36 protein-coding genes (1 of these 36 cut by a window edge) are annotated in these 41664 nt (G+C 36.7%); 21 read left to right on the top strand and 15 right to left on the bottom strand.

Features of this window, described 5'->3' with window-relative positions:
* Positions 1–563 precede the first annotated feature (563 nt).
* From HMPREF9018_RS03180 to rbr, 9 genes are all read left to right on the top strand, one after another.
* Positions 564–1169, top strand: a complete 606-nt coding sequence (locus tag HMPREF9018_RS03180) for an FKBP-type peptidyl-prolyl cis-trans isomerase (protein ID WP_008447884.1) — start codon at positions 564–566, stop codon at positions 1167–1169.
* A gap of 32 nt (positions 1170–1201) precedes the next feature.
* A complete protein-coding gene (locus HMPREF9018_RS03175; protein ID WP_008447957.1) occupies positions 1202–2092 on the top strand; it encodes an FKBP-type peptidyl-prolyl cis-trans isomerase in 891 nt (296 codons plus the stop codon).
* A gap of 92 nt (positions 2093–2184) precedes the next feature.
* Positions 2185–3150: an FKBP-type peptidyl-prolyl cis-trans isomerase gene (locus tag HMPREF9018_RS03170; RefSeq protein WP_008447913.1), complete on the top strand. Its 966-nt coding sequence runs from the start codon at positions 2185–2187 to the stop codon at positions 3148–3150.
* 243 nt (positions 3151–3393) lie between these two features.
* Entirely contained in the window at positions 3394–3870 is a 477-nt protein-coding gene (locus HMPREF9018_RS03165) for an Lrp/AsnC family transcriptional regulator (RefSeq protein WP_008448060.1), read from the top strand.
* Positions 3871–3912: 42 nt separating this feature from the next.
* Entirely contained in the window at positions 3913–5769 is a 1857-nt protein-coding gene (locus HMPREF9018_RS03160) for a gamma-glutamyl-gamma-aminobutyrate hydrolase family protein (protein WP_008448062.1), read from the top strand.
* Positions 5770–5804: 35 nt separating this feature from the next.
* Complete coding sequence (locus HMPREF9018_RS03155) at positions 5805–6836, top strand: M28 family peptidase (RefSeq protein ID WP_008448041.1); 1032 nt, start codon at positions 5805–5807, stop codon at positions 6834–6836.
* A 306-nt stretch (positions 6837–7142) separates the two neighbouring features.
* Positions 7143–7412 (top strand): co-chaperone GroES, encoded by a 270-nt coding sequence (locus HMPREF9018_RS03150; RefSeq protein WP_008447979.1) that lies wholly within the window; start codon positions 7143–7145, stop codon positions 7410–7412.
* Between the two features lie 48 nt (positions 7413–7460).
* On the top strand, positions 7461–9089 hold the full coding sequence (gene groL, locus HMPREF9018_RS03145) for a chaperonin GroEL (RefSeq protein ID WP_008448026.1): 1629 nt from the start codon (positions 7461–7463) through the stop codon (positions 9087–9089).
* Positions 9090–9571: 482 nt separating this feature from the next.
* A complete protein-coding gene (gene rbr / locus HMPREF9018_RS03140) occupies positions 9572–10225 on the top strand; it encodes a rubrerythrin (protein WP_008448005.1) in 654 nt (217 codons plus the stop codon).
* 183 nt (positions 10226–10408) lie between these two features.
* On the opposite strand, the gene HMPREF9018_RS03135 is transcribed toward rbr, so the two are convergent.
* The 5 genes from HMPREF9018_RS03135 to ribD form a co-directional block, all read right to left on the bottom strand.
* On the bottom strand, positions 10409–12658 hold the full coding sequence (locus HMPREF9018_RS03135) for a cation:proton antiporter domain-containing protein (RefSeq protein ID WP_008448043.1): 2250 nt from the start codon (positions 12656–12658) through the stop codon (positions 10409–10411).
* 97 nt (positions 12659–12755) lie between these two features.
* Positions 12756–13979 (bottom strand): peptidase T, encoded by a 1224-nt coding sequence (gene pepT / locus HMPREF9018_RS03130; RefSeq protein WP_008447947.1) that lies wholly within the window; start codon positions 13977–13979, stop codon positions 12756–12758.
* 334 nt (positions 13980–14313) lie between these two features.
* Positions 14314–15858: a glutamine-hydrolyzing GMP synthase gene (gene guaA / locus HMPREF9018_RS03125; RefSeq protein ID WP_008448068.1), complete on the bottom strand. Its 1545-nt coding sequence runs from the start codon at positions 15856–15858 to the stop codon at positions 14314–14316.
* Positions 15859–15923: 65 nt separating this feature from the next.
* Positions 15924–16697: a sugar phosphate nucleotidyltransferase gene (locus HMPREF9018_RS03120; RefSeq protein ID WP_008447888.1), complete on the bottom strand. Its 774-nt coding sequence runs from the start codon at positions 16695–16697 to the stop codon at positions 15924–15926.
* A 142-nt stretch (positions 16698–16839) separates the two neighbouring features.
* Positions 16840–17781, bottom strand: coding sequence for a bifunctional diaminohydroxyphosphoribosylaminopyrimidine deaminase/5-amino-6-(5-phosphoribosylamino)uracil reductase RibD (gene ribD, locus HMPREF9018_RS03115; RefSeq protein ID WP_008447945.1), 942 nt, complete (start codon positions 17779–17781; stop codon positions 16840–16842).
* A 28-nt stretch (positions 17782–17809) separates the two neighbouring features.
* Between ribD and prmC the strand changes: the two genes are divergently transcribed.
* From prmC to HMPREF9018_RS03080, 7 genes are all read left to right on the top strand, one after another.
* On the top strand, positions 17810–18670 hold the full coding sequence (gene prmC / locus HMPREF9018_RS03110; protein WP_008447981.1) for a peptide chain release factor N(5)-glutamine methyltransferase: 861 nt from the start codon (positions 17810–17812) through the stop codon (positions 18668–18670).
* Positions 18667–19152 carry a regulatory protein RecX gene (locus HMPREF9018_RS03105; protein WP_008447968.1) on the top strand — a complete coding sequence of 162 codons (486 nt, stop codon included), beginning with the start codon at positions 18667–18669 and terminating at the stop codon, positions 19150–19152. The genes prmC and HMPREF9018_RS03105 overlap by 4 nt, the downstream gene beginning before the upstream one ends.
* A complete protein-coding gene (locus tag HMPREF9018_RS03100) occupies positions 19136–19840 on the top strand; it encodes a ComF family protein (protein ID WP_008448055.1) in 705 nt (234 codons plus the stop codon). The genes HMPREF9018_RS03105 and HMPREF9018_RS03100 overlap by 17 nt, the downstream gene beginning before the upstream one ends.
* A 230-nt stretch (positions 19841–20070) precedes the next feature.
* The gene (gene pyrE, locus HMPREF9018_RS03095; protein WP_008447963.1) at positions 20071–20703 is read left to right on the top strand and encodes an orotate phosphoribosyltransferase; all 633 of its coding nucleotides are present in this window, start codon (positions 20071–20073) and stop codon (positions 20701–20703) included.
* Position 20704: 1 nt separating this feature from the next.
* A complete protein-coding gene (locus tag HMPREF9018_RS03090) occupies positions 20705–21127 on the top strand; it encodes a polyketide cyclase (RefSeq protein ID WP_008447938.1) in 423 nt (140 codons plus the stop codon).
* A 36-nt stretch (positions 21128–21163) separates the two neighbouring features.
* Positions 21164–23683 carry a ribonucleoside-diphosphate reductase subunit alpha gene (locus HMPREF9018_RS03085; protein WP_008447928.1) on the top strand — a complete coding sequence of 840 codons (2520 nt, stop codon included), beginning with the start codon at positions 21164–21166 and terminating at the stop codon, positions 23681–23683.
* Between the two features lie 97 nt (positions 23684–23780).
* Positions 23781–24824: a ribonucleotide-diphosphate reductase subunit beta gene (locus tag HMPREF9018_RS03080; protein WP_008448011.1), complete on the top strand. Its 1044-nt coding sequence runs from the start codon at positions 23781–23783 to the stop codon at positions 24822–24824.
* Positions 24825–24942: 118 nt separating this feature from the next.
* On the opposite strand, the gene HMPREF9018_RS03075 is transcribed toward HMPREF9018_RS03080, so the two are convergent.
* Genes HMPREF9018_RS03075 through HMPREF9018_RS03065 form a run of 3 tightly spaced genes read right to left on the bottom strand, consistent with a single transcriptional unit; the run spans position 24943 to position 26780 of the window.
* Complete coding sequence (locus HMPREF9018_RS03075) at positions 24943–25590, bottom strand: DUF3109 family protein (protein ID WP_008447987.1); 648 nt, start codon at positions 25588–25590, stop codon at positions 24943–24945.
* Complete coding sequence (ung, locus tag HMPREF9018_RS03070) at positions 25584–26249, bottom strand: uracil-DNA glycosylase (RefSeq protein WP_008448024.1); 666 nt, start codon at positions 26247–26249, stop codon at positions 25584–25586. Before ung ends, HMPREF9018_RS03075 begins: the two co-directional genes overlap by 7 nt.
* Before the next feature lie 45 nt (positions 26250–26294).
* Positions 26295–26780 carry an arginine repressor gene (locus tag HMPREF9018_RS03065; RefSeq protein WP_008447977.1) on the bottom strand — a complete coding sequence of 162 codons (486 nt, stop codon included), beginning with the start codon at positions 26778–26780 and terminating at the stop codon, positions 26295–26297.
* Positions 26781–27083: 303 nt separating this feature from the next.
* Here HMPREF9018_RS03065 and HMPREF9018_RS03060 point away from each other — a divergent pair, with 303 nt between their 5' ends.
* Positions 27084–28334 (top strand): clostripain-related cysteine peptidase, encoded by a 1251-nt coding sequence (locus HMPREF9018_RS03060; RefSeq protein WP_008448021.1) that lies wholly within the window; start codon positions 27084–27086, stop codon positions 28332–28334.
* Positions 28335–28557: 223 nt separating this feature from the next.
* On the top strand, positions 28558–29277 hold the full coding sequence (locus HMPREF9018_RS03055; protein ID WP_008447986.1) for a Bax inhibitor-1/YccA family protein: 720 nt from the start codon (positions 28558–28560) through the stop codon (positions 29275–29277).
* 637 nt (positions 29278–29914) lie between these two features.
* On the opposite strand, the gene HMPREF9018_RS03050 is transcribed toward HMPREF9018_RS03055, so the two are convergent.
* Positions 29915–32431: a hypothetical protein gene (locus HMPREF9018_RS03050; RefSeq protein WP_232724633.1), complete on the bottom strand. Its 2517-nt coding sequence runs from the start codon at positions 32429–32431 to the stop codon at positions 29915–29917.
* Between the two features lie 32 nt (positions 32432–32463).
* Positions 32464–32676: a hypothetical protein gene (locus tag HMPREF9018_RS10970; protein WP_157794581.1), complete on the bottom strand. Its 213-nt coding sequence runs from the start codon at positions 32674–32676 to the stop codon at positions 32464–32466.
* Between the two features lie 700 nt (positions 32677–33376).
* Between HMPREF9018_RS10970 and greA the strand changes: the two genes are divergently transcribed.
* Entirely contained in the window at positions 33377–33847 is a 471-nt protein-coding gene (gene greA, locus HMPREF9018_RS03045; protein ID WP_008448036.1) for a transcription elongation factor GreA, read from the top strand.
* Positions 33848–33867: 20 nt separating this feature from the next.
* Positions 33868–34266, top strand: a complete 399-nt coding sequence (locus tag HMPREF9018_RS03040; RefSeq protein ID WP_008447964.1) for an HIT family protein — start codon at positions 33868–33870, stop codon at positions 34264–34266.
* Between the two features lie 92 nt (positions 34267–34358).
* Here HMPREF9018_RS03040 and HMPREF9018_RS03035 read toward each other — a convergent pair whose 3' ends face one another.
* The gene (locus HMPREF9018_RS03035) at positions 34359–35711 is read right to left on the bottom strand and encodes an MATE family efflux transporter (RefSeq protein ID WP_008447934.1); all 1353 of its coding nucleotides are present in this window, start codon (positions 35709–35711) and stop codon (positions 34359–34361) included.
* 284 nt (positions 35712–35995) lie between these two features.
* Between HMPREF9018_RS03035 and nhaA the strand changes: the two genes are divergently transcribed.
* Positions 35996–37297, top strand: a complete 1302-nt coding sequence (gene nhaA / locus HMPREF9018_RS03030) for a Na+/H+ antiporter NhaA (protein ID WP_008447959.1) — start codon at positions 35996–35998, stop codon at positions 37295–37297.
* A gap of 670 nt (positions 37298–37967) precedes the next feature.
* Here the strand turns inward: nhaA and trpS are convergent.
* The 4 genes from trpS to gltX all read right to left on the bottom strand — a co-directional run.
* Complete coding sequence (gene trpS / locus HMPREF9018_RS03025; protein WP_008448028.1) at positions 37968–39056, bottom strand: tryptophan--tRNA ligase; 1089 nt, start codon at positions 39054–39056, stop codon at positions 37968–37970.
* Between the two features lie 69 nt (positions 39057–39125).
* Positions 39126–39626 (bottom strand): hypothetical protein, encoded by a 501-nt coding sequence (locus HMPREF9018_RS03020; protein ID WP_008447923.1) that lies wholly within the window; start codon positions 39624–39626, stop codon positions 39126–39128.
* A complete protein-coding gene (locus HMPREF9018_RS03015) occupies positions 39623–40858 on the bottom strand; it encodes a 3-deoxy-D-manno-octulosonic acid transferase (protein WP_039864183.1) in 1236 nt (411 codons plus the stop codon). Before HMPREF9018_RS03015 ends, HMPREF9018_RS03020 begins: the two co-directional genes overlap by 4 nt.
* A gap of 31 nt (positions 40859–40889) precedes the next feature.
* Positions 40890–41664 carry the 3' portion of a glutamate--tRNA ligase gene (gene gltX / locus HMPREF9018_RS03010; RefSeq protein ID WP_039864180.1) on the bottom strand. The gene runs 743 nt beyond the window's last position, so 775 of the gene's 1518 nt are visible here — the last part of the coding sequence; the start codon falls outside the window, past its right edge — the gene reads right to left on this strand; its stop codon occupies positions 40890–40892.

The following is a 41664-nucleotide window of genomic DNA, read 5'->3' as shown; positions in this document are numbered from 1 at the left end:
ACTATGCAAGAACCAAGAGCCCCAGAAAATCCCCATATCAATGGATAAATCCAAAATGTCACCTCAACATATAAAATTTTCTCACAAGAAAAAATACTGCGGAATTAAGGGTAATCAATAATCTATTAATAACACACGTATCAACGTTTTTAAATACACTTTTCTTTCAGGCTTTACAAGGCTTTAATATCTTTTTCCATCTCACCACCATTTTAACGTGTAAAAGTAATATAAAGAAAGACTAAAGATAACACTTTTTACAAAGAAAGATAAGTTGTTACTATGAAAAATAATTTATTTTTGGGCGATTTTTAATTTATTTTTATATTAAAAATAGATTATTTTTGCTACTCGCGTCTTATTTTCATATCATTAAAAGTCGCCATGTAAACAGATAAAAGATCAAATATTTATTATTTATCTCCTTAAAAAAGTATAGTAACACTTTAAGCTAAAATATAAATCTATACAAATTTAGTAATTTTAATTAGCTGAAATGCTATTCATTGTAGCAAAAATATTATCTTTGCAGCTAATTATAATTAACACACAAAACAAATTAGATGGACAAATTAAGCTATGCCTTAGGCATTGGTATCGGAACCCAGTTGTCAGAAATGGGTGCTAAAGAGCTAAATATTAACGATTTTGCACAAGCAATAAAGGATATTCTTTCTGGCACATCACTAAAGATGGAGCAGGGCGAAGCCCAGCAACTATTGCAAAAATTCTTTCAAGAAAAGGAATCTAGGCAAGCTGCAGCAATGGCTGAGGCTGGTAAAGCTTTCAAGGAAGAGGGTGAAAAGTTTTTAGCAGAGAATGCAAAGAAAGAGGGTGTAAAAGTATTACCATCTGGTCTTCAGTATGAGGTATTACGTGAAGGCACAGGCAAGCAGCCTTCTGCAACATCTACAGTAGAGTGTCATTATGAAGGCACACTCATAGACGGCACAAAGTTTGACAGTTCTTACGATCGTAACCAAACTGCTACTTTTGGGCTTAATCAGGTTATAAAAGGCTGGACAGAAGGTGTACAGCTAATGAAAGAAGGAGCTAAGTATCGTTTCTTCATTCCTTACACACTAGCTTATGGCGAGCGTGGTGCAGGTGGTTCTATACCTCCATGTGCAGCGTTAATATTCATAGTAGAGCTTGTTGCTGTAAAATAAAAAAAGAGAAAATATAAAATAATAATAACGAAATGAAAAAAATCACATTCGCTGCTGCCGCTATTGTAGCAGCAACAGTTTTCACTTCTTGTGGAAACTCTAATCCAAAAGCAGAATTAAAATCGGACGTAGACTCGTTAAGTTATGCTATCGGTATCGACCAAGGTCAGAACGTTAAGCAATATCTTGCTTCTATGAAGATAGATACTGCTTATATTGACGAATTTGTTAAGGGTCTAAACGATGCTACTAAGAGTGCAGATGACAAAAAGAAATCGGCTTATAATGCAGGTATAGGTGTTGGTCAGCAAATTAGTCAGATGATTAAGCAGCAGATTAATAAGCAAATCTTTGGAGAAGACTCTACACAGAGCATATCTATAAACAATTTCATAGCAGGCTTTGCTGCATCTGCAAAGGGTAAGGGTCAGAAGATAACAGTGCAGCAAGCTCGCAAGATAGAACAAACTGTAGCTGCTGCTATTCAGGAAAAGAGCGCAGAAAAGACATATGGTGCTTACAAAAAGCAGAATGAGGCTTACCTTATAAAAAATGCTAAGAAAGCAGGTATTAAGACATTAGGTCAAGGTGTTCAGGTGCTTGAGATAAAGAAAGGCACAGGAGTAACACCTAAGACTTCTGATATTGTAAAAATAAACTACGTTGGTAAAACTATAGATGGTAAGGTTTTCGACCAGCGCGACGGAGCTACCATGCCTGTAAGCGGGGTTATACCTGGCTTTACAGAGGCTTTGACAAAGATGCCAGTAGGGTCTAAATGGGAAATAACCATACCAGCCTCAGCAGGTTATGGTGCAAGACAAGCAGGTCCTCAGATAAAGCCTTTCTCTACATTGATATTTACAATAGAGCTTGTATCTATAGAGAAAGCTCCTTCTGTAACTTCTCCTGTACAGAAATAAGCTATTATATATATACTAATGGTGCGGTAAGGTCGATTCTAAGGAATCGACCTTATTGTAATAAACAAGTATTATTATAAATAAAAGAAAACATGAAGAAAATTTTAACTTTAGTAGTCATCATTATGATTAGTGGAGCATTCTCAAGTATAAGTGCTCAAAGAAAGAAAAACAAGGAAAGGGTAATAGTAGAACAAAAGGTAGCTGATAAGATAATATTAACAACCCCTTCTGATACATTAAGTTATGCTACTGGTGCAGCTGTTACAGGAGGTTTAGACCAATATCTATCACAAAAATACGGTGTAAAAGAAGCTAACAATGCCTATTTCCTTCGTGGTCTTAAAGAGGCTTTTAATCGTCGTTCTGATAAAGCCTTTTTAGCTTACATGGCAGGTCTTGCTATTGCAGAGCAAATACAGAAGCAAATGTTGCCTAACATAAAGTCGCAATTTAAAGGAACAGGGGTTAATATAGACGATGATAAGCTTTTTGCAGGTTTTGTTGCAGCATTAGAAAAAGATAGTAGCGTGTTTACTCAAGCTAAAGCAGAAAAATATTTTGAAGCAAAACGCATAGCTTTACGGGAGAGTAGAGACAAGGCTAACAAGGAAGCTGGCGAACGTTTCTTATCAGAGAATGCAAAGAAAGATGGTGTTATCACCACAGCTACAGGACTACAATATATAATATTACAAAAAGGAACAGGCCCTATACCTACCAAGGATAGCCAAGTAAGGGTAGTATACGAGGGAAAGACTATAGATGGAAAAGTGTTTGACGCCACTTCTCTACATGGTAAAGACTATGACGTCTTTGGTGTTAGCGGTCTTATAAAAGGCTGGACTGAAGCTCTTTGTATGATGCCCGTAGGCTCTAAGTGGACTATTTTCGTGCCTCAAGACTTAGCTTATGGTGCGCGTGGAGCTGGCGAGAAGATAGCTCCCTACTCTACTTTAATATTTACTATGGAACTAAAAGGTATTGAGAATAAAGCTGAAGAAAAGGCTGAGCCTGCAAAGAAGGTTATGAAGAAAGCCACAAAAAAGCAAAAATAAAAGAGTTTCGAGATATATTAAAAAGAATACTTTAAATAAAAAAATGCGCCTATTGGGCGCATTTTTTATAACATATTGTTTGCTAATAAAAATAGATTATTTACTTTTGTTTATTCTATTAGGACCTATGCCATGTGAATAGCTTTCTATCAATAAGGATATGTTCACAACCGTGTAGGTGCTACATAAAAATATATTTTATAACTAACACATAATTCTCTATTGTTTAATACAAAACAAAAAATGGGAAAAATAGACAAATTAGATAAAAAGATCCTGAGCATTCTATCACAAAATGCTCGTATGCCTTTTAAAGACGTGGCTGCAAAATGTGAAGTTTCGCGTGCTGCAATACATCAACGTGTACAACATTTAGTAGAAAAAGGTGTTATTACGGGTAGTGGTTATTATATAAATCCGAAAAGTTTAGGTTATTCCACTTGCACTTATGTAGGGTTAGACCTTGAACGCGGTTCTATGTATAAAGAGGTAGTATCTCGGCTAAATAACATACCCGAAGTAGTAGAATGCCATTTTACGACAGGGCCTTATACCATGCTTGTAAAGCTATATGCTAAGGACAATGAGCAATTGATGGATTTGCTAAATAACAAAATGCAAAGTATACCTGGTGTGGTATCAACAGAAACGCTTATTTCTCTCGAACAAAGCATAAAGAGGGAAGTGCCTGTTGTAAACAATTCTAACGAAGAAGAATAATCAAAAATATAAGAAAAAACAGAAAGGAGAAAAGAAAACAGAATGGATTATAATCTACAAGCTCATCTTCAAGAGGTATATGATAGGTTTCCAGAATATAAGAACATGCCTATAATAGGTATAACAACCAATCATACTGACACAGATGCCACATTGAGAGAGGTATATTATGAACAAATAGTAAAAGCAGGAGGTGTACCTATGTTGCTACCTCCCATCGCTGATAAAGATGTAATACTAAATAGTTTGGAAAAGATAGATGGTTTGTTACTTACTGGTGGCGGTGATATTAATCCGCTTTGGGAGGGTGAAGAGCCATCACCACATTTACATAACATTAATGCTAAACGCGATTTAGCCGAACTAATGATTACCCATCTCGCTTTCAACAGGCAAATACCTATAATGGGCATTTGTCGTGGTATTCAGACTATGGTAACAGCTTTAGGTGGAAAAGTACAGCAGGATATTTATGAAAACTATATAGAAGACACGTGTTCTGATAATGAAAAAACAGGAAAAACCCAGTCTGTAGCTACTTTTCATTCTGCAAAAATAAAACACTCACAAGACGCAGATAAAGCAGAACCTACACATAGCGTAACTGTTATACCAAACACTATTTTATCTTCTATCTATAAAACAGAAAAAATTTTTGTTAATTCGTATCACCATCAGTCTGTAAAAACACCTGGCAAACATTTTCAAGTATCAGCACTTGCTCCAGATGGAGTTATAGAGGCTATAGAAAGTGTAGAATGTAAGCCCTTAATAGGAGTGCAATGGCATCCTGAATGGATGGGAGAAGAAGGAGGGAAGCTATTTTCGTGGCTTGTAAAACAGGCAAGTATATTTTGTTCTGCTAAACAAGTACATAAACACATTCTTACACTTGACACCCATTGTGACACACCAATGTTCTTCCCTCAAGGAGTACATTTTGAGAAAAGAGACCCTCGCATACTTTATGACCTACACAAGATGACCGAGGGACGACAAGACGCTGTGTCCATGGTAGCTTATCTTCCACAACCTAAAAAAGGAGAATTGTTTGCCTCAAAAATAGATATTGAAGGACTAAAACGATATAATCCTGATCTCAAAGAGCAACTTAACATTATCACCCCTTTTAGCTATACAAATTTTATTTTTGACAAAATAGAACAGATAGTACATCAAAATAGCAAATATTTAGCTATTGCACGCACACCGTCTGACCTCTATGAAAACAAACATAACAATAAAAAAAGTATAATATTAGCCATTGAAAACGGGCTTGCTATAGACGGGAAACTCGAAAATATTAAACATTTTGCACAACGTGGAGTATCATATATTACCCTTTGCCATAACGGAGACAATGATATTTGCGACTCTGCACGTGGCTCAAACACTCATGGAGGTGTAAGCCTTTTTGGCGAAAAGGTTATACAAGAAATGAATAAAAATGGCATTATGGTGGATCTTAGCCATGGGGGCGAGAAGAGTTTTTATGACGCTTTAGACATAAGCCAAAAACCTATAGTATGCAGCCACTCTAACAGTAAAGCTCTTTGCGATGTTCCTCGTAACCTTACAGATGACCAAATGAGAGCACTTGCCGCAAAAGGAAGTGTAGCTCACATCACGCTTTATCATGGTTTTTTAAAAACACAAGGTCAAGTCACTATACTTAACGCCATAGAACATCTTGAGCATGCCATAAAGATTATGGGTATAGACCACGTTGGTATAGGTACCGACTTCGATGGAGATGGCACCATAAAAGGAATGGCTGATGCCAGTGAGATGATTAATTTTACCATTCATTTACTTCGTCGCAAATATAATGAACATGATATAGAAAAGATATGGGGTAAAAATTGGCTTCGTGTTATGGCGCAAGTGCAACAAGTTTAATAGTTTTTTTTAGAATTTCACACAACAGAATAAACATGAAAAAAAATATAACATTTCTTCTTTCTGCCCTTATTTTAATAATAATAGCTACATCTACCATAAGCTGTAAAGGAAAGAATAATTCTAAATCATCTAATAATGACGAGCAAAAAGATGTATCTATAGCAAAACCTGTAGGACCTAATTTCAATGAAGACTCAGCTTATACCTTCATTGCAGCACAATGCAAGTTTGGCGAACGCATAATGAACTCGGACGCACATGAAAAATGCAGAGCATGGATAGTGAAAAAATTTAAAGAATATGGCTGTACTGTAAAAGAGCAAAATGCCAACTTAAAAGGCTATGACGGTACCATATTAAGGGCTACTAACATCATTGCACAATATAATCCCAATGCAAAAAAACGTATTTTGATATGTGCTCACTGGGATTCTCGTCCTTGGGCTGACAACGATCCCGACTCTTCCAACCATAAAAAACCTGTTATGGCAGCTAACGATGGTGCAAGTGGTGTAGCTGTTATGATAGAACTATCTCGCATATTAAACAAGAAAAAACAACCTTTAAATATAGGTATCGATTTCGTTTGCTTCGATGCCGAAGACTGGGGAGTACCCTCATGGGAACATACTGTAACAGATACCGGAGAGAGTTGGGCTTTAGGAGCACAATACTTTGCTGATAATTACTATAAGAAAACAAAGCCACTATTTGGTATTCTCTTAGATATGGTAGGTGGCGAGGGAGCACAATTTTATCGTGAAGGAATGTCTATGCAGTATGCTCCTGACGTTGTTGAGCGTGTATGGAATGCTGCTAAAGAAGCAGGATATGAATCTTTTTTTCCTGATGATATGGGGGGAATGATTACAGATGATCATATTCCTATAAATAAAAAAGCTGGTATTCCTACAATAGATGTCATTCCATACTATCCTGATTGCCAACAAAGCTCTTTTGGTCCGACATGGCATACCATATACGACACTATAGAACATATTGATAAAAACAGCTTAAAAGCAGTAGGGCAAACTATGATACAGGTTATCTACACTTATAAATAATATGTTTCTAAAGAAAAATGTTTAGCTAATATTACACCTTTCTTTGGTGTACATATTAGCTTTTATATGTTGCTTTGAAGGAAAAAAACTTCTTTACACCTATTTCGCAAGGCATAACAACAAAAGATGCACACCTCTTAAAATAAGAAATAAGTAAAATCTTTATCTGCCATCTTGGCATGATTTTATGTCAGAAGCCTACCTTTGGCACGATTTTGGCATATATCATAGCGAAAAGCCTAATATTATATATGGGCTATCCAAAAAAGATAATACAGATTTAAAACTTTTAAAAATATAATAATTATGACAATCAAACCATTAGCAGACAGAGTATTGGTACTCCCTGCACCAGCAGAAGAAAAAGTAGGTGGAATTATCATTCCTGATACAGCTAAAGAAAAGCCACAGCGTGGCAAAGTAATAGCAGTGGGCAATGGCACTAAAGATGAAGAAATGATTCTGAAGGTTAATGACGAGGTGTTATATGGCAAATATGCTGGCACTGAGATAGAGTGTGAGGGTGAGAAATATCTTATGATGCGCCAAAGCGATGTTTTGGCAGTAGTAAAATAAGAAAGCAAAGTATTACAACATTTTTTTAATATAAAGTAAGTAAAAACAATGGCTAAAGATATTAAGTTTGACAAAGACGCACGTGAGCTATTAAAGAGCGGTGTTGACCAGTTGGCTAACGCAGTAAAGGTAACCCTTGGTCCTAAGGGTAGAAACGTAGTAATAGGCAAGAAGTTTGGTGCTCCTCAAATAACTAAAGATGGTGTAACTGTAGCTAAGGAAGTGGAGCTTGAAGATACTTTTGAGAACGCTGGTGCACAGCTTGTTAAGAGTGTAGCAAGCAAAACTGGTGATGATGCTGGCGATGGTACTACCACAGCTACCATTCTCGCACAGGCTATAGTTAACGAGGGCTTAAAGAATGTAGCAGCAGGTGCCAACCCTATGGACTTAAAACGTGGTATAGATAAGGCAGTAAATAAGGTTGTAGATTTTATAAAAGATAGTGCCGAGATAGTAGGTGATAACTATGACAAGATAGAGCAAGTAGCTACTGTATCTGCTAATAATGACCCTGAAATAGGTAAGCTATTAGCTGACGCTATGCGCAAAGTTTCTAAAGACGGTGTAATAACAATAGAAGAAAGCAAAACTCGTGAAACATCTATTGGTGTAGTAGAAGGTATGCAGTTCGATCGCGGTTATCTATCTGGCTATTTTGTAACCGATACAGATAAGATGGAGTGTCAGATGGAAGATCCTTATATCTTGCTTTACGATAAAAAGATTTCTTCTGTAAAAGACTTCCTTCCTATTCTCCAGCCTGTTGCAGAAAGTGGTAGACCATTATTGGTAATAGCAGAAGATGTCGACTCTGAGGCTTTAACAACACTTGTTGTAAACCGTCTTCGTGCAGGTTTGAAGATATGTGCTGTAAAGGCTCCTGGCTTCGGCGATCGTCGTAAGGCTATGCTCGAAGATATTGCAGTGTTAACAGGTAGTGTCGTTATCAGCGAAGAGAAAGGCTTAACCCTTGACAAGACAACCTTAGACATGCTTGGTCATGCTAAGAGAGTTACCGTTAGCAAAGACTATACTACTATAGTAGATGGTGGTGGCGAGAAGCAGCTTATAGCAGATCGTGTGGCACAAATAAAGACCGAGATAGCTAACTCTACAAGCTCTTACGATAAAGAAAAATTGCAGGAACGTTTGGCTAAACTTTCAGGTGGTGTTGCAGTATTATATGTAGGTGCTAACTCTGAGGTAGAAATGAAAGAAAAGAAAGACCGCGTAGACGATGCTTTATGTGCTACTCGTGCAGCTACTGAAGAAGGTGTTGTTGTAGGTGGAGGTACTACATACATTCGTGCACAAGAGGCTTTAGAAAATCTAAAAGGTGAAAACGGTGATGAGCAAACAGGTATAAACATCGTATGCCGTGCTATCGAAGAGCCTTTACGTCAGATTGTATTCAACGCAGGTGGCGAAGGTGCTGTTGTAGTAGACAAAGTACGTCAGGGTAAAGGAGACTTTGGTTACAATGCTCGCAAAGAACAATACGAGGATCTTCGCGCAGCTGGTGTTATTGATCCTGCTAAAGTTGCTCGTGTAGCATTAGAGAATGCCGCTTCTATCGCAGGATTGTTCCTAACTACAGAATGTCTTATCGTAGATAAACCAGAAGAGACCCCAGCTATGCCAGCAATGAATCCTGGTATGGGTGGAATGATGTAATGTTGAAAACAATTTAAACATCATAACAAATTAATAAATTAAGAAAAAGCTGTCCCTTAAATAATAAAAAGGGGCAGCTTTTTTATCATTATACTAATAAATATAAAAAGAAAAACTATAAAGATTTTCTCATAATAACAAAACACAAGAAAACACTGTAACAAATCAATACCATAGCATTCAAAACTATTATACACAAACCAAAGCTATCTATCTACTAAACCATAATCATTAAATGAAAACAAAAAATATTACTACTTAGAAAATGTAAAAATAGACCGCATAAGATTATTTTCTTTTCCTTTTTCAGAAAATATTACAAAAAGAATATTTATCTTTGCACCACTTTTAAGCAGTTAACATCTGCTTTAATAAAGATAAGTTACGAAATATTCTCTTGCTACAAACAAGAAATATACTAACTTATTCTTCTTCCCTAAAAAGGGAAAAGCTATATAAAAACATTATGAAATAAAAACATTATGAAAAAAGTATTTATTTGTACCGTATGTGGGTACATGTATGAGGGCGAGGAACCATTGGCTGAATGCCCTGTATGCCATGCTAAAGCAAACAAAATGGAAATGATAGATTCTGAAAAGCTAAAAGGAACTAAAACTGAAGCTAATCTTCAGGCAGCTTTTTCTGGTGAAAGTCAAGCACATACTAAATATCTATACTACGCTTCAAAAGCTAAAAGTGAAGGTTACGAGCAGATAGCAGGCTTCTTTACAGAAACTTCTATCAACGAGAAAGAGCATGCTAAACTATGGTTTAAGATTTTACATGGAGGTGTAATACCCACTACAACTACCAATTTGGAAAATGCCGCAGATGGTGAAAACTATGAGTGGACAGATATGTATGACCAAATGGCTAAAGACGCTATAGAAGAAGGGTTTAAAGGTATAGCTACCAAGTTTAAGCTCGTAGGTTCTGTAGAAAAGCATCATGAGGAACGTTACCGTAAGCTACTAAAGAATATCGAAGATCAAGTAGTATTCTCACGTGATGGAGATGCAATATGGCAATGCCGTAACTGTGGTCATATAGTAATAGGTAAGAAGGCTCCAGAGTTCTGCCCTACTTGCAACCATCCAAAGAGCTTCTTCCAATTACAAGAAAACAATTTCTAAACTCTTTTCTTTTTTGTAAAAAAAAATAACAACTTATCATTTCATAAATATAGGGTGATGTTAGATCTAACATCACCCTATATTCTATCATATAAACATCTATACCATCTATATTAATAAAGGTATAATATATAAATAATACAACGAAAATACTTAGATTAAAACAATCTCTTTTTTATCTAACTAACCTCCTATGTTTTTAAGATCTTTCTCCTCACCTACTACCCATATAACATCGCCTGATACTAAAGGTATGTTAGGATTTATGAGAGTGAGCTTTTGTTGTCCCTGTTCAATACCTACTACCATACAATTATAACGATCGCGCAAACCACTTTCTTGAATGCTCTTACCAACAAAAGGACTATCTGACGCTATTACTATCTGACGAAGTTTCATCTCACGCTTCTCTATATCTATATCATAATCAATAACATCATGCTCTATAGCCGAAGAAAACTTCGTTAACTGCTCATCATCACCAATAGCCTCTATTTTGTCATTTGGAAAAATATGCACACTACCATTAGGAATATTGATACGTCTACTACCACGAATTATGCTACTTATATGTACACCAAAACGAGTTCTAAGCTCTAAGCTACTTAACGACTTACCTGCCCACGATGAGCCTTCTGGCACTTCTATTGTTCCTATATGTATATCACGGTCGAGAAGGTCATTTGCAAAATGTGGCTTAGCCTCACCCCGTATCTGTGCATGAAGATCACGATTACGAAGATTTTGCACAAATACACGTTCTAAAGATATACTACGAGCCTTTAATGTGCGAGATAATACTATAAGCAACAGCACTATTAATACCACTACTATAATAAGAGCTGTACGAAAACGAGATAAATAATTAATAACATAAAAGACAAAACCCATTGCTACAAAACCTCGAATAACCATAGTACCTATTAAAGAAAGACGGTTAAGACGATTACGAATCCATAAAATACGAAACTCTTCAGAATGATTTATTTTCATCAAAATAGAACGCAAAAACGGACTTATCAATGCTAATGTAACAACACCACAAACAGTATTACCTACCCACTCCACATTAAACCACTCTACAGATATATTACGCAAATATGGTAATAACACTGAAAACATCACCGCTATAACAGCTATAGACAATATACTATAAATCAAAGTACTAGAAATCATCGACTTTACAAGACGATGCCAATAACGCTCATTTATAGGATTATAAGTAGGAGCTGCCTGAATATGCTCTAAACGACGTACCCAATACTTAGGAAGAATCCGAGTAAGAAGATTATAAGCAGGCTCACCTGCACGTATCATATAAGGAGTAAGAAATGTAGTAATTACCGATACTGCAACAACTGCAGGGTAAAGAAATTTTGCTATTACACCCAAAGATAAACCCAAAGAAGCTATAATAAAAGCAAACTCACCCACTTGAGCCATAGAAAAGCTACAACGCATAGATGTCTTCAAGGGCTGACCACTAAGAAAATATCCTAATGTACCAAAAATAATCTTACCCAAAAGTACTGTTAGCGTTAGCAAAAGAATAGGCACAGCATACTTCACTAATATTACAGGATCTACTAACATACCCACTGAAACAAAGAAAATAGCACCAAAAAGATTCTTAACAGGCTCTACTAAATGTTCTATACGTTCAGCTTCTACTGTTTCCGAAAGTATACTACCCATTACAAAAGCACCAAAAGCTGCACTAAAACCTACCTCTGTAGACAATACTGCCATTAGACAACATAAACCTAAAGCTACTATAAGCAACGTCTCGTTATTAAGATACTTACGCACAGAACGTAATATTAAAGGAATAACAAAAAGCCCTATAACAAACCACAACACAAGAAAGAATACTATTTTTATCAAGCTACCTAATATCTGACTACCACTAAGACCATTACCAGCTGCAATTGTACTAAGCATCACCATCATTACAACAGCAAGAATGTCCTCCAAAATGATAACACTCATCACATTTATAGCAAACTTTGTTTGCGTCAATCCCATGTCAGTAAATGCTTTATATATAATAGTAGTAGAACTTATTGCTATCATACCACCTAAAAACATACAGTCCATCTGCTCCCAACCAAAGAAACGACCAACAACAAAACCTAAAAAGGTCATTGAAAAGGTTATTATCATACTTGATATAATAGGAGATGCACCCATCTTTAATATCTTCTTAATTGAAAACTCTAAACCAAGCGAAAATAATAAAAAGATAACCCCTATATCTGCCCACGTATGAATATTAGCCTTATCTATCACGCTCATTGTATAAGGCATCTGAGGAGATACTATAAAGCCTGCTACTATATAACCAAGCACTAACGGCTGATTAAGTTTTTTAAAAATAATCGTAACAAAGGCTGCTACTATAAGAATCAAGGCGAGATCAGAAATTAAACTCATAAAAAGAAATATGTTCTTATGTTTTTCAAAGAAAAAGAGAGAAACTTCTCATTATACATACATAAAAAAGAAGCTCTCTCTCTATAATAAAATATTATTAAGCATTATAATCGGCTGTAAGACGACATAAATTTACTATAACTTCCATGGCTTTCTTCATAACCTGAATGGAAACAAACTCATGAGGTCCATGAAAATTAACACCGCCCGCAAATATGTTTGGACAAGGTAATCCTTTAAAAGACAACTGTGCACCATCTGTTCCACCACGAATAGGCTGTACCTTAGGAGCTACACCTGCTTCATGCATAGCCTGAAGAACAAGATCAATAACATGCATATTAGGCTCTATCTTTTCCTTCATATTATAATACTGGTCGGTAAGTTTTAGTTCTACAGTGCCATCACCATACTTTGCATTTAGCTTTTTTACACAAGAAGCTATGAACGCCTTACGAGCCTCAAAACGCTGACGATCATGGTCACGGATAATATAACTTAAAGTAGCCTCTTCACAACGACTCTCAATACCCAACAAATGGTAAAAACCTTGATAACCTTCTGTCGTTTCAGGAAGCTCATCCTTTGGTATCATAGACTGAAATTCACATGCTAATACACTTGCATTAATCATCTTACCTTTAGCATAACCAGTATGAACACTTCTACCATGAATCAATAGCTTTGCTCCTGCCGCATTAAAATTTTCAAACTCTAATTCTCCTATATCACCTCCATCAATGGTATAACCCCATTCACAACCAAATTTCTCTACATCAAAATGATGAGCGCCCATTCCTATCTCCTCATCAGGATTAAACCCAACACGAATATCACCATGTTCTATCTCAGGATGATCACGAAGATAACACATTGCTTGCACTATCTCTGCAATACCAGCTTTATCGTCTGCACCAAGAAGAGTTGTGCCATCGGTTACTATAAGATCTTCACCTTTATGCTCTAATAACTCAGGAAAACGTGAAGGTGAAGACACCATATCATCATTCAAACGAATATCACCTCCATCATAATTGCTTATTATACGAGCTTTAACATTAGCACCACTTGCATCAAGAGCTGTATCATAATGAGATATAAAACCTATTGTTGGGATCTTACGCTTACTATTAGATGGTAAAGTGGCATAAATATAACCCATACTATCCATTTCTACGTCTTTTAATCCCTCTTTCTCTAATTCTGATTTTAGATATTTAGCAAAGACGAGCTGCTTCAAAGTGCTTGGTATAGTATCCGACTCATCTGCAGACTGAGTATCAAACTTAGTATAATTAATAAATCTTTCTTGTATTTCCATATTCTAACTTATTGTCATTTTAAATACAAAGATAAGAATAAAAAAGAAAAACGATTGTTTTTTTTCATATTATTTATTACTACGCTAATAATACTTATCTTTTCTACTTTTCTGCTTAATACCCATATTAAAAAAAACCTTGGCTGATATCACATCACCCAAGGAATAAATACTAAAACTAAATTAACCACTAAAAAAACTTTTTACAAAAGTACATCTTATCATATATTTATGCAAGTAACATATCTTAATATTACAGTAGCTTTAACATCTTTTGTACAAAGATATAAACAAGATACATTACTTTTAAAATAATATTTTCCTTCTATATAGTCTACTCCCATTCTATTGTCGAAGGAGGCTTTGAAGAGATATCGTAACAAACTCTATTTACTCCTCTTACCTTACGGATTATCTCATTAGAAACATCAGATAAAAAGTCATAAGGTAAATGAGCCCAATCGGCTGTCATTGCATCAGTAGAAGTTACAGCACGTAATGCTACCGGATGCTCATACGTGCGTTCATCACCCATAACACCTACCGAACGAATAGTAGACAACAGCACACAACCTGCTTGCCAAACATTATCATAAAGACTCGATCCATCAGCCATAATATAATTGTACATCTTCTCTATATAAATATCATCAGCTTCTTGAAGGATGTGAACTTTCTCGCGAGTAACATCACCCAATATACGAACTGCTAATCCGGGACCTGGAAAAGGATGACGCTTAATAAGACGTTCAGGCATATTCAAAGAGTACCCCACACGACGAACTTCATCTTTAAAAAGCCACTGAAGAGGTTCACATAGCTGCAAATGCATATCAGAAGGAAGGCCTCCCACATTATGATGACTCTTTATTACCATTCCTGTGATACTTAAACTCTCTATTCTATCTGGGTATATAGTACCCTGAGCAAGCCACTTAGCATCGGTAATTTTCTTAGCCTCTGCGTTAAACACCTCCACAAAATCACGACCTATAATCTTACGCTTCTGCTCAGGATCGGTAACTCCCTGAAGATCATTAAAAAACTTATCCGAAGCATCAACCCCCACTACATTTAAGCCTAACCCTTTATACGCCTCCATAACCTTATTATACTCATTCTTACGGAGCATACCATGATCGACAAATATACAAGTAAGGTTACTACCTATGGCTTTATTTAACAACACAGCACAAACTGAAGAATCTACTCCACCTGACAAACCTAATATAACACGATCATTACCCAACTGGTTTTTAAGCTCCTCTACAGTAGTATCTATAAAAGACGCTGCACTCCAACTCTGCTTACTGCCACAAATATCTACAACAAAATTTTTAAGTAACTCAAAACCTTGTAAAGAATGATATACCTCAGGATGGAACTGTACCCCCCATACTGGTATATTCCTAAAGGCATAAGCAGCATACTTAACATCAGCAGTAGACGCAACAATATCACAATCTACAGGAATTGCTGTTATTGTATCACCATGCGACATCCACACTTGAGAATGCTCATCGAACCCCTTAAAAAGAGCATTATCTGTATTGACAGTAGCCAAATTAGCACGACCATATTCACGAGTGCCCGTCTGCTCCACCTTACCTCCACATTCTTGAGAAATAAACTGTGCACCATAACATATACCAAGCACAGGTATCTTACCCATAAAATCGCTAAGATCTACCTTAAAAGCCTCAGGATCATGCACTGAATAAGGGGAACCTGAAAGTATAACACCTATAACAGAGGGGTCATCTTTAGGAAACTTGTTGTAAGGAAGAATCTCACAGAAGGTATCCAACTCGCGCACACGGCGACCTATAAGCTGGGTAGTCTGTGAACCGAAATCTAAAATGATAATCTTTTGTTGCATATCTTGTTTTGTTTTTGTTAAGAGAAAGCTTATATTTAAGAAATATTATTATAAGCCCACATACACTATAACTGTTTTACTAAAAGCTCTGCATCATCAAGCGATGCTATCTTTCCTACATCAATTAGCTTTAGATCGTCCTTCACCTCGCCACGGAAACAAAGCTCACGACAATGACGTAAGTAAAAGTCTATTATAGGAAAAACATCACTTTCTTCACGCCTCATCACATCAAAGACTGAAGATGACACCGCATGAATACCCGAAAAAGCATAAAGCCGATAGCCATGAGCTAAAGCAACGCTATCACAAGGAGACTTAAAACATAAACCTTGAAGCTCTGCATAAGGCGATCTTACTTCAGAAGTAGACAAATTTGTCCAACCCATCAAACGCATATCTTCAGAAAAGATAAGATAACGCTCAGTCTTACGACTACTAACAAGCAACAAAGCATCAGCAACACTATTAGAAGCATTGTTATAAAACTTTGTTAAATCTACATTGCTCAATATATCTACATTATGTATTAAAACAGGTTCTTCTCTACTAAAAAGAGAAGCAGCTCGCTTAATACCACCACCTGTATCAAGGAGCTGCTCAGTTTCGTCGGATATATCTATACGTATTCCATAATTATGAACACATAAATAATTTATTATTTGCTCTGAAAAATGATGCACATTCACCACTATATGAGTCGCACCAGCGTCCTTAAGCCGCACGATAACCCTATCAAGAAGCTCTCTACCGCCCACTCGCACCAACGCCTTGGGCATTGTTTCTGTAAGGGGCTTTAAACGAGTACCTAAACCCGCCGCAAATATCATTGCCTGCATAGTATATCTTAGAAATATTTTTACTGCTTTAACAAGCTACAAAGATAATAATTTTACCTGGAAATCAAAAGATATACCACGATTAATTCTTTCCTTATTTATCAAAGCATAAGATAAATATTACTATTAGAAAATGAAACACTTATCGTTTATAAGTAGTAATAACATTATCAAAATATTCTTTTTTCACTACTCTTATGTCTGTAGGAAGTTGCGGAGCCTTAATTCCTTCTTTTATAGTTAATGACGACTCTTCTACTCTTATTTCATCATATAAATCATTCTTAATAAAGTTTTCTAAAGTCATAGCACCACCTTCGATAATAACACTTTGACACATTCTTCTGTGTAACTCATTTAAAAGAGTAGGTATATCGTGAATAGCTTCAGGCAAAGTAGATGATAATACTACTTTTAAAGGACTCTTCCCCCACCACTTTCGTACATTGAGCTGTGGATGCTCTAACATTTCAGTGTTTCTCCCTACAATTATCGCATCATTTTCTGCTCGCAACTTATGAACAAGCATTTTAGTAAACGAAGTAGAAATCTTAAGCACATCTCCTTTTATGCCTATAAATCCATTAGCTGTTTGTGCCCATTTTAATATTATATATGGACGCTTTTTTGTGTTAAACGTTATAAAGCGCTTATTAAGTGCTAAGCATTCTCGTTCCAAAACACCCACACTAACAGGTATTCCTGCTTCTCTTATACGCTGAACACCTCTCCCTGATACCACAGAAAAAGGATCTATACAGCCACACACCACTCTGCCTACACCTTTTTTTATAATAAGATCTGCACAAGGTGGAGTTTTACCAAAATGCGAACAAGGTTCGAGATTTACATAAATCGTACTTTTAGATAATAAGTGTTCGTCTTTTTTTCGTACAGAAGCAAAAGCGTTTACTTCTGCATGCTCCTTTCCATAACATATATGATAACCTTCACCTATAATCCTACCATTATCCGACACTATCACAGCTCCCACCATCGGGTTAGGTTTAGCTAATAGCATGCCATTCTTTGCCAACTGCAAACAGCGCCGCATGTACATTTCATCGATTTCTTTTAATTCCATTTTCGTTATTTTTTATAACTTTGCCATTATGAAATATCAACATCTTTGGCAAAGGCTAACCCCTTTATACAATCCACGTGAAGCACAAGCCATTATCAGACTTATCTTAGAAGAGGAGTTTAATCTTTCCTTTGCTGATATTCTTATAGGCAAAGTTAATGAATTATCCCAAGAACAACTGCTAAAACTCGAGGAATTAATACGCCGTATAGAATCGTTTGAGCCCGTACAATATGTGTTAGGTAAAGAAACTTTTTTAGGTAGATCCTTTCATGTGCGCTCCGGAGTATTAATACCACGCCCAGAAACTGAAGTACTTGTAGAATGGGTGAAAGAAGATTGTTGTACTACTGCTTGTAACTTATTAGATTCTAATAATATAAAAATTTTGGATATAGGAACAGGAAGTGGATGTATAGCAATTACCCTTTCGCTCGATATTCCACATAGTAATGTTACAGCTTGGGATATAAGCAAAGAGGCTTTGCTTATTGCTAAAGAAAACGCTTCCGCCTTAAAAGGAAAGGTAAATTTCCGGTTGCAAGATGTTTTCAATGTAAATGTAAGTGAAAGAAAGTGGAATGTTATTATAAGCAATCCTCCTTATATTTGCTGTAAAGAGCATACGTCAATGTCTGATAATGTACTCAAACATGAACCACATATTGCGCTATTTGTACCTGACGATGACCCTTTACGTTTCTATAGAGCTATTGCTAATATTGGAAAATCAGCTTTAATAAAAGGAGGCTCTCTTTATTTTGAAACTAATCCTTTATATATTAATGATATAAAAAACATGCTCGAAGATATAGGCTATACAATGATACAATACAGGAACGACCAGTTTGATAAACAACGATTTATAAAAGCTACTCTTTTTTTATGATACAAAAGAAACCTATAACAGAAGAACAAGCTCTAAAAAAAATGGGCAATTTCTGTGCAAAAGCTGAACATTGTTCAAGCGAGATAATGGACAAGATGTACAAAATGGGGCTTTCCGAAGAAGCTAAAGTGCGCATCTTAGGGAAACTTTTTGATTATGGATATATCAATGATGAACGTTATACTAAGGCTTTTATAAGTGATAAAATAAAGTATAATAAATGGGGAAGACGCAAAATAGAACAAGCACTGTGGGCAAAGCACATAGATAGTAAGATATATACGCCTGCCCTCGATGCTATACCAGACGAAGAATACCTCACCGTGCTACGCCCACTACTTAAAAACAAATACCCCTCTATTAATGCTAATAACGACTACGAACGATCTGTAAAACTAATAAAGTATGGTCTTTCCAAAGGGTTCTCTTTCGATTTAATTAAACAATGTGTTGATACTGTTATAGATGAGGAAGAACTTTAATATATGGTCGAGCATAATAGACCTAATAGCTCCACGTGAATGTTGTGTTTGCAAAAAGCGATTAAGCCTTTCTGAAGATGTTATTTGTGCTACTTGTACATTACATTTTAACCGAACCAATTACTATTTATCACCTTACGACAATGAGTTAGCAAGATGTTTTTGGGGTAAAATACCTATTGAACGCTGCGTAGCATATCTTTTTTATCAGCATCATACCCAAATAAGTAATGCTATCTATGCTCTCAAATATGGCGATCGTCCCGATATAGGTGTTTTTTTTGGTGAGACTATAGCTAAGATATATACTCGTAATGGCTTCTTCGAAGGAATAGACGCTCTCCTTCCAGTTCCAATTTCCAAATATAGGTATAAACAGCGAGGATACAATCAGAGCCAAATGATAGCAAGGGGGATAAGCAATGTAGTAAATATACCTATATTAAACAATGTTATATGTAGAGATGTTTTCATACAAAGCCAAACAAAACTTGATCGTTGGCAGCGAAATGAAAACGTAAAGAACGCTTTTACCTTGATTAATAAAGAGATAATAAAAAACAAACATCTGCTTATTATAGATGATATTATTACCACGGGGGCTACTATTACCGCAATAAGCAAAGAACTACTAAAGGCTGAAGGGGTAAAACTAAGCATCTGCGGACTGGGATATGCTAAAGACTAATATCACCTGCTCCTAAAAACATAACATATAAAAGCCTGTCTTTATAGATATATTATAAAAAGAAAACGTTATCGTTAATAAACTTTTATTTTTTAACTATACCCATATTAAATGCTTTTATTATAAATGGTAAATAAAAGGTAATACATAAGATTGAAGATAAAAGGGAGAGCTATCTCAAAAAAAATATGTAAGTTTGCAGATACAAACAATCACTTATAATTCATTTTATGGAAGATCTAAAGAAAGTTTTTGCAGGAAAGCTCCTAAGTATTAAAGCCATCAAGTTACAACCAAACGACCCTTTTACATGGGCCAGTGGGTGGAAATCTCCTTTTTATTGCGATAACCGTAAAACATTATCTTATCATGATGTGCGCTCCTTTGTAAAAACAGAGTTGGTACATGCCATCTTAAAACACTTCTCTGAAGCCTCTGCCGTTGCAGGAGTAGCTACTGGGGCTATTGCACAAGGTATGCTTGTGGCACAAGAGCTGGCTTTACCTTATGCATACGTACGCCCTAAACCAAAAGATCATGGTATGAAAAATCAAATAGAGGGCGAACTTCCTAAAGGATCGAAAGTGGTAGTAGTAGAAGACCTTATTTCTACAGGTGGCTCTTCTCTAAAAGCTGTAGCTGCTCTACGTGAAGCAGGATTAAAGGTAGTAGGTATGGTGGCTTCTTACACCTATGGTTTCCCTATAGCAGAACAAGCATTTAAAGAAGCTGGTGTAGAGCTTGTTACTCTTACCGATTATGAGCATGTAGTAGAAAAAGCTTTAGAAACAGGATATATAAAACAAGGTGATGTTGCGCTATTAAACAACTGGCGTAAAGACCCTTCTAATTGGAATAAATAAAATGAGTAAATTTGAAAGTAGTATAAAACAGATTGCTTATCCACAAGAAGATGTGTATAATATGCTAAGCAATCTAACTAATATAGAACGTATAAAGAGCCAGATCCCTGATGATAAGCTAAAGGATCTTACCTTCGATGAAGATACAATATCTATATCTGTAAACCCTGTTGGGAAAATATCCATGCGCATCATTGAGCGTGATGAACCTAAAACTATAAAGTTTGCCAGTGAAAACTCGCCCTTATCTTTTAATTTTTGGATACAAATACTCCCTACAGACGATTCTTCATCTAAAATAAAGCTTACTATAGACGCCAATATTCCTTTTTTTGCAAAAGGCATGGTAGCAGGGCCACTACAGGAAGGTGTAGAAAAAATAGCCGATGCGTTAGCCATGATACCATATAGTAGCGCAAAATAGCTCTTCTTTTATACATTTTTTACGGATTTTATTATAATGAACATTACAAAAAGAGATGGCAGCATAGAAGCTTACACACCATCTAAAATAATAATAGCAATAAGTAAAAGCTTTATAAGCACCGAAAATACAGGGCATCAGAAAGAAATAGAAGAGATGGCTTTAGAGGTAGAGTGCTTCATAAAAGAGAACACCGACAAGCGCGATGTAGAAAGTATTCAAGACCGTGTTGAGAAGACATTAATGAAACATGGGTTTTTCGATGAAGCTAAAAGCTATATTCTCTTTCGTTGGCAACGCAACGAACAACGCAAATATATAAAAAACATTGCTTTTAATATTGGCGATAATGAGATAGAAAAAGTCCTCAATGGTATTAGGCAAGACTTTCGTAGTGCAGAATACAGCGTAACATTACTTTCAGATAAGTTTATGAGCTTCTCTAAACCTTTAATGACACAAAAGGAAAAGATGAATGCTCTTATTAAAGCTGCCGTAGAACTTACCACTGCAGAATGTCCTAAATGGGAGATGATAGCAGGTAGGCTGCTTAGCTTTCAGATAAATCGTAACATAGACGAGGTAGAACGTAAGCTGGGGATTAGTTCTTTTTATGACAAGATACGCTATCTTACAGATGAAGGGTTATATGGTGGCTATATTTTAGAAAACTATTCTAAAGAAGATATAGCATGGGCAGAAAAACGAATGGATAACAGTCGTAACTACCTTTTCAATTATAGTGGTTTAGACCTTCTATCTAAACGTTACCTAATTCGCACTTTCGATCATAAAATAATAGAGCGCATACAAGAAATGTATATGGGTATTGCCCTGCATCTGGCAATGCCCGAAAAGGAAAACAGGCTCTCTTGGGTAGGAAAAATATACGACTTGCTAAGCAAGCTGGAAGTAACCATGGCCACTCCTACACTCTCTAATGCTCGTAAGCCAAGCCATCAGCTATCAAGCTGCTTCATAGACACTGTACCAGACAGCCTTATCGGCATTTATCGCAGCATTGACAACTTTGCCCAAGTGAGCAAGTTTGGTGGTGGTATGGGAATGTATTTTGGTAAAGTACGTGCCACAGGTGGTGATATTCGTGGCTTTAAAGGTGTTGCAGGCGGAGTAATACGTTGGATGAAATTGGTAAACGACACTGCTGTAGCTGTAGATCAGCTTGGTATGCGACAAGGTGCAGTGGCTGTATATTTAGATGTTTGGCACAAGGATATTCCTGAATTTTTACAGTTGCGCACAAATAACGGTGATGATCGTATGAAGGCTCACGACATCTTCCCTGCCGTATGCTACCCTGACTTGTTTTGGCGTATGGCAGAACAAAACCTTGATCAGAATTGGGTTTTATTCTGTCCTAATGAGATTTTACGTGTTAAAGGATATGCTTTAGAAGACTTCTATGGCGAAGAATGGGAACGCCACTATCAGGAATGTATAGACGACACACGCCTTTCACGCCGTGTTATAAGCATAAAAGACCTTATCAGGCTTATTCTACGTTCGGCAGTAGAAACAGGTACACCATTTACTTTTAACAGAGATACTGTTAATCGCGCTAATCCTAATGGTCATAAAGGCATTATTTACTGTTCTAACCTTTGTACAGAGATAGCACAAAACATGGCTGCTATAGAAGAAATAAGCCAAGAGGTGAAAACAGAAAATGGCGATAAGGTGGTAGTAACTACCGTTAAGCCCGGCGAATTTGTTGTGTGCAACTTAGCCAGTCTATCCTTAGGCAGGCTACCTTTAGAGGATAAAGACGCTATGTGCGATAAGATTAACACCGTTGTAAGAGCTTTAGATAACGTTATCGACCTCAACTTTTACCCAGTACCTTTTGCTAAAATTACTAATCATCGCTATCGTAGCATAGGGCTTGGGGTAAGTGGTTATCATCACGCCTTAGCAAAACGAGGAATAAAATGGGAAAGCGATCGCCACTTAGAATTTATGGACGAAGTGTTTGAAACTATCAATTACGCAGCTATAAAAGCCAGCTCTGATATAGCCAAAGAAAAAGGCAGCTACGAATACTTCAATGGTAGCGACTGGCAAACAGGAGCTTACTTTAAAAAACGCGATTACCGCAGCGATAAATGGAAACACTTACAGGAAAAGGTACAAACACAAGGTATGCGCAATGCTTATCTTTTAGCTGTAGCACCTACAAGCAGCACAAGTATTTTAGCAGGTACCACAGCAGGGCTTGATCCTATCATGCAACGCTTCTTCCTCGAAGAGAAAAAAGGAGCTATATTACCTCGTGTAGCACCAGAACTGTCTGATAAAACTTACTGGATGTATAAAGGTGCATACTACATTAACCAGCAATGGAGCGTTCGTGCCTCAGGCATTCGACAACGACATATAGACCAAGCACAAAGCATGAACCTTTATATAACAAACGATTACACTATGAGGCAAGTGCTTAACTTATACCTTTTAGCATGGAAATGTGGTGTGAAAACAATATACTATGTTAGGAGCAAGTCGTTAGAAGTGGAAGAATGTGAAAGCTGCGCATCATAAGTAAAAAACTGAAGACTCTTTTACTTTTACTTTTTATGCTCTTGCAAATCATTAAAACTACATTATCAAATTATTAAATTCTCATTTTTTTATTAATATGTCTAAACTTCAACGTAACGCCTTATTTAATCCACAAGGCGACACAGACTTAAGATTACGTCGTATGATAGGGGGCAACTCCACTAATCTTAACGACTTTAATAACATGCGCTACTCATGGGTGAGCGACTGGTATCGACAAGCTATGAACAACTTTTGGATTCCAGAAGAAATAAATTTAGCACAAGATATAAAAGATTACCCCAACTTACCTGCTGCCGAGCGCAAGGCTTATGATAAGATTCTTAGCTTTTTAGTGTTCCTCGACTCTTTGCAAAGCAATAACCTCCCTACTATAAGCGAATATATCACAGCCAATGAGGTAAACCTATGCTTACACATACAAACCTTTCAAGAGTGTGTGCATAGCCAAAGCTATAGCTATATGTTAGACACGATATGCTCACCAGAGGAACGAAATGATATTCTTTATCAATGGAAAACCGATGAACATCTACTACGTCGTAACACTTTTATTGGCGACTGCTATAATGAGTTTCAGGCCAATCGTGATAAGTTTTGCCTTATGAAAGCATGCGTGGCTAACTTTATACTTGAGGGAATATACTTCTACAGCGGATTTATGTTCTTCTACAACTTAAGTAGAAATGGTAAAATGCCTGGCTCTGCACAAGAAATACGCTATATAAATCGTGATGAAAACACCCACTTATGGCTATTTCGTAATATCATTGTAGAGCTAAAACAAGAAGAGCCAGACCTCTTTACACCAGAAAAAGTAGCAGTATATGAAGAGATGATGCGCGAAGGGGTAAGGCAAGAAATAGCATGGGGGCAGTATGTTATAGGTAATGATGTACAAGGGCTTACTCAGCAGATGGTCTACGATTACATACGCTACCTTGGTAACTTACGTTGGAAGAGCTTAGGCTTCGATTATCTCTTTGAAGATAACCAAGCAGAGCCTGCCGATATGCAATGGGTAGCACAATACTCTAATGCTAATATGGTAAAGACAGACTTCTTTGAAGCTAAGAGTACTGCGTATGCTAAGAGTACTGCGCTTATAGACGACTTATAAAAAGCTGCTATCTTATAATAAGAACAAAAACCTTATTTATAGTTTTTACTTTATTTAATAACAAAACAGTAGCTTTATATAATGGTGGAAAGTTAGGCGTAATGATGCTTGGAGCTTCTTAGAAGAGGCAAGCGTCGTTACGCTTTTTTGTCTTTTCAGCCTGCCTTAGCAAAAATATCTGCTCGCCTATGGCAGACAACTCGTCATACCACTCTACACCAAAACGCCTTTTTAAGGGCACTTCCAAAAACTTATAAAGAGGCAGCTGAAGTGCTTCACCCTTCTTTATAGCATCTTTACATATATCCCACTTATGATAGTTTATACCAAAAGTACCGTCGTGAAAGTCTTTCTCCCTTACCGGATAAAGAGCACATGATATGGGCTTAACAAAACTAATACTTCCCTCCCTGTACCTTTTTTCTAAAGAGCATAGACAGTTTTCCTTATCATAACAGGTAAACACACAATCCTTTCCGTTTACTATACTTGTAACAAGGTCGCCATCTATATCAGTATATGCCACACCCTGCTTGTCTATTACTGTCTGTGCAGATGCTGAAAGGTCTTTCCAAACCTCGTCTACAGAGTCTTCTATTTCCATTACCTCATCTATTGTTACAGGTGCGCCAGACTCTCCTTCCACACAACAACGCCCATGACAACTATCTAAATCGCAACAAAAGTTTACTGTAAACAGCTTAGTTGAGACATAAACATTACCCACCAGAACTATCTGCTCCGAAAAAGTATCTCTACTTACCATCTTATTTCCTCTATACCGTTACTCTTTAAATATAAGTTACAACGTGAGAAGTGGTGCTTACCAAACCACCCTCCACGATTTGCTGACAATGGTGAAGGGTGAGAACTGTCTAAAATACAATGCTTAGTAGTATCTATAAAAGCTCTCTTAGAACATGCAAACCTGCCCCAAAGCATAAAGACCAAATGCTCTTTTCTCTGGCTTAATATCTTTATTACTTCATTAGTAAACATGCCCCACCCTATCTTTTTATGACTATTTGCTTTCTGCGCACGCACAGTTAGCGTGGCATTTAGCAATAAAACACCTTGCTCTGCCCATCGTGTCAAGTCGCCAGATAAAGGTATTGGGCTACCTACATCGCTTAACACCTCTTTATAAATATTTCTTAGAGAAGGCGGAACATTAATGCCCTCTGGCACTGAGAAGCTTAACCCCATAGCTTGCCCTTGCCCATGGTAAGGGTCTTGCCCCAGAATAACTACCTTAACCTTACTAAAAGGGCACAGGTTAAAAGCATTAAAGATGAGGCTCTTGTCCGGATAACAGGTGTGTTGCTCATACTCTTGCTGCACTTTTTTATAAAGCTCTGTAAAATAAGGCTTCATAAACTCCTCTTTAAGCTCCTCTTTCCATGATGCGTCTAATAATAAATCCATATTCCTTTTTAACGTAAAAATATACACTTTTAAAGCCGTAAGCACCTAAACCTCATGAATAACATCTGGTATGATCATAGCAAACTTAGCCTCTACCTCTTCCTTAGACATACCTTCTCTGACAGCTATAAATATGGTATCATAACCTGCTATCGTACCTAATATACCATCTATATGAGCCGAATCAATATCATAGGCTAATGCGCTGGCATATCCCTTACACGTCTTTAACACTGCTAACTGCCCCGACATACTAAAAGACAAGCACCCCTCTTGCTGTAAGAGCTTACCAGTAGACAACGGTGTAGATACACGCTTATAGGTTGTCTCATTAGGTAATACATACACATACTTACCATCATGTGAGGCAGCCCTTGCTGCCTTTAGCTGTCTTAGGTCTCTGCTCAATGTAGCTTGGGTAAGCTTATAACCCCTCTTCTTAAGCTCTTTAAGCACATCTGTCTGAGACCCAAGCTCCATACTTGAGATAATAAGCCTCAAAGCCTCTAACCTGCTTTTTTTTACCTTCATCTTTTAATATTCATACCGTTTCTTTTCTTATACAAAACTATATAAAACACTGCATAAAAACAAATACTTTTGCAATAAAAACCATTTTCTTTTATTTCCACTAAAAAAAACAACTATAAAGCCTATATATAAGGACACGTTATGCATAAAGCACGCACACTGTAAAACAAGTGTATGAAGACGAAAAAAGAATATTTTCGTTAAAGTTCCTTTTAAATTCATATTTTCACAGTTTTATTCTAAATAACAATGTAACTTTGCCTTAACTAATATGGAGCTAAGCAGCACACTGAAACAATAATAATGAAAAAAAAATATTTATACCACTTATTATTACTTCTTATAGCAGTAGTAATCGTAATAAGTTGTAAGACAGATGAAGAAGATACACACTTTGGTAACGATCCCTTTACCTCAAGTGTCTTAATAGTATATATGCCATGGACTGGCAATGCCGATAATACTTACGCGGGCTTGTTAGAAGACTTTAAAAACAACATAAAAGGTATTGAAGATGGAATAAAAAAAGAAGGTGGCATTGCTAATGGTCTAAAGATAATGGTGTTTCTAAGCAAGTCGGCAAAAGAATCGGAACTTTATCTATTAACATATAAAGATGGAGCTGTTAAAGAGAATATTGTAAAAACCTATACCTCGGCATACTCTTTTAACACCTCTAAGGGGCTTGCTTCGCTGCTTTCTATAGTTAAGACTTACACTAACGCTGACAGCAAAACAAAGTACGGCCTCATTATAGGTGGACACGGCACAGGGTGGACAGCAAAAGACGCATGGGAAAAATATCCTACCCGCGCTCGCAGGTCTGTAAAAACCGCATGGAAAGCACCACTATTTACAATGACACGCTTCATAGGTAGTGTTTCTGATAAAGAATATGCTATGGACGTAGACGATGTTGCTCGTGGTATAAAACAAGCTGATATAAAGCTACAATACCTGCTCTTTGACAATTGCTATATGGCAAATGTAGAAACTGCCTATGCTCTTAAAGACGTTACCCGTTATCTCATAGCAAGCACAAGCGAGATACTTGCCGTAGGTATGCCTTACAAAGATATGTATGCTCATCTTAACCCAGAAAAACCAAACTATAAAGAGGTAGTAAGCTCTTTTAAAAAGTTTTTCGATACATATCGTTTTCCTTATGGCGCACTTTCTGTTATAGACTGTTCAAAGACTGAACCTTTAGCAGAACAGATGAAAAAGCTAAACCATAAATATACAATACAAGATAACCAGAAAGATTATATTCAGAAGTTAGGAGGATTTAAGCCTACTATCTTCTTTGACATCTTGTCGTATGTAAAACAAATGAAGCCATCTGAAGAGGACTTTTCTATCTTCCGTCAAACATTACAAAGCACCGTTATAGCATCTACTTCTACAAAAGAGCTTTTGAGCGTTTTGTACGGAGGTAATGAAAAGTATATACCTGTAGAAGATTATAGCGGCTTAACCATATCAGACCCTACAACACACCCTGTAGCCCTAAAGACTATAAAAAGCACACATTGGTGGAAGGCAACCCACTAAGAGGGCAAAAAGCTACAGAAAAAGCATTTCTAAAGATAACAGACTAACTATTAAGTTACTATAATGAAAATTAACAAAAAACACGCACAAAACCTTACCTAAAACCATAATATGGTACACCTTTTGTTCGTATCTATAATATTATCAATGATATAAAATAAAATAAAGCATGTCAGCTATATGCTGATGTAAAATAATAACATAAATAAAAATAAGAGCTAACATGAATTTTGACAACTTTTCTACTCAAACTAACACAAGAGAGCGCGATCTTGCTATGCAAAAAGCTATGCCGGTATTAATGCGCAAAGTATTTACATGGATGACCATGGCACTTGTTATAACAGGCATCACAGCCTACTTTTTAAGCACGTCGCCTGCCATGATGCAAATGTTTCGCACAAGCAGAATGCCCATTTTAATATGTGCCATCATTGAGGTAGGCATTGTTTTTTATGTATCGGCACGCATAAACAGGCTATCACTGCAAAGCGCTACAATGTGGTTTATATTGTTTTCTATTATCAATGGGGCTACATTAGGCTGGATATTTATGGCTTATAACATAGCATCTATAACAAAAACATTCCTTATCACAGCAGGAACATTTGGTGCTATGGCTCTTATAGGATATGCTACAAAACGCGACTTATCGCGCTTGGGCAGCATTCTCATGATGGCTGTCATAGGACTTATAATAGCAGGTGTGGTCAACATCTTTCTAAAAAGCTCTATGATGGACCTCATAGTTAGCGCATTTGGTGTATTAATCTTCACCGGACTAACAGCATGGGACACACAGAACATTAAAAAACAGCTATCTTTAGTAGGCGATGTTAACGAGCAGGCACAAAAAGTAGCTCTCATTGGGGCTTTAAGTCTGTACCTCGACTTCGTTAATCTCTTCTTATACCTATTACGCTTTTTAGGAGATAGAAAGTAAGAAGCACACATATTGTTGTTTGTTTCCAGTAAACATTTCTCAGATGTTATGATTAAGGGCTAAAACCTATATATGGTTTTAGCCCTTTTCGTTGTTTTAACCCAAATCGGTCGTTAGAATGAGAATGTATTTTTTGAGCTTATTTTGTGATTTATTTTGCATATATCAAAGGAGCATAGCGGGCTATGTAACTGCAAATATAGGCAAAATAAAGCTAAAATAAGGCAAAAAGACATCTCATAAGTTTCGGTAAATAGATAGACAAGCCCTAAACTATTCTAATGATCGATTTGGGTTTAACCTAACTCTCTCTTTAAAGCCTTATAAGCCTATAAAACAACCTTTCTGAGAAAAAAGCCTACACTTAAAGCTGTAAAAGGCAAAAGTTAAAGCAGTAAAAGGAAAGGTTTAGCGAGGAAAAATAAATTATTTTAAAAGCATTTTTAGATTATTTTTAGTATAAAAATAGCTTATTTTTCTTTTTCGTCTTTATTTTCCTTCCTCTTAAATGCTCATCTATAGCTCATTTATAGCTAACGGTTTGTAAAAAGAAAGATAATCATAGCTTTTCTTTTAGCTATCTCTAACCACATATCTTTCTTTTATACCATACCGCTAACTATTTAAAAAAAAAAGATTATTTCTTCTTTACGGGATAAGTCCAATCACTTTTCCCATCGTCTTCTGGGCGATGAATAAGGTAGCCTTCCTTCTCATCTTTTTGATTCTTGCGTGGCGCAAGCGGTCCGAACTCGTCAGTGCTTATATCAGTTACCAAGCGTACACCATAGTGCTGCGTATTATTTAGCCAAAACTTACGAGTAATTCCCTCCCTATTATAAACTCTATAATACATGGTATTATTACCAGATTCATCATCTCTAATGCCTTGGCCAACATAATATTTATTATGTACTCTCGTGAAGAAAGTTATACTCCAAATCTTTTTTGATATACTATATGGATACCCCACAGCAGGCAACACACGGTAACAATCTGCCTTATATAAAGGGTTCTGCGTCGAACACTGACCCCACCAACGCTCGTCTATAATATCTTTTACGCTAACATTAGCATGCCCTATCCATCGGCTCTGCACAACAATACGCATACCTCTATTGTCGCTGCTTAAGTTATTATCACCTCCTGCATCAAGCACACGCCAGCGATACACACACCTGTAACGGTTACCTATGATGCTACGGTTTCTATTCTCTATCTTTGATGCCTCTTTGTTGTCTCCACAAAAGCGTATAGCATAAAACTCAAGAGGGTTGTTAGGGTTATGCATATAGTAGCCATAAAACAATGGCCTGGTTTGCCAAAACTTATCTTCTCTATAAGCATCGTTCCCACCAGCATCAGAAATAGGCTCTCTTGTGTCATCTTCGTTAGGGCTATATAGCTCATAGTATGGGTTAGGTGCTGAATTTATATCAGAATATTTGAAAAGGTCTTTATACAATTTTATTTCATATATGCTTTTAATTATATTAGGGAAGCATATTCCAAAATCCTCACTACTTGGTACATGATAGCCTTCAGGTAGATAGCTTCTATCTTTCTTTATAAAGCGCATCTTAAACTGACCACCCTTAACTGACCAATCAGATACATACCCTACTTCCTTTTCATTAGTATGCTGAAGGTTATCTCCATGAAAGCCCTTACTCTCTGTGCGGCTATTAGTTACAGCAAGACGCTCAAGAGGGTTTGCCCATGGATATTTTAGCTTTCCGCCTTCCATAGTGCTATACCGTGGGCGGCATACTCCAAGCTCTACTAAGAAGGCTTTTCCTGGCTTTTGCTTAAAGTCGAAAATATTATATTCCCCCGACTTTAGTTCACGCTCTTTAGCTGCATAAAGCCATTCGTTAGCATAATCGTATTTTTTACCTTTTTTCTGCTTACAACCAAGCATAAAGCCTCCACGCTCGGCAGTCATCTGCGAGGTACCCACCTGCTCTGTGTGAGGCACAGGCATACCCCATACATAAAAGTCGTCATAACCAGTCTTGTTATTTTTACGCATAGCGTTTGCGTCAAAGGTATATCTATACTCATATATAGCAGGACCCCAATCATTAGCATGTTTACTTTCCTCGTATCCTGTCTGAGTGGAAGTGTTATTAAAATGCGGACGCATATCGTATACATAATTCCAGAAAAAGTTACCTTCTATGCTATTATTCCATGGGCGTATCTCACAGTCTACCCCAGCTGTGTAATCTTCTTTTAAGTCATCATCCTTTGTTCTAATCATGGTTTGTGGCATCATAAGAAATCCACCATTAGCCGTAAGCTGCGAGCTGGCAAAAGTATATCTACATGCCTCAAGTGGCACCAACTTCTCATCGCGCTTAATACGAAAATGTAACAGCGTTCCCATAGGTTTAAAGTTCCACTGATGCAAGCTTATCTTGTTGTCTTCTTTTATGTCTAACTTAGTCCACCCCGTTGTAAACGGTGCTGTTACCTGTATGTGCCCTTTACTATCTATAGTGTTATGCTTAGGCGAATGGTTAGGATCGAAGTCTACATAGAAATGATAAAGCCTCTCGGCAAGCTTACGTTCAGCCTCTTTAAGCTTAGTATTATTACGCGCTTCATCGTATTCCTTATTATATTCTCCTCCTATAATACCACATATATACCAGTTTTCTCCCTTCTTAATATTCACTTTATTATTACCTTTTAGCCAGTGAAAAGTTACTTCCTTTGTAGAATATAACCTCACACCACCGCCGGGCATAGTTTGTTGTATGTCCCATTCCAGCTCTCCAGCACCTAAAATAATATCTTTAGGGTCAATGGCATCGCTCCAACCTATCTTCTTTCTTGGCTTATCAGGCTCTTTAACAATAAAAACTCTTGCTTTAAGCTCAGAGCCTTCTGCTAAAGGCATATATTTCTCGTTGAGAGAAACAGCACGGCTTGTTGGCTCTATAGTAGGGTCTATAGGCTTACTTACATCAGGCAACTGCATTCCTGCATCTGCAGTTATAGAAACAGTAGACTGTGCAAGCTCAATGCCGTCCTTACCCTCTACTTTATTTAAAATCTTAGTTTTCCCAGCTATACCCTCATCACTGCATGAGGCAAACATGATATTAACAACTGCCAAAACCATCATTATCCCTAATGTTTTAACCATTGTTTTCTGTCTTAATAGTATCTGCATTTTATTCATTTCTTTATATAATGTATTATATTATTTTCTTCTTCAGCACTTCTATTACCAGAGTTTTGTGGGCCATCTCCTTCATCTCCGTTCAAAGTACCGTCATAATGAAAACCTTCCAAGTTACCCGAAGCCTCCATAATATTAGACGCTTCCATCTTTATTACCTCACAGGTAGGCGGTATATACAAACACTTTCTTTTGCTGTCTTTATGCATGTTTTTTTAAATAAGAAAAATTATTATGTTGTAATGAAATATTTTTATATAAGCATTTATACGTAATACATAAGCTATAAAGCATAACCCTTAGCCTTTTTAAGAGCTTAAAACCTATCCTTTTTGCAAAAGAAAAGAGATGTTTTTTTAAACATAACATATCCAGAGACACGACAATACAGCCCTGCTCAGCCCTATGAAAAGACCAAAGAAGAAGCACTTTTAATCGCAAATTGATAAAAAAGGTTAAATAACGGGGGGGGTAATAACTAATATTAACAGTTTACTTGATGTATATATCTTTTTACCCAATCCTTTTAGGCAAGCAAAACTTGTGCTTAAGCATAACGCACCATATCGTTTTAGCTTATACATATATACACTGAAAAAATTATCCATTACCTTATACATTACTCTTTACATCATAACATAAAGAGATATTATAGCTTTATGTTTTATTTATGTGTGCAAAGTTAAACATTTATATCTGAACAAAAGCACTTTATCTAAAAAAAACAATAATAATTAAATAAAGCTATAAACTATTGGTTATATAAAAAACATTGTCTACCTTTGTAGCATCATTTTATGGGTAAAAAGATTTATAGGGATTCTGACAGCAAGCAATACGTGTTGGAATTCTTTTATTTTTATATCTGTTTAAAACAAGTAGAATTAATATATATAACACGAAATAATTATGGCATACATGTCACAAGAGGGCTATGACAAGCTCGTTGAAGACCTTAAACAACTTGAATCCGTAGAGCGTCCAAAGGCATCGGCAGCTATAGCAGAAGCAGCCGATAAGGGCGATTTAAGTGAAAACTCAGAATACGATGCTGCAAAGGAAGCACAACGCCACCTTGAAGCAAAGATACTTGAGATGAAAAAAACTTTAGCCGAAGCTAAGATAGTAGACACTTCACGCTTAAGCACTGAAGCTGTACAGATACTTTCTACAGTAGAGATGACCAACATCGATAACCAAACAAAGATGACTTACACCATTGTAAGCGAAACAGAGGCTAATATTAAGCAGGGCAAGATATCTATTAAGACACCTATTGCGCAAGGACTCTTAAACAAAAAGGTGGGCGATATAGCCGAGATAACAATCCCTCGCGGAACAATAAAACTAAGAATAGATAAGATTTCTATTGATGCATAAATAAAAAAAAGGAGGTTATTATGAGTATCTTTAGCAAAATTGCCGCAGGCGAAATACCAAGTTATAAATGTGCTGAAAATGACAAGTTTTATGCTTTTCTCGACATCAATCCTGTAACAAAGGGGCACACACTGGTAATTCCTCGTAAAGAGATAGACTATATATTCGACATGGAAGACGACGACTTGGCTGACTTTCAGATCTTTGCAAAGCGTGTAGCCAAGGCTCTTAAAGAGGTGATACCTTGTAAGAAGATAGCTCAAGCCGTGTATGGCTTAGAAGTAAACCATGCTCACATACATCTTTTGCCTATAAACAAAGAAGAAGATGCTAACTTTCATTCTCATGTTACAATAAGCAATGAAGAGCAAAAGGAAATAGCCGAAAAAGTATTTGCAGCTTTTTCTGCACATAAATAACATACAAAACAAAAGGGTGCGGAAAGCAAATAAACAGACATTTGCTTTCCGCACCTTTTTCGTTTCTCTACCCTAAGGCAAAAGCCTTTATATCATGATGCTTGCTCCATTCGGCTCATTCCTTTCCTATAATAATAATAATAAAGAATGCCTGCTAATGTGAGCGATATAGGAAAGGCTGCCCACACACCAACAATACCTCCATGAAAATATATACCTAAAAGATAAGACATAGACAAAGAGGTAAGAAAATAAGACACAAAAGCTACACCCATAAGTGGTTTTACATACCCTATTCCACGCAGCGAATTAGCATAATTTACCTGCATACCATCGCCAAACTGGTATATCATAAAAGGCACTACCAGCATAGCAACAAGCTGCTGCACCTGCACATTATCCGTAAAAATCCCCCCTATGATATGCCTACAACAAAAGATGGGTATACAGGTAATAAAGGCTAAAAGCAAAATGAGATGAAGCCCGGCTCTCGAGGTTATCCATACTGCACCCCAGTCTTTACGCCCGGCAAAGTTACTTGTGCGCACAGCTACCGCAGCGGCTAAACCATAATATATCATATAGCCAAGCTGGGATATAGTAAGCATAACCTGATGAGCTGCAAGAGCTATAGTTCCTATCCACCCTACCATAATGCTCGAAGCTCCAAAAGCAGCTGCCTCTAATCCCATTTGGAAAGAGAGAGGCCAGCCTAAAGAGTTTTGTTCTTTAAAATCTGCCCATGAAAGCTTTCCTTTACACCAACCTTCAGCATACACCTTATAACGTCTATGCCTTCTAAAAAGAGTAAAAAGGATTAAAGCCATTACAACACGTGCAAACAAAGTAGAAAGTCCGGACCCATTAAGCCCCATATCAGGAAAGCCAAAATGCCCAAATATCAGCACCCAGTTACCAAAGATGTTCATCACGTTACCCACTACGATAACACACATAGCTGTAAGCGTGTCTGTGATACCATCAAAAAACTGCTTAAAAGTGTTAAACCATGAGATAAATGGCAATGATACATACTGTATAAGGTAATAATCCTTTATAAGAGGTAACAACTCTTTTGGCTGTCCTAAATGCTCTACATTAAGATATAATATCCCCATTGCTACCATCAGTATTATGGCAGTAACAGTGTTAGCAACAAAAGCATTTTTCATTACTTCGCCTATACGCGAAGGTCTACCTTGCCCAAAAAGCTTGCCCACGATAGGCGTAATTGCATACGAAAAACCCAACGACATAAGTATAGCCAACGCAAAAACATTATTTACAAAAGCCGCAGCAGCCAGCTCGTATGTGCTATGATGACCCACCATAAGAGTATCGGCAAAGGACAAAATAATATTACCTAACTGCCCTACTATGATAGGCACACCTAAAAAAATAAGATTTTTATAATGTGTTGTGTAAGTTGATAAATGATACGACATTTCTTTTTTATTATTTTATAGCTAACACCCTTACATAAGAACAATATACATGGGACAAGCTACGCGATAAGCATACGAGGGTACAAAGTTACTACTTTTTTAGCTTGATATGACTGTAAAAAGTTATAAAAGAATCTTTATAAGATATTTTTCCCTATCTTTCGCTCTTGCCAAACCTAATGTTTTTATTAACTTTGCCAATCCAAAACTATTTTATTAAACAACATTTTCAGGATATTTTTTATTAATAATATAATTTAAAACATCAAAACATTAACTATCTCATGAACACTTTAAATAAAAAAGTATTCTTTCCCATAACACAATTTATGCGACAAGAAAAGTCTGGCGGAATAGTATTAGCAGTCGCCGTAGTAATAGCTCTTATCATGGCTAACTCACCTTGGCGCACCGCTTTTGCTCATTTCTTTGAATACCATTTAGGTTTTATTGTAAACGGCAAGCAGTATTTTAACTTTTCTATAGAGCACTGGATTAATGACGGGCTTATGTCGCTATTTTTCTTTGTAGTAGGCTTAGAGCTCAAACGTGAGTTTATTGGTGGTGAGCTACGCGACATAAGAAAAGTAACCTTACCTATAGGAGCAGCCATTATGGGTATGATAGTACCTGCAAGCATCTTTCTATCACTCAATTTCGGTACTGAAGTATCTAACGGCTGGGGAATACCTATGGCTACAGATATAGCCTTTGCACTTGCTTTAGTATATATGTTAGGCGACAAAGTGCCACTATCTATAAAAGTATTCTTAACTACTTTAGCCATAGTAGACGACCTTGGGTCAGTTATAGTGATAGCCCTCTTCTATACTTCTAATATATCTTTTATAAATATTGTTATAGGAGTAGCGTTTCTGCTAATAATGATGATAGCTAATAAGATGGGGGTAAAAAGTGTGTTATTTTACGGACTACTGGGAGTTTGTGGTGTGTGGACAGCCTTTTTAATGTCGGGTATTCATGCTACAATAGCCGCTGTGTTAGCAGCTTTTATGATACCTGCTGATGCAAAAATACCTGAAGCCACCTTCATGGCTCGGCTACGCCGCCAGATAAGGCTCTTCGCTCAGGCTGAAGGTAATGATGTAAGAACCTTAGAACACGAACAGGTAGAAATTATTACTCAGGTAAAAGCTGAAGCCATAAATGCCCTTCCACCACTACAACGCCTCGAACATGGTATGCACTCCTTTGTCTCTTTCGTTATAATGCCTATTTTTGCCTTAGCAAATGCCGGGGTCAACTTTATAGATATGGACATTACAAGCATCTTTTCTAATAACATCAGCATAGGGGTTATGATGGGATTGTTAATAGGAAAACCACTTGGCATTGTGGTTGCCGTATGGGTATTAACAAAAGTAGGGTTAGGCAAATTATCACAAGATATGTCATGGCGACGCATCTTTGGTATAGGCTTCTTAGCTTCTATAGGTTTTACTATGTCCATTTTTGTAGCATCGTTAGCTTTTGCTGAACCTAATTTCCATATACAAGCCAAAATAGGCATATTTGTAGCTTCCATAATTGGTGGCTTCATAGGATATAGATTACTAAAAGTATAATGCTATAACACTTACATTCTACAAGTAAGCCTTACTTAGTATATCACCTTATATAAAAATGTCCATTAACTATAAAAAAAGCACGAATGCTTGATATGTATCAAAAACAGCACCGCTTCTATATATTTTTATTCCATTTTTCTTGTGTGTGTGCGAAAACAGTACTAACTTTGCATCATCAAAAAACAAAAATAGATTGTTTAGGTTAGTAGTAATAGATTTAGGTTTTTAGTTATTTAGTTTAAGGTAAGAACAAAAGCGATTGTTCAGGATTAACAAGTTCAATACAGGTTTTAGTCAAAGTAATAAAGATTGATTTAAGATTTAGGATAACAATTGATGCAAGATTTTGGGGAGCACCGTGAGGTGTGAACCATAAATCAAGCTTCAAAAAAAACAGAAATTATTAGTTTTCATTAAAAATATAAAAGAGTATCGATCACAAATCGGTACTCTTTTTTTACATTACAAATAATTATTTTTATCCTATTCTAAAAAGATTTGATTATCTTTTTAGAATAGGATATTATCTATACTCAATCAAATAAAACGCTTTTGTAAACTATGCAAAGCTGCTATCAACAGCACAATATTCTATATATATGCCACAATAACATCGTTATCAAGGTAGACAAATCTGCCCTGCAAAGGGTACTATCATTTATGTTATTTATTTTGCTCTAAAGCGTTCTGCTTGCGAACGTATAAGCTCTGCATCATCAAAGTAATTTATCTGCATGGCAGCACGCACCTCGTCCATAGTTTTAGCAGCTTCTGCACGTGCCACTTCACTACCTTTTTTAAGAATATTATACACCTCTGGAATATCTTGCTCAAAGGTATGACGCCTAGCACGTATAGGCTCAAGTATCTTATTAAGAACACTATTCAAAAGCTTTTTACATTTCATATCGCCCACTCCACCTGCTGTATAGGCTGCCTTTAGCTCTTCTATATTAGCAAATTCTGGCCAAAACTCAGCAAAATCCTCATCGGTAGAAAACGCATCAAGATAGGTAAACACAGCGTTACCTTCTACATGTCCAGGATCAGATACATTAATATGAGCAGGATCAGTATACATTCCACGTACCTTTTGCCAAACAGTATCAGCACTGTCAGATAGATAAATACAGTTTCCTAAGCTCTTACTCATCTTCTCTTTACCATCAGTACCGGGCAAACGGCGTGCAGTAGCATTCTGTGGCAGCATTATATTAGGCTCAACTAATACTGGTGCATATATCTGATTAAAGCGTCTTACTATCTCACGAGTAACCTCTATCATAGGCTCTTGATCTTCACCAGCAGGCACTGTTGTACCTTTAAATGCTGCTATATCTGCAGCTTGCGAAACAGGATAAGCAAAGAATCCCATAGGAATATTAGCCTCAAAATTGCGCATCTTAATCTCTGTCTTCACAGTAGGGTTACGCTGTACACGACTAACAGTGATGAGATTCATAAAATAAGTGGTAAGCTCGGCAAGCTCCGGTATCATACTCTGAATATAAAGCACACATTTAGAAGGATCTAAGCCAACAGATAAATAGTCTAGTGCTACTTCTATAATGTTTTGTCTAATCTTTTCAGGATTATCAGCATTATCAGTTAGTGCCTGCACATCTGCCATAAAAACAAACATTTTATCGTAATCCCCAATGTTTTGTAGCTCAACTCGACGGCGTAACGAACCTATATAATGACCAAGATGAAGTTTTCCGGTAGGACGATCGCCTGTTAGAATAATTTTTCTCATTGTATATTTTTTATTTTATATATCTAAAATAGAATCCTGTTTTCTATAAAACTTCCCTTGCAGGCGCACTTATTCTTGATCTGAAGAATTTTCTGTTTGTGTGGAGTCTGTAGGTAAATACTGCTCTTTTCTTTCTGTAGAAACCTTTTCCTCTTGTTTTACTTGTGGTGCAGTCTCTACCGTATCTGGCACAGGAGGTGTTGTCGGCTCTGGCTCTGGCTGCTCATACGGAATAGTATCCATTACTGTTGTTTGTGGCTGAACAGGTTGCTCTGCGCCTGAAGGCTGCAGATAAAAATAAGCTCCAGCACAAACACATATAAATACTAACACACCTAATATGCTCCAAAGCATAATAGCAGAATGACTTTCCTTTGCCTTTTCTAATGTATAAGGCTTGTCATAAGAAGGCTCTTTATGAGGAATATATTCTTGATCTTTGCCTACTATTGGCAAAGTTATATCCATAATTCCTCCACAATGAAAACATTTACACTCTACCGTAGAGCCTTCTTCGGCATCTATTATAAACTTAGAACCACAGTTATCACAAGTTATCTGATACTTCATAGCTTTACCTTACTTAGTACTTTATATGAAGCTCCTGCAAGCGAAGCTACATATTCTTCTCCAGAAGCACCACTTTTTAAACGAAAATTAGTATCTTTCTCCAAACGTTCCATAAGAGTGCTAAAGGTAGAAATATCGCTAATTTCAAATCCACCACCACTACGTTTCAAGCCCTGAGCCTCTATAAAATGCTTATTATTAGGACCGAAAATGACAGGTTTTCCCCATACTGCTGCCTCAAGAACATTATGAATACCTACACCAAAACCTCCCCCAACATACGTTATATCGCCATAACGATAAACAGAAGAGAGCAAACCAAAACAATCTATTATTAATACATCAGCATTATAAACAGCATCTTCAGTGGTCTGCGTGTAACATACTACATTCTTATTTTGTAATAAAGACTTTATGCTCTTAATATGATTTTCGTTAATAACATGTGGAGCTATAATAAGTTTCCAATCAGAACGAGTATTAAAATATTTCAAAAAAACACTCTCATCTGGCTGCCAAGAAGAACCAGCTACAAAGACCTTAGGCTTATTATCTTCTGAAAGATGGATAAAACTTTCTATAATAGGTAACTGCTTACAATATTCTTTTATATTTAAAACACGATCAAAACGTGTATCACCTACTACAGTACTGTTTTTTACACCTATACCATTTAATAGCTGCTTACTCTCTTCATTTTGCACAAACAAATGAGTAAAACAATGAAGCACCCTACTATAACCTCCTCCATACCATTTAAAGAAGACCTGTTCAGGACGAAATATACTAGAAACACTGTAAGTAGGTATACCACGATGCTGAAGTATATGAAGATAATTATACCAAAACTCATATTTTATAAAAAATGCCATAACAGGACGAATGGCACGAAGAAAAGCACGAGCATTAATAATAGTATCTATTGGGAGATAAGTAACAATATCTGCTACAGCATAATTCTTACATACCTCATAGCCTGAAGGTGAAAAGAAAGTTAAGAGTATCTTGTGCTCTGGATATTCCTTACGCACCCTCTCTATAAGTGGACGCCCTTGCTCAAACTCTCCTAACGAAGCAGCATGAAACCAAACATATTTAGCATTAGGATCTATTTTCTCTCGTATTACTTTAATAGCAACACGCTCACCACGCCACATCTTTCGCAGCTTCTTACTAAAGCAGCTACCCACTGCTATACAAAACTGAGTAAGATACATGATTATGTTATACATCTGCTATTATGCTTTATATATTGCTAGATAATTAACCTAATATCTTTATAGCCTTATATATACGATCAAGGGTCTCTTCCTTACCTAAAAATGCTGAAATATCAAACATACCAGGACCTTTTCCCTCGCCAACAAGGGTAAGACGAAAAGCATTCATAACATCGCCAAGCTTATAGCCCTTATCCTCTACCCACTTCATTACTATAGCCTCTTGCCCTGATATAGTAAAATCGTCTATGCCTTTCAATACCTCAGCAAGCTCACTCATCTGCTTAGAAGAATATTCTTTCCAACGCTTTCTAACAGTCTTTTCATCATAGGTAATAGGAGGAATAAAAAAGAATGAACAAAGACTCCAAAGATCTTTTACAAAATTTACACGATCCTTCATCATGTGAACAACTTGCGTAATCTGCTCCATAGAAGCATTTACACCATTGTTTGCTACTATAGGGGCAAACAACTGAGCTATTTCTTTATCGGTCTTTTTTAGTATATATTCATGGTTAAACCATATACCTTTCTTATAATCAAATTTAGCCCCGCTCTTAGAACATTTAGATATATCAAAGGCTTTAACAAGCTCATCAAGTGAAAATATTTCTTGTTCAGTGCCAGGATTCCAACCTAAAAGGGCAAGGAAATTGACAACTGCCTCTGGGAAATAACCACTTTCACGGTATCCTGAACTAACTTCATGAGTTTTAGGATCAACCCATTCTAAAGGAAAAACAGGGAACCCTAACCTATCACCATCACGCTTGCTTAGCTTACCCTTACCTTCCGGCTTTAACAATAATGGTAAA

The organism is Prevotella amnii CRIS 21A-A, from assembly GCF_000177355.1.
Lineage (GTDB): Bacteria > Bacteroidota > Bacteroidia > Bacteroidales > Bacteroidaceae > Prevotella > Prevotella amnii.
Note: the sequence above shows the minus strand (reverse complement) of the source record. Positions and strands in the feature narration are given on the sequence as shown.

Coding starts and splice junctions, on each gene's coding strand:
- HMPREF9018_RS03180 (WP_008447884.1), top strand. CDS start 564: ATGGACAAATTAAGCTATGCCTTAGGCATTGGTATCGGAACCCAGTTG.
- HMPREF9018_RS03175 (WP_008447957.1), top strand. CDS start 1,202: ATGAAAAAAATCACATTCGCTGCTGCCGCTATTGTAGCAGCAACAGTT.
- HMPREF9018_RS03170 (WP_008447913.1), top strand. CDS start 2,185: ATGAAGAAAATTTTAACTTTAGTAGTCATCATTATGATTAGTGGAGCA.
- HMPREF9018_RS03165 (WP_008448060.1), top strand. CDS start 3,394: ATGGGAAAAATAGACAAATTAGATAAAAAGATCCTGAGCATTCTATCA.
- HMPREF9018_RS03160 (WP_008448062.1), top strand. CDS start 3,913: ATGGATTATAATCTACAAGCTCATCTTCAAGAGGTATATGATAGGTTT.
- HMPREF9018_RS03155 (WP_008448041.1), top strand. CDS start 5,805: ATGAAAAAAAATATAACATTTCTTCTTTCTGCCCTTATTTTAATAATA.
- HMPREF9018_RS03150 (WP_008447979.1), top strand. CDS start 7,143: ATGACAATCAAACCATTAGCAGACAGAGTATTGGTACTCCCTGCACCA.
- groL (WP_008448026.1), top strand. CDS start 7,461: ATGGCTAAAGATATTAAGTTTGACAAAGACGCACGTGAGCTATTAAAG.
- rbr (WP_008448005.1), top strand. CDS start 9,572: ATGAAAAAAGTATTTATTTGTACCGTATGTGGGTACATGTATGAGGGC.
- HMPREF9018_RS03135 (WP_008448043.1), bottom strand. CDS start 12,658: ATGAGTTTAATTTCTGATCTCGCCTTGATTCTTATAGTAGCAGCCTTT.
- pepT (WP_008447947.1), bottom strand. CDS start 13,979: ATGGAAATACAAGAAAGATTTATTAATTATACTAAGTTTGATACTCAG.
- guaA (WP_008448068.1), bottom strand. CDS start 15,858: ATGCAACAAAAGATTATCATTTTAGATTTCGGTTCACAGACTACCCAG.
- HMPREF9018_RS03120 (WP_008447888.1), bottom strand. CDS start 16,697: ATGCAGGCAATGATATTTGCGGCGGGTTTAGGTACTCGTTTAAAGCCC.
- ribD (WP_008447945.1), bottom strand. CDS start 17,781: ATGGAATTAAAAGAAATCGATGAAATGTACATGCGGCGCTGTTTGCAG.
- prmC (WP_008447981.1), top strand. CDS start 17,810: ATGAAATATCAACATCTTTGGCAAAGGCTAACCCCTTTATACAATCCA.
- HMPREF9018_RS03105 (WP_008447968.1), top strand. CDS start 18,667: ATGATACAAAAGAAACCTATAACAGAAGAACAAGCTCTAAAAAAAATG.
- HMPREF9018_RS03100 (WP_008448055.1), top strand. CDS start 19,136: ATGAGGAAGAACTTTAATATATGGTCGAGCATAATAGACCTAATAGCT.
- pyrE (WP_008447963.1), top strand. CDS start 20,071: ATGGAAGATCTAAAGAAAGTTTTTGCAGGAAAGCTCCTAAGTATTAAA.
- HMPREF9018_RS03090 (WP_008447938.1), top strand. CDS start 20,705: ATGAGTAAATTTGAAAGTAGTATAAAACAGATTGCTTATCCACAAGAA.
- HMPREF9018_RS03085 (WP_008447928.1), top strand. CDS start 21,164: ATGAACATTACAAAAAGAGATGGCAGCATAGAAGCTTACACACCATCT.
- HMPREF9018_RS03080 (WP_008448011.1), top strand. CDS start 23,781: ATGTCTAAACTTCAACGTAACGCCTTATTTAATCCACAAGGCGACACA.
- HMPREF9018_RS03075 (WP_008447987.1), bottom strand. CDS start 25,590: ATGGTAAGTAGAGATACTTTTTCGGAGCAGATAGTTCTGGTGGGTAAT.
- ung (WP_008448024.1), bottom strand. CDS start 26,249: ATGGATTTATTATTAGACGCATCATGGAAAGAGGAGCTTAAAGAGGAG.
- HMPREF9018_RS03065 (WP_008447977.1), bottom strand. CDS start 26,780: ATGAAGGTAAAAAAAAGCAGGTTAGAGGCTTTGAGGCTTATTATCTCA.
- HMPREF9018_RS03060 (WP_008448021.1), top strand. CDS start 27,084: ATGAAAAAAAAATATTTATACCACTTATTATTACTTCTTATAGCAGTA.
- HMPREF9018_RS03055 (WP_008447986.1), top strand. CDS start 28,558: ATGAATTTTGACAACTTTTCTACTCAAACTAACACAAGAGAGCGCGAT.
- HMPREF9018_RS03050 (WP_232724633.1), bottom strand. CDS start 32,431: ATGGTTAAAACATTAGGGATAATGATGGTTTTGGCAGTTGTTAATATC.
- HMPREF9018_RS10970 (WP_157794581.1), bottom strand. CDS start 32,676: ATGCATAAAGACAGCAAAAGAAAGTGTTTGTATATACCGCCTACCTGT.
- greA (WP_008448036.1), top strand. CDS start 33,377: ATGGCATACATGTCACAAGAGGGCTATGACAAGCTCGTTGAAGACCTT.
- HMPREF9018_RS03040 (WP_008447964.1), top strand. CDS start 33,868: ATGAGTATCTTTAGCAAAATTGCCGCAGGCGAAATACCAAGTTATAAA.
- HMPREF9018_RS03035 (WP_008447934.1), bottom strand. CDS start 35,711: ATGTCGTATCATTTATCAACTTACACAACACATTATAAAAATCTTATT.
- nhaA (WP_008447959.1), top strand. CDS start 35,996: ATGAACACTTTAAATAAAAAAGTATTCTTTCCCATAACACAATTTATG.
- trpS (WP_008448028.1), bottom strand. CDS start 39,056: ATGAGAAAAATTATTCTAACAGGCGATCGTCCTACCGGAAAACTTCAT.
- HMPREF9018_RS03020 (WP_008447923.1), bottom strand. CDS start 39,626: ATGAAGTATCAGATAACTTGTGATAACTGTGGTTCTAAGTTTATAATA.
- HMPREF9018_RS03015 (WP_039864183.1), bottom strand. CDS start 40,858: ATGTATAACATAATCATGTATCTTACTCAGTTTTGTATAGCAGTGGGT.